Source organism: Mycobacterium sp. 5-140-3-2, assembly GCF_035666375.1.
GTDB lineage: Bacteria > Actinomycetota > Actinomycetes > Mycobacteriales > Mycobacteriaceae > Mycobacterium > Mycobacterium intracellulare.
In genome coordinates this window covers 961,161-1,018,831 of the sequence record NZ_CP142025.1, presented here as the reverse complement: position 1 = coordinate 1,018,831, position 57,671 = coordinate 961,161, and the positions used below count along the sequence as shown (strand labels likewise).

50 protein-coding genes and 1 pseudogene (2 of these 51 cut by a window edge) are annotated in these 57,671 nt (G+C 67.8%); 19 read left to right on the top strand and 32 right to left on the bottom strand.

Annotation, left to right across the window (positions count from 1 at the left end):
* The 5 genes from P6281_RS05125 to P6281_RS05105 all read right to left on the bottom strand — a co-directional run.
* Positions 1–17, bottom strand: the beginning of a protein-coding gene (locus P6281_RS05125; protein ID WP_008254197.1) for a fatty acyl-AMP ligase. 1,618 nt of this gene lie to the left of the window's left edge; 17 of the gene's 1,635 nt are visible here — the first part of the coding sequence; its start codon is at positions 15–17; its stop codon lies off the left edge, out of view.
* 337 nt (positions 18–354) lie between these two features.
* Entirely contained in the window at positions 355–1,311 is a 957-nt protein-coding gene (locus tag P6281_RS05120; RefSeq protein WP_043954503.1) for a 4-(cytidine 5'-diphospho)-2-C-methyl-D-erythritol kinase, read from the bottom strand.
* A 58-nt stretch (positions 1,312–1,369) separates the two neighbouring features.
* Positions 1,370–2,311 carry a 16S rRNA (adenine(1518)-N(6)/adenine(1519)-N(6))-dimethyltransferase RsmA gene (gene rsmA / locus P6281_RS05115; protein WP_014379327.1) on the bottom strand — a complete coding sequence of 314 codons (942 nt, stop codon included), beginning with the start codon at positions 2,309–2,311 and terminating at the stop codon, positions 1,370–1,372.
* Complete coding sequence (locus P6281_RS05110; protein WP_008254190.1) at positions 2,275–3,402, bottom strand: resuscitation-promoting factor; 1,128 nt, start codon at positions 3,400–3,402, stop codon at positions 2,275–2,277. The genes rsmA and P6281_RS05110 overlap by 37 nt, the downstream gene beginning before the upstream one ends.
* Before the next feature lie 167 nt (positions 3,403–3,569).
* Complete coding sequence (locus P6281_RS05105) at positions 3,570–4,412, bottom strand: TatD family hydrolase (RefSeq protein WP_080587983.1); 843 nt, start codon at positions 4,410–4,412, stop codon at positions 3,570–3,572.
* A gap of 18 nt (positions 4,413–4,430) precedes the next feature.
* Here P6281_RS05105 and metG point away from each other — a divergent pair, with 18 nt between their 5' ends.
* Positions 4,431–5,975 (top strand): methionine--tRNA ligase, encoded by a 1,545-nt coding sequence (gene metG / locus P6281_RS05100; protein ID WP_014383954.1) that lies wholly within the window; start codon positions 4,431–4,433, stop codon positions 5,973–5,975.
* Here the strand turns inward: metG and P6281_RS05095 are convergent.
* Both P6281_RS05095 and P6281_RS05090 read right to left on the bottom strand, forming a co-directional pair.
* On the bottom strand, positions 5,972–6,331 hold the full coding sequence (locus P6281_RS05095; protein ID WP_009954286.1) for a nitroreductase/quinone reductase family protein: 360 nt from the start codon (positions 6,329–6,331) through the stop codon (positions 5,972–5,974). The genes metG and P6281_RS05095 overlap by 4 nt on opposite strands.
* 22 nt (positions 6,332–6,353) lie before the next feature.
* The gene (locus tag P6281_RS05090; RefSeq protein ID WP_014383953.1) at positions 6,354–6,827 is read right to left on the bottom strand and encodes a DUF1772 domain-containing protein; all 474 of its coding nucleotides are present in this window, start codon (positions 6,825–6,827) and stop codon (positions 6,354–6,356) included.
* A 90-nt stretch (positions 6,828–6,917) separates the two neighbouring features.
* Between P6281_RS05090 and P6281_RS05085 the strand changes: the two genes are divergently transcribed.
* Together P6281_RS05085 and P6281_RS05080 are read left to right on the top strand one after the other, a co-directional pair.
* Positions 6,918–7,508, top strand: coding sequence for a TetR/AcrR family transcriptional regulator (locus P6281_RS05085; RefSeq protein WP_009954289.1), 591 nt, complete (start codon positions 6,918–6,920; stop codon positions 7,506–7,508).
* A gap of 152 nt (positions 7,509–7,660) precedes the next feature.
* Positions 7,661–8,023 (top strand): PAS domain S-box protein, encoded by a 363-nt coding sequence (locus tag P6281_RS05080; protein WP_008254177.1) that lies wholly within the window; start codon positions 7,661–7,663, stop codon positions 8,021–8,023.
* Between the two features lie 62 nt (positions 8,024–8,085).
* Here P6281_RS05080 and P6281_RS05075 read toward each other — a convergent pair whose 3' ends face one another.
* From P6281_RS05075 to P6281_RS05065, 3 genes are all read right to left on the bottom strand, one after another.
* Positions 8,086–10,095 carry a hypothetical protein gene (locus P6281_RS05075; protein WP_014941367.1) on the bottom strand — a complete coding sequence of 670 codons (2,010 nt, stop codon included), beginning with the start codon at positions 10,093–10,095 and terminating at the stop codon, positions 8,086–8,088.
* 83 nt (positions 10,096–10,178) lie between these two features.
* A complete protein-coding gene (locus P6281_RS05070) occupies positions 10,179–10,889 on the bottom strand; it encodes a TetR/AcrR family transcriptional regulator (protein WP_014383950.1) in 711 nt (236 codons plus the stop codon).
* Positions 10,890–10,943: 54 nt separating this feature from the next.
* The gene (locus P6281_RS05065) at positions 10,944–11,621 is read right to left on the bottom strand and encodes a TetR/AcrR family transcriptional regulator (protein WP_009954293.1); all 678 of its coding nucleotides are present in this window, start codon (positions 11,619–11,621) and stop codon (positions 10,944–10,946) included.
* Between the two features lie 621 nt (positions 11,622–12,242).
* Here P6281_RS05065 and P6281_RS05060 point away from each other — a divergent pair.
* Genes P6281_RS05060 through P6281_RS05035 form a run of 6 tightly spaced genes read left to right on the top strand, consistent with a single transcriptional unit; the run spans position 12,243 to position 20,163 of the window.
* Entirely contained in the window at positions 12,243–13,478 is a 1,236-nt protein-coding gene (locus P6281_RS05060; protein WP_014379319.1) for a PPE family protein, read from the top strand.
* A gap of 59 nt (positions 13,479–13,537) precedes the next feature.
* Positions 13,538–14,110, top strand: coding sequence for a dTDP-4-dehydrorhamnose 3,5-epimerase family protein (locus tag P6281_RS05055; RefSeq protein WP_008254170.1), 573 nt, complete (start codon positions 13,538–13,540; stop codon positions 14,108–14,110).
* Complete coding sequence (locus tag P6281_RS05050) at positions 14,095–15,681, top strand: sugar transferase (RefSeq protein WP_201408439.1); 1,587 nt, start codon at positions 14,095–14,097, stop codon at positions 15,679–15,681. The genes P6281_RS05055 and P6281_RS05050 overlap by 16 nt, the downstream gene beginning before the upstream one ends.
* Before the next feature lie 11 nt (positions 15,682–15,692).
* Positions 15,693–17,168 carry a flippase gene (locus P6281_RS05045; RefSeq protein ID WP_201408438.1) on the top strand — a complete coding sequence of 492 codons (1,476 nt, stop codon included), beginning with the start codon at positions 15,693–15,695 and terminating at the stop codon, positions 17,166–17,168.
* Positions 17,165–19,108 (top strand): glycosyltransferase, encoded by a 1,944-nt coding sequence (locus P6281_RS05040; RefSeq protein WP_201408437.1) that lies wholly within the window; start codon positions 17,165–17,167, stop codon positions 19,106–19,108. Before P6281_RS05045 ends, P6281_RS05040 begins: the two co-directional genes overlap by 4 nt.
* A gap of 11 nt (positions 19,109–19,119) precedes the next feature.
* Complete coding sequence (locus P6281_RS05035; RefSeq protein ID WP_095763068.1) at positions 19,120–20,163, top strand: glycosyltransferase family 4 protein; 1,044 nt, start codon at positions 19,120–19,122, stop codon at positions 20,161–20,163.
* A gap of 8 nt (positions 20,164–20,171) precedes the next feature.
* Here P6281_RS05035 and P6281_RS05030 read toward each other — a convergent pair whose 3' ends face one another.
* Both P6281_RS05030 and P6281_RS05025 read right to left on the bottom strand, forming a co-directional pair.
* Positions 20,172–20,657 (bottom strand): glycosyltransferase, encoded by a 486-nt coding sequence (locus P6281_RS05030; protein WP_095762898.1) that lies wholly within the window; start codon positions 20,655–20,657, stop codon positions 20,172–20,174.
* Entirely contained in the window at positions 20,654–21,109 is a 456-nt protein-coding gene (locus P6281_RS05025) for a polysaccharide biosynthesis protein (RefSeq protein WP_008254160.1), read from the bottom strand. Before P6281_RS05025 ends, P6281_RS05030 begins: the two co-directional genes overlap by 4 nt.
* Before the next feature lie 210 nt (positions 21,110–21,319).
* On the opposite strand from P6281_RS05025, the gene P6281_RS05020 reads away from it, so the two are divergent.
* Both P6281_RS05020 and P6281_RS05015 read left to right on the top strand, forming a co-directional pair.
* On the top strand, positions 21,320–22,438 hold the full coding sequence (locus P6281_RS05020; RefSeq protein ID WP_014383947.1) for a Gfo/Idh/MocA family protein: 1,119 nt from the start codon (positions 21,320–21,322) through the stop codon (positions 22,436–22,438).
* Positions 22,435–23,310 carry a hypothetical protein gene (locus tag P6281_RS05015; protein WP_041784816.1) on the top strand — a complete coding sequence of 292 codons (876 nt, stop codon included), beginning with the start codon at positions 22,435–22,437 and terminating at the stop codon, positions 23,308–23,310. Before P6281_RS05020 ends, P6281_RS05015 begins: the two co-directional genes overlap by 4 nt.
* A gap of 14 nt (positions 23,311–23,324) precedes the next feature.
* Here the strand turns inward: P6281_RS05015 and P6281_RS05010 are convergent.
* The 6 genes and pseudogenes from P6281_RS05010 to P6281_RS04985 form a co-directional block, all read right to left on the bottom strand.
* Positions 23,325–25,037 (bottom strand): annotated as a pseudogene (locus tag P6281_RS05010) (FAD-dependent oxidoreductase); the annotation flags it as partial.
* Positions 25,019–25,945, bottom strand: coding sequence for an aldo/keto reductase (locus P6281_RS05005; RefSeq protein ID WP_201407446.1), 927 nt, complete (start codon positions 25,943–25,945; stop codon positions 25,019–25,021). The pseudogene P6281_RS05010 and the gene P6281_RS05005, both read right to left, overlap by 19 nt.
* Positions 25,946–25,961: 16 nt before the next feature.
* Complete coding sequence (locus P6281_RS05000; RefSeq protein WP_095762895.1) at positions 25,962–26,975, bottom strand: glycosyltransferase family 4 protein; 1,014 nt, start codon at positions 26,973–26,975, stop codon at positions 25,962–25,964.
* A 15-nt stretch (positions 26,976–26,990) separates the two neighbouring features.
* Positions 26,991–28,493, bottom strand: coding sequence for an O-antigen ligase family protein (locus P6281_RS04995; RefSeq protein WP_201408435.1), 1,503 nt, complete (start codon positions 28,491–28,493; stop codon positions 26,991–26,993).
* Positions 28,490–29,956 carry a polysaccharide biosynthesis tyrosine autokinase gene (locus P6281_RS04990; protein ID WP_009955589.1) on the bottom strand — a complete coding sequence of 489 codons (1,467 nt, stop codon included), beginning with the start codon at positions 29,954–29,956 and terminating at the stop codon, positions 28,490–28,492. The genes P6281_RS04995 and P6281_RS04990 overlap by 4 nt, the downstream gene beginning before the upstream one ends.
* A 177-nt stretch (positions 29,957–30,133) precedes the next feature.
* A complete protein-coding gene (locus P6281_RS04985) occupies positions 30,134–31,810 on the bottom strand; it encodes a hypothetical protein (protein ID WP_043954496.1) in 1,677 nt (558 codons plus the stop codon).
* Positions 31,811–32,060: 250 nt separating this feature from the next.
* Here P6281_RS04985 and P6281_RS04980 point away from each other — a divergent pair, with 250 nt between their 5' ends.
* Positions 32,061–32,855, top strand: a complete 795-nt coding sequence (locus P6281_RS04980; protein ID WP_008254136.1) for an FkbM family methyltransferase — start codon at positions 32,061–32,063, stop codon at positions 32,853–32,855.
* A 22-nt stretch (positions 32,856–32,877) separates the two neighbouring features.
* On the opposite strand, the gene P6281_RS04975 is transcribed toward P6281_RS04980, so the two are convergent.
* A complete protein-coding gene (locus P6281_RS04975) occupies positions 32,878–34,743 on the bottom strand; it encodes a putative bifunctional diguanylate cyclase/phosphodiesterase (protein ID WP_324738634.1) in 1,866 nt (621 codons plus the stop codon).
* Between the two features lie 139 nt (positions 34,744–34,882).
* Positions 34,883–36,556 (bottom strand): hypothetical protein, encoded by a 1,674-nt coding sequence (locus P6281_RS04970; RefSeq protein WP_201358879.1) that lies wholly within the window; start codon positions 36,554–36,556, stop codon positions 34,883–34,885.
* Positions 36,557–36,926: 370 nt separating this feature from the next.
* Here P6281_RS04970 and P6281_RS04965 point away from each other — a divergent pair, with 370 nt between their 5' ends.
* Genes P6281_RS04965 through P6281_RS04955 form a run of 3 tightly spaced genes read left to right on the top strand, consistent with a single transcriptional unit; the run spans position 36,927 to position 40,295 of the window.
* Entirely contained in the window at positions 36,927–38,114 is a 1,188-nt protein-coding gene (locus P6281_RS04965; protein ID WP_201358853.1) for an NAD(P)/FAD-dependent oxidoreductase, read from the top strand.
* Positions 38,111–39,022 (top strand): RNA polymerase sigma-70 factor, encoded by a 912-nt coding sequence (locus P6281_RS04960; protein WP_014941356.1) that lies wholly within the window; start codon positions 38,111–38,113, stop codon positions 39,020–39,022. The genes P6281_RS04965 and P6281_RS04960 overlap by 4 nt, the downstream gene beginning before the upstream one ends.
* 16 nt (positions 39,023–39,038) lie before the next feature.
* The gene (locus tag P6281_RS04955; protein WP_014941355.1) at positions 39,039–40,295 is read left to right on the top strand and encodes an aminodeoxychorismate synthase component I; all 1,257 of its coding nucleotides are present in this window, start codon (positions 39,039–39,041) and stop codon (positions 40,293–40,295) included.
* A gap of 52 nt (positions 40,296–40,347) precedes the next feature.
* On the opposite strand, the gene rsmI is transcribed toward P6281_RS04955, so the two are convergent.
* Positions 40,348–41,184 (bottom strand): 16S rRNA (cytidine(1402)-2'-O)-methyltransferase, encoded by an 837-nt coding sequence (gene rsmI / locus P6281_RS04950; protein WP_008254128.1) that lies wholly within the window; start codon positions 41,182–41,184, stop codon positions 40,348–40,350.
* 82 nt (positions 41,185–41,266) lie between these two features.
* Here rsmI and P6281_RS04945 point away from each other — a divergent pair, with 82 nt between their 5' ends.
* Positions 41,267–42,799 (top strand): dolichyl-phosphate-mannose--protein mannosyltransferase, encoded by a 1,533-nt coding sequence (locus P6281_RS04945; RefSeq protein ID WP_324738923.1) that lies wholly within the window; start codon positions 41,267–41,269, stop codon positions 42,797–42,799.
* A 75-nt stretch (positions 42,800–42,874) separates the two neighbouring features.
* Here P6281_RS04945 and arcA read toward each other — a convergent pair whose 3' ends face one another.
* Positions 42,875–44,086, bottom strand: coding sequence for an arginine deiminase (arcA, locus tag P6281_RS04940; RefSeq protein ID WP_014941353.1), 1,212 nt, complete (start codon positions 44,084–44,086; stop codon positions 42,875–42,877).
* Between the two features lie 96 nt (positions 44,087–44,182).
* Between arcA and P6281_RS04935 the strand changes: the two genes are divergently transcribed.
* Complete coding sequence (locus tag P6281_RS04935) at positions 44,183–44,779, top strand: alpha-ketoglutarate-dependent dioxygenase AlkB (RefSeq protein WP_014383932.1); 597 nt, start codon at positions 44,183–44,185, stop codon at positions 44,777–44,779.
* A 99-nt stretch (positions 44,780–44,878) separates the two neighbouring features.
* Positions 44,879–45,961, top strand: coding sequence for an IS110 family transposase (locus P6281_RS04930; RefSeq protein ID WP_438362663.1), 1,083 nt, complete (start codon positions 44,879–44,881; stop codon positions 45,959–45,961).
* Positions 45,962–46,487: 526 nt separating this feature from the next.
* Here P6281_RS04930 and P6281_RS04925 read toward each other — a convergent pair.
* From P6281_RS04925 to P6281_RS04880, 10 genes are all read right to left on the bottom strand, one after another.
* Complete coding sequence (locus tag P6281_RS04925) at positions 46,488–47,138, bottom strand: DUF5642 family protein (RefSeq protein WP_014381909.1); 651 nt, start codon at positions 47,136–47,138, stop codon at positions 46,488–46,490.
* Positions 47,139–47,165: 27 nt separating this feature from the next.
* Positions 47,166–47,855, bottom strand: coding sequence for a DUF5642 family protein (locus P6281_RS04920; RefSeq protein ID WP_201358856.1), 690 nt, complete (start codon positions 47,853–47,855; stop codon positions 47,166–47,168).
* Between the two features lie 56 nt (positions 47,856–47,911).
* Complete coding sequence (locus P6281_RS04915; protein WP_085977618.1) at positions 47,912–48,862, bottom strand: GNAT family N-acetyltransferase; 951 nt, start codon at positions 48,860–48,862, stop codon at positions 47,912–47,914.
* 228 nt (positions 48,863–49,090) lie between these two features.
* Positions 49,091–49,645 (bottom strand): D-glycero-alpha-D-manno-heptose-1,7-bisphosphate 7-phosphatase, encoded by a 555-nt coding sequence (locus P6281_RS04910; protein ID WP_009957788.1) that lies wholly within the window; start codon positions 49,643–49,645, stop codon positions 49,091–49,093.
* A gap of 8 nt (positions 49,646–49,653) precedes the next feature.
* On the bottom strand, positions 49,654–50,271 hold the full coding sequence (locus tag P6281_RS04905; protein WP_179960058.1) for a D-sedoheptulose-7-phosphate isomerase: 618 nt from the start codon (positions 50,269–50,271) through the stop codon (positions 49,654–49,656).
* Positions 50,259–51,275, bottom strand: coding sequence for a GHMP family kinase ATP-binding protein (locus P6281_RS04900; protein ID WP_009957791.1), 1,017 nt, complete (start codon positions 51,273–51,275; stop codon positions 50,259–50,261). The genes P6281_RS04905 and P6281_RS04900 overlap by 13 nt, the downstream gene beginning before the upstream one ends.
* 146 nt (positions 51,276–51,421) lie before the next feature.
* Positions 51,422–52,555 carry a M42 family metallopeptidase gene (locus P6281_RS04895; protein WP_041785387.1) on the bottom strand — a complete coding sequence of 378 codons (1,134 nt, stop codon included), beginning with the start codon at positions 52,553–52,555 and terminating at the stop codon, positions 51,422–51,424.
* A gap of 89 nt (positions 52,556–52,644) precedes the next feature.
* Positions 52,645–54,438 carry a CocE/NonD family hydrolase gene (locus P6281_RS04890; protein ID WP_014383928.1) on the bottom strand — a complete coding sequence of 598 codons (1,794 nt, stop codon included), beginning with the start codon at positions 54,436–54,438 and terminating at the stop codon, positions 52,645–52,647.
* A 475-nt stretch (positions 54,439–54,913) separates the two neighbouring features.
* Entirely contained in the window at positions 54,914–55,378 is a 465-nt protein-coding gene (locus P6281_RS04885) for a hypothetical protein (RefSeq protein ID WP_009957794.1), read from the bottom strand.
* A gap of 159 nt (positions 55,379–55,537) precedes the next feature.
* Positions 55,538–56,836 carry a cytochrome P450 gene (locus P6281_RS04880; RefSeq protein WP_081490068.1) on the bottom strand — a complete coding sequence of 433 codons (1,299 nt, stop codon included), beginning with the start codon at positions 56,834–56,836 and terminating at the stop codon, positions 55,538–55,540.
* 189 nt (positions 56,837–57,025) lie between these two features.
* Between P6281_RS04880 and P6281_RS04875 the strand changes: the two genes are divergently transcribed.
* Positions 57,026–57,671 carry the 5' portion of a FadR/GntR family transcriptional regulator gene (locus tag P6281_RS04875; protein WP_008254112.1) on the top strand. Its footprint extends 89 nt past the window's final position, so 646 of the gene's 735 nt are visible here — the first part of the coding sequence; the start codon lies at positions 57,026–57,028; the stop codon falls past the right edge of the window.

The following is a 57,671-nucleotide window of genomic DNA, read 5'->3' as shown; positions in this document are numbered from 1 at the left end:
TCGGTAAACCTGCTCACAAAAACCTCCTCGGTTCCAGCCCTCGTCCCAACGCCCGAAATCTCATATTCCGCCCGCTGGGTAATACTTCGCTGCAAGCACGCAAACACGGTTGGGCGGCGGTTAGGTCTCGGATCGGTGATGCGCCCCCGCCCGCCGCACCAGGGCGGCGGCCGGTCGCCCGGCATGCGTGAAACAGGCCCGACAAACCTTGTCGGGCCGTATGCATTAATCGCCCGCCGGCGCGCCCGGCGGACGATGGAATTAAGTGATCTTGCTCAACGCTTCCCGTCACCGCGCATTATCTTAAGCTCCTCTTAGGGAAGCGCAAAACTAATGCGCAAAATGGGAAAATATTCACACCTCGGTGGGCGCGGGGACCACCCGCGCCCCGACCACCGGCCCGCTGGCGACCCGCACCGTGCGGCACACCCCCGCTCCGGACACCTCGGTGCCGACGTCGACCGCCGCGGTGGCCGAGGGGCACAAGAAGGCACACGTCGGGCCCGAGCCGGAGACGATGCCCGCCAGCGCGCCGGCGTCCACGCCGGCCCGCAACGTGCGCCGTAGACCGGGATTCAGACTGACCGCGGCCGCCTGCATCTCGTTGCCCAGCAGCGGGGCCAGCTGCTCGGCATCGCCGGCGGCCAGGGCGGCCAGCACCGGCCCGGGCGCGGGCAGCCGCGGCGGGTCCCCCGCCTCCCGGAGCCGGTCCAGTTCGGTGAAGACCGCCGGCGTGAGCAGCTCGCTGTCGGCGAACGCCAAAACCCAGTGGAAGGTGTTGCGCGACAACACCGTCGCCAGCTCCTCACCCCGCCCGGTGCCCAACGCGGTGCCGCCGTGCAGCGCGAACGGCACGTCGCTGCCCAGCCGCGCGGCGAGCATGCGCAGGTCGCGGCGAGGCACGTTGAGTTCCCACAGGGAGTTCATGGCGACCAGCACCGCCGCCGCGTCGGCGCTGCCGCCGGCCATGCCGCCGGCCACCGGTATCGACTTGTCGATCATGATCGACACGTCCGGTGCCCGGCCGACGTGTTCGGCCATCAGTTCCGCCGCCTGCCAGGCGAGGTTGCGTTCATCGGTGGGCAGTTTGTCGGCGCCCTCGCCGACGATCTGGAGCGAGAGCACATCGGCATTGCGCACGGTCACCTCGTCGAGCAGCGAGACGGCCTGGAATATCGTCGTCAGCTCGTGATAGCCGTCCTCGCGGCGGTCACCGACCGCCAGGTAGAGGTTGACTTTTCCGGGCACCCGAACGGTGACCGACCCGGTGGGCACCCAAGCCGCAGCGGTATTGCCGTCAGACGCGGACACCGCAGCAGACTATCGCTGCGACCGGCCGAGCACGTAGCGGCGCCCGGACTTTCGGCGTTCAGCCGGCCGAGGTGGTGTGGGGGCTCGTCGCGGCGGCGCTGTGGGAGCGATCGGCGGAGCGCTGCAACAACCGCACGAAGTCGTCGATGGAGAGCGTCTCGCCGCGGCGCGCGGGATCGATGCTGGCAGCCAGCAACCGATCCGCCGACTCGTTGCCCGAGCCGGCCCAGTCCAGGAACGCGTTGCGACACGTCTTGCGGCGCTGAGCGAAGGCGATGTCCACCAGCTCGAACACCTGACGCCGGAACGCGTCGGCGGTGGGCCACGGCGAGGTCGCGTACCGGTCGATGCGAACCAGTCCGGAGTAGACGCGGGGAATCGGCCAGAACACGGTCGGCGAGACCGTGCCGCAACGGCGAACCGTGCCGAAGAAGCGAACCTTCACGCTGGGCACGCCGTACTCCTTGCCGCCGGGTTCGGCGGCAAGGCGTTCGGCGACCTCGGCCTGCACCATGACCGTCACGACCCGAATGGACGGGAACTCGGCGAGCAGGTGCAACAGCGCCGGGACCGCGACGTTGTAGGGCAGGTTCGCGACCACGGCGGTCGGCTGGACGTCCAGTTCGTCACGGCGAAGGGTCAAGATATCGCGGTTGAGCACGCTCAGGCGCTGGATTTCGCTGTGCGAGTGTTCGGCGACGGTGTCCGGCAATCGTTCGGCCAGCACCGGATCGATTTCGACGGCGGTGACGGGGGCGCCCCGGTCCAGCAGCGCGAGCGTCAACGAACCGAGGCCGGGGCCCACTTCCAGGACGTGGTCGGACCGACCGATCCCGGAGGTCGACACCACTCGGCGCACCGTGTTGGCGTCGTGGACGAAATTCTGGCCGAGCGATTTCCGTGGCCGAAACTCAAGTTCTTTGGCCAGCCGCCTGATCTCCGTGCGCCCGAGTAGCCGGATGGTCAGCGCGCACCAGCTCTTCCGCTGCACACTGGCCACGCACCCCAACCCTGGCGCTCTCGGGTCACCTCGGCGACGGTGATCTGCTCCTCGCGGGTGGCGAGGTCGGCGCGGGCGGCGAACCGCAACCCGCCGTTGCGCTCCCACGTGCCCTGGTCGAACTGCACACCGCCGTAATACCCGTTGCCGGTGTTGATCGCCCAGTTTCCGCCGGCCTCACAACCGGCGATCGCATCCCAGATGGAGCCGTCGCTGATCGGCGGCACCTCGGTGCCGGGCTTGGTGCCGACTCGTACCACCGATTCGCGGGCGGGCGTGATCACCGTGTTGGCGATCGGCAGGCGGCCGGTCTCGACCCCGTTGACGGTGGCCACCGAGAAGGTGACGTCCTGCGTGCCGGGGCTACCCGGGTCCTCGACCACCTGGCGGCTCATGTTCATTTCCGGATCTTCGATCCGGCGGGCGTTGGGCGGCAACGGGATCCGCTCGGTGACCTGCTGGATCCGGTTGCGGGTCACCTGGACTTCCATTCCGTCGACGATCGGCGTCGTCGCGGCGGGCACCACCTGGTCGCTCTCGAGCAGCGGCGCGCCGGCGGCGCTGAGCAGACCGGCGACGTTCGGGGCCGCCAGATGTACCGTGCGCACGGCGCCGCCGTCGTTGATGCGGACCGTCTTCGCGCTGACGACAGGCAGCGCCATCCCGGCCAGCGGGACGCGGCTACCGCGGTTGGCCGCGGCGGGGGCGGTGTCGGTCATCGCCAACTGGGCCAGCGCCTCGTCGACGGTGGACGCCGTGGTCCACACCTGCTTGGTGTCATGGCCGTCCAGCGAGATCTGCAACGGGCGGCTGCGCCGGAGCACGATCTTGCCGGCGTCGTGAACCGCGACATCGGCGGCGGGGTACAAATCGTCACGGTCGTCGATGACGAAGCCGTTCTCCTCGACGACGTCGATGACCCGCGACTTCATGGTCTTCACCTGCATGGCGACACCGTCGACGGTCAACGTCACCGTCTTGCACACCGAGATCGCATATCCGCCCGCGAATGCCAGGACTACCAGCAGCCCTCCGACCACGAGACGCAACATCGGCGAAGGATTCTGATGAAGTTTTGTCAATACACTCAACGCGCGCTACCCAACCCTCAGCAACCACTCATTTAGCAGCAGGTCATAAATTAAGGGCCCGCAGGCCCATACCGTTCGATCACAAGACGGTAACGAACTGGCCAATGTTGGGCAACTCTGGCGCGGCTGCGACACGGCGTGTCAACGGAATCGCCAGGTCAGTCGCCTCAATCGGCGGCCAATCCGTACACCCGTCGAGCGTTACTCGTCGTGACGTGAGCCAGCTCCTCGGGGCGACGATCCACCAGTTCGGCGATCGCCCGAACAGTATAAGGAAGGCAATACGGCTCATTGGCCGCCCCTCGGTAAGGATGCGGTGTCAAAAAAGGGGCATCGGTTTCCACCAGCAGCTGCTCCGGCGGAATCAACGGGACGGCCTCGCGCAGGGCGCGCGCGTTGCGGAAGCTGGCGGTGCCCGACAGACTCAGCAGCCATCCGGCGTCCACGCAGCGCCGCGCCATGGCGGCGTCCGAGGAAAAGCAGTGGAAGATCACGACGTCCGGGGCGCCCTCGGCGGCGAGCACGTCGAGCACCTCGGCGTCGGCCTCCCGATTGTGGATCATCAGCGGTTTGCCGCACCGCTTCGCCAGATCGATGTGCCAGGCGAAGGCCTCCCGCTGCACGGCGGGCTCGGCACAGCCGTCCAGCCGCCCGGGCCAATACATGTCCATGCCGGTCTCGCCGACCGCCACCACCCGGGGGTGGGCCACCAGGCGCTCGATCTCGGCGCGGGCGGCCTCGGTGAGCGCGTCGGCGCGGGTCGGGTGCAAGGCCGCTGCGGCATAAACCCGCCGGTCCCATTCGGCGGCGCGGGTGACCCAGCCCGCCGACTCCAGGTCGTCGGCGATGGTGACGACCGCACCGACCCCGACCGCCGCCGCGCGGTCGACGATGGCCCGCACTCCCTCGGCGTCGGTGGCGCCGCACGCGTCGAGGTGGGTGTGCGCATCCACGAGCGGGCTCAAGGGCTCGGGAGCCGGGGGCGGCTGGCGTTTGGAACTCACGCGCACACAATAGGGTGAACTGCGATGAGGCCGTATTACGTCACCACCGCAATCACCTATCCGAACGGCGATCCGCACATCGGGCACGCGTACGAATACGTCGCGACCGACGCGATCGCCCGGTTCAAGCGGCTTGACGGGTTCGACGTGCGGTTTCTGACCGGCACCGACGAGCACGGCCTCAAGATGGTGGAGACGGCGGCCGCCGAGGGCATCGGCACGGCCGAGCTGGCCCGCCGCAATTCGGATATGTTCCAGCGCCTGCAGGAGCGGTTGAACATCTCCTTCGACCGCTTCATTCGGACCACTGACCCCGACCACCACGAGGCGTCCAAAGAGATCTGGCGCCGGATGGCCGCCGCCGGCGACATCTACCTGGACACCTACTCGGGCTGGTACTCGGTGCGCGACGAACGGTTTTTCGTCGAATCGGAAACCAGACTCCTCGACGACGGGACCCGGGTGGCGGTGGAAACCGGCGCCCCGGTGACCTGGACCGAGGAACAGACCTACTTCTTCCGGCTCTCGGCGTATGCCGACAAGCTGCTGGCCCACTACGAGGCGAACCCGGACTTCATCGCGCCCGAGGTGCGCCGCAACGAGGTCGTCAGTTTCGTGGCGGGCGGCTTGCGCGACCTGTCCATCTCGCGCACCTCGTTCGACTGGGGCGTGCAGGTGCCCGAGCATCCCGACCACGTGATGTACGTCTGGGTCGACGCGCTGACCAACTACCTGACCGGGGTGGGCTACCCGGACACCGACTCGGAGATGTTCCGCCGCTACTGGCCGGCCGACCTGCACATGATCGGCAAGGACATCATCCGGTTTCACACCGTGTACTGGCCGGCGTTTCTGATGTCGGCCGGAATCGAGTTGCCGCGAAGGGTTTTCGCGCACGGCTTCCTGCTCAACCGCGGCGAGAAGATGAGCAAGTCGGTGGGCAACGTCGTCGACCCGGTCGCCCTGATCGAGGAGTTCGGCGTGGACCAGGTGCGTTATTTCCTGTTGCGGGAGGTCCCGTTCGGCCAGGACGGCAGCTTCAGCGAAGAGGCCATCATCACCCGGATCAACACCGACCTGGCCAACGAACTGGGCAACCTGGCCCAGCGGTCGCTGTCGATGATCGCCAAGAACCTGGGCGGCGTGCTGCCCGAACCCGGTGAGTTCACCGCCGCCGACACCGAACTGCTGGCGACGGCCGACGGCCTGTTGGAGCGGCTGCGGGCCAGCTTCGAATCACAGGCGATGCACCTGGCGCTGGAAGCGATCTGGCTGATGCTCGGCGAGGCCAACAGATACTTTTCGGCGCAGCAGCCGTGGGTCTTGCGCAAGAGCGAGTCGGAGGCCGATCAGCAGCGGTTCCGCACGGTCTTGTACGTCACCTGCGAGGCGGTTCGCATCGCGGCGCTGCTGGTTCAGCCCGTCATGCCCGAATCGGCCGGCACGCTGCTCGATCTGCTGGGGCAGGCGCAAGACCAGCGAACATTTGCCGCCCTCGGCGCGCGGCTGACTCCCGGCACGGTGCTGCCGCCCCCGACGGGCGTGTTCCCCCGCTACCAGAACGACTAGGCGAGGCGAACGCGGACGGTGACGCGCCCGTTGGCGTCCCTGTGTGCGATCGCATGTCCGGTCCGTTCGGCGCCGTCGAGCGTCAGCGACATCGGGGCGCCGTCGCCGACAAAGTTGCGCCACCACGTCTTGGCTTCGGGCATGTTCGCGGCGATCTCGATATCGTCGCCGCGGCGGCGGTAGGCCACCGGAATCGAAAACGTGCGCCCGGAACGTCGACCCGTGTAGGTGACGAGCGTGATGCTGCGCCTGAGGCCGGCGCCGAAGCGCGGCGAGGCCGCCATGGCCGCGACCGGTTTGTTCAACACTGGTGCCGCGCGCATCAACAGCCGTCCGATGTTCTTGCCCATGGTCATTGTCTCGATATCCCTTCGGAGTTCAGATCACTAGCGCCAGGCACAATCCGGCGACCGCCAGGCCCTGCAGGGTGGCCCTGGTTGTGATCACCTTGTCCCAGTTACGTTGCAGCGCTCGAACATTCGTCGACAGCTCGGGCCGATCGACCGCGGCGATGAGTTGGTGGTTGATCGGCGCGCTCACTCGTAGGTAGAGCAACAGCCACACCAGCAGCATGCCGACGGAGGCGCCGGCGGCACCGGCTTGCGTCCAGTGGCCGGACACCGCGGCGAATACCGCGCTGAGCGCCGCGGCCACCAGGCCGAGGACCCCGGGCACCGGCATCCGGCGGTCTCCGTAGCGATGGATGTTGCCCATCACCGCGAGCATGGCGCGGTCGTCGACGCGGGCCAGCGCGGGCCGCTGCACCACCGCGCAGAACACGTCGGTGCCGTAGACCACCGCGGTACCCAGCACCGCGATGACCGCGAACAGCGTGGCGATCATGATGCGCACTCCTCGTCTGCAGGTGTTAGCGATGCTAACCCTATGAGCCGATCGTGTCAATAGCGTCGCTAGCTTCTATATCGGCGCTAGCATGAGTGGATGGCCATCGAAGACCGCCGGGCACGCGAACGCGCCGCCCGGCGCCGGCTGATCACCGCCACCGCGCGCAAGCTGGCCGAGGAAGAGGGCTGGGACGCCGTCACCACCCGGCGGCTGTCCGCCGAGATCGAATACAGCCAGCCGGTGCTCTACAAACACTTCTCGGGCATGGAGGACATCACCGCATCGGTGGCGGTCGAGGGATTCGGCGAACTCGCGGACGCGCTGCGCACCGCGCGCCGCGGCGCCACCGACGGCCGGGACGCCCTGGCGCGGGTCGCCCACGCCTTCGTCGCGTTCGCTCGTGACAACCCCGCGCTCTTCGATGCGATGTTCACCCGCGCGACAACGCTGCCGTTCGCCGCCGCGGAAACCCCCGCCGAGCTGACGGCGGCCTTCGCCGAGCTGCGCACCGCGGTGGACATGGTCGCGGGCGCCCGGGATGCCGACACGCTGACGGAGGTGCTGTGGGCGGCCCTGCACGGGCTGGTCACCCTCGACCGCAGCGGCCGGCTACGTCCGAACCACCACGGCGCCCGCGTCGACATCCTGATCAGCGGGTTCTGCGACGCCGCCGCCCCGGCGACGTGAGCGTTCAAAGAGCCGAACAATTCGGTTGCGGATCAAGCGACTTCAACCACGCCGCCGAATCCCTTTCGGGGAAAGCCCCCAACATATCCTCTGCTATAGCCCATAATCGGGCTGTGGAACGACGCCAGAACCGGCAACAGAGCCAATCGCCGATGACGACCTTGAAGGAGCTGCCCGCACTGGTGGTGCTGGAGCGGATCCCGGTTCCGGTGCTGGCCATCGGCGACGACGGCAGTATTTTGTTCGCCAACACCGCGTTTGCCGACATGATGGGTTACGAGCCGGAGGAAACGCTGTCGCTGCGGTTCGAACAGATCTTCCATCAGGCCCCGGCGTCGGAATCGCTGCTGGCGACCGTCCATGCTCTCGCGAACATGGTCGTCGAGCTGGCACACAAGGACGGCTCGGTCGTGCGCGCCATGATGAGCAAGTCCGCGGTGCGACGGGTGGATGACCAGTTCGCCCTCGCCGCGTTCCAGGACCTGACCGAGCAGCTCTGGGAGGAAGCGCGCTAGCGGGTGCCCTCAGCGGCGCGAAGCGGAGTCAATCGCTATCGGCGCGCAAGCGGAGTCAAACACTATCGGCGCCGCCATGATTCGCGCCTGACGCGCCACAGGATCACCCCTGCCCCGACGATGGCCACGGCGACCCAACCCGCGCCGAACCACCATAGCCAGTCGAGATCCGAATGGCTTCCGGATCCCGCGGCGGCCGCGCCGGCCGGCAATGGCGGATGATCGACGGTCACCGGTTCTTGTCCGGGTACAGACACCACCGCAACGCCTTTGAGTCGCTGCCAGTGCTTGTTGTCATCGCCCTTGAGCCACCGGATCAGCTCGTCAAGCTGTCCGGGCGCCCCGTTGGACGTCGCGATCAGCAGTGTGCGCCCGCGGTTGAAAACCGTTTGGAGAGAGGCGAATCGCAGCATCGGGTCCAGCGTGAGCTTGGTGGGCTTGTCGCCGGACCCGACGGCGTTGACGGTGATCGGCCCGCTGGGCCCGGCTGCCACGGGGAGCGTCACGTCGGACTGATTCCAGCCGTCGGCGGAAATCAGCAGGGCGGGATTCGAGGAATCCACCGCTTGCTTGACGCCGGTGACGGTGGTGTCGATCGGTAACGCGCTCATTCGCTGCAGACCCACCAGGATGTCGAGTGCGCGCATCGTGTCGATCAACGAGTGCTCCGCGATGCCCACCTGCACGCGGGGCATCAGTGTCTGCGGCACCGACTGAAGGCCGTCCGGGGTCGGCGGCGCGGCGCCACTGCTCTGAATGGTGCTGTCGCCGTTGATGTTCAACGTCAATAACTGGTTGCCCGGCCCGGCGGTGTAAAAGTCGCCGCAATGCCCGACGTTGCTCGCGACGTCGAGCACCAATTCGATGTTGGTGTAGCGCTGCAGCAGCCGATCCGGCACGTCGATCCAGCGGTCGATGCTGCCCTGCCCATCGGTGGGCCAGTGATCGATGGTCTCGGGACCGATCGTGACGGCAATCCGGCCGGCGATGTTGTTCGGCGTCGGCGTATAGGAACCCAGCAGATGCACGCGCACCCCGCGGATCGACCTGCCAAATCGGGTCTGGTCCACTCCGATCGACACCCGCGGTTGCAGGGAAGTCGCGTTGATGAAGGGGCGCCCCAGTTCGCGCAGCGTGGCGGTGTCTGCGGGTAGTTGCACCTTGGGCTTCAGCGATTCCACCGCGGCCCTGGAGGAAAACGCCAGCTCCGACAGGTCGCTGAACAGCACGGCCGTGTTCGATTCGTCCGTTTGGCCCAGCGCCCCGGAGACGAGAAGCCACGGCACACCGGTCGCGCCCTGCAGCGAAAGGCCGTTATCCGGGCCCTCTTTGACGACGACCTGGCGTTCCAGCGGCGCCGGCGGCGTCGGCGGCGCCGCCTGTCCTTCCTGTAGCGGGACCACGACGATCTCGGGAGCCTGTTTGCCGTAATGCGACGCCGTGGAGGTGGCCAGTCGGATTGCCGTGTCGGACTCGGCAGTTGACGGCGATTGCGGCAGATAGATGGTCAGCTTTCGCAGCACCGGCGGCAAGAAATGAGCCACGGTGGTGGGCGGCAGCTCGGCCCCGGTGTAGGTGACCGTTCCGTTGGCGAGCCGAAGCGGGCTTTCCGGGTACAAGCAAAATCCGTCCAGCGGCACCAGGTACGTACGCACCGTCACGCTCAGAAAGTTGTCGATGAGCTCCGCTCCGGTGAGCGGAATGACGATCGGGGCTTGATCGGTGGTCGGTAGGTTCACCCGAGCGATGGTGCGATCGCCTTGCGTCACGGTGATCAACCCCGACCGCAGATTGATCGGCAGTTCGACGGTCGCGTTCAGAGCTGTCGGGGTCAGCCCGTGCAGCACCGGCAGAGTCAGCGGCACGTTGTTGGTCAGGCCCCAGAATTCCAGGGTGGAGGAAGACCCAAGGTCCGCCAGCGTCAGTGTCGTCGTCGAGTCCGTCGCGGTGACCGGATCGGCGGGCGTACCCCACGACGCCGCCGGAGCATTTATCACCAGGAAACCGACGACACCGGCGAGTGCGATTGCACGGCCGAGAGCTTTCCGGAACATCACCGGAACAGTATGCATTGTTGAAAGCGCTTCAACCCCAATAACGGAAACGCCGTTGCGGCGAACGCGAAAACGTGTCCCGCAACGGCTCTCACCGAAAGCTAATCGGCTTCGGTTTCCCCGGCGGCGTCGTCGTCCGAAGCCTCGGCGGCGGTATGGCGCATCACTTCGCGGCGCAGAAATTGCTGGAAGTAGGGCAGCGACGCTTCCGCGACAACGCCGGGCAGCAGGAGTTCCCAGAGCTGATGCAACCGCGCGAAGGGGTCACCGGTGACGTCCCCGATCCTGCCGTGGCTGGATATCGCGGTCGCGATCAACCGCGTCCCGGATATGGCGCCCACGATCGACGCGCTGAGCACGTCGGGGTCGATGTCGCTCCGAAGGTCGCCTTCCTTGGCCGCGCGGCGCGCCTCCTGGGCCGTCTCCAACACCAAGTTGGCGTAGAAGCGCGAGGCGGCCCCGTTGAATCCGCTTAATGCCGTGGCCAATTGCGCGGCCGCTCGGGCCATTTTGTCGGAGCCCAACACGTCGACGATCGTGAATGAGCCGTGCACAATGTTTTCCAGCCCCGGCGACGACGACTTGCAGACATTTCGGTACGCGCTGAGGATCGCGTCCGACCCTTCCTCGATGATGTTCGAGGCCAACGATTCTTTCGAATCAAAGTGGTGATAGAGGGCGCCTTTGGTCATGCCCGTCCGCTCGATGATCGTGCTCCACCCGGCGGCCGCATACCCGACCTCGCCGAAGACTTCGATCGCGGCGTCGAGGATTTTTTGCCGAGTGGCTTCAGACCGAACCTGGCGCGGCATTACCGCTGCACCTTTGCAGTCTCGTCGGATCCGCAGATCGCTCGCCCGTCGTTTTTACTGCGCGTCGTCATCGGTGGAACTGGTGTTGATGGCGAGCGTCGCACGCCGCCTGAGGAATTGGCGGAAGTAGTCGATTCGGTCCGGTTGAAGTATCCCGGTGAGCAGCAAGGACCAGCACTTTTCCAAGTCGCCCAGGAACCGTTCCGGGTCGTCCAGGTTGCTGGTCTTTCGCAGTCCCATGTGCAGGGACACCATCATGCGGCCGATGTCCTGCGGGTCGCATTGTTCATTGATGTCGCCCTCGGCCATGGCCTGCTCGGCGACTTTGCCCAGGTTTTTGATCCAGCGGTCGAACAACTTTTCCTGCATCCCGTCGGGCAGGCCGACCGACTCCATCAGGTTCAGTCCCGACCTGACGAGGTCAATCTTGATGTCCCGGACGGCGATCAGATACGAGAAGTCGATGAGCGTCTCGAGGCCCGAGAGCCCCCGCGTCAGCAGGTCACGCACGCCGGCCGCGCCGTCCTCGACCTGGCTTTCGATGATCGCGACCGCCAGCGCGTGCTTCGACTTGAAGTGGAAATACATTGCGCCCTTGGTCAGTTCGGCCTCGGCGAGAATGTCGTCGAGCCCGACGTCGTGGTAGGGCCTACGGGCGAACTGGTGCGACGCGGCCCGCAGAATCTGTTGCCGGGTCGCGTCGGCGCGTCCGTCAGTCGAATGTGTCGTCATCGCAATCGAGAAATCAGTTCTTGGCGGCCGGGACCGTGCGGCAAGCCGTGGCATCGAGGCTGACGCCGCGGGCGGCATCGCCCACCCTTGCGTCGACCGACGCCTTGCTCAAGCAGGGCACACACACCTCGGTTCTTCACAGATTGAGAGCGAACACGCCGCTCAAGATTTCTAGCCCACTTCTGAGGTTAGCAGTCATACGGCTGTCCCGGTTGACGCTCCTGTAAATACTTGAGGTTTATGTCACAGCGTGTTGTCAAACCTATAGTATGTTTTATACGCTATTGTGCGTACGTCAGTCTGATTTGGCCCGCGGACCGTCTCGACCGTCCGTATCGCACGAAGGAGAACGCACATGTCCCCTCTCACCACGCCTTATTCGGGCCGCGTGGTGGGAGGGGGCATGGACGCCGCGCGCACGCCCTCGTCGGTCCTGGGCCCCAAAAGCGTGCGCGACCGGGGACTAACGGCCTTTAGCGAGGGACCAATGACCCGTAGCCCTCGAACGGGCCTATTTCCATACTTGAGGTATGAACTTGGCGGCTTTATTGGTCTCGGAGCATGCGACGTGAGCGCTTTCGCCGGATCCGCGACGCGATCCGCTGACGGGAGGGCCGTCAAGTGATCGATTTCGGAGCGCTTCCCCCGGAGGTCAACTCCGCGCGGATGTACGCCGGCCCCGGCCCCTTCTCGCTGATGGCCGCGGCGGTGGCCTGGGACGCTTTGGCCGCCGAACTGCACGCCGCGGCGAGTTGCTACCGCTCGGTGATCGCCGGGTTGACCACCGGACGCTGGCTGGGCCCGTCGTCGCTGACCATGGCGTCGGCGTACGCGCCATACATGGCGTGGATGGCCGGCGCCGGAGCGCGAGCCGCGGAGACGGCCGGTCAAGCCAGACTCGCCGTGGAGGTTTTCGAGGCCGCCTTCGCGATGACCGTCCCGCCGCCCGCGGTCGCGGCCAACCGGGCGCAGCTCGCGACGCTGGTCGCGACCAACTTCTTCGGGCAGAACACCGCCGCCATCGCGGCCACCGAGGCCGAATACGGCGAGATGTGGGCGCAGGACGCCGCGGCGATGTATGCGTACGCCGCGGGTTCGGCGGCCGCGTGCGAGGTGACACCGTTCACCCCGGCGCCGAACGTGACCAACGAGAGTGGGGTGGCCCAGCAGGCCGCCGCGGTCGGGAAGGCCACCTCGGAGACGGAGCAGGCGAACCTGGCGAATGTGGTGTCCAAGGTGCCCAACTCGTTGCACCAGCTGTCCTCGCCGATGAAAACCGGGACCACCCTCCTCAGCGACGTCGTCACCGATACCAGTTCTGGCGCCGGGGATGCCATTACCGGCGCTGGGGCCGGCGCAGGCGATGCGGCCAATTCGTCGATCATGACCGGCCTCGCGTCGGGCATCCCCGGCGCCATCCCCAGCGCATTCTCGGCGGCGGCGACCCCCCTCTACGGCATGTCCTCCATCCTCGGCATAGCCCAGACCGCGCAGGGCTTGGCAAAAGCCGCCGGCGACGGCGTCATGGCCGCTGCCTCGGGGGCGGCGAGTGCGGCCAGTTCGGGTGCCGGAGCGCTCGGATCGATCGGATCGCTCGGATCCGGCATCTTCGGCAGCCTCGGCAAGGCGGCCATGCTGGGTCCGTTGGCGGTGCCGGCGAGCTGGACCAGCGTGATTCCAGCCGCCCACAGCGCCGTGTCGGCGCTACCCGCGATCAACCTCGCCGGCGCCAACGTGCCGCCCAGCGTCATGGGCTCGCTGCCCCGTCTCGCGGCCGCCTCGGGCAAGAACCTCGGGCCACGTTACGGCGTGATCCCGACCGTGATGACACGCCCGCTGTCCGCCGGATACGCGTAGGCCATGCCATGAGCGGACAGGTTTTTTTAAAAGGCCCGGTGCAGGAGAAGGAGCGGTAAGTGAAGTACACGCCCACCAAGGTCGCCGGGGTGACAATCATCGACTTCGAACTCAACCACGACCATCGCGGGTTCTCCTCACGTTCGTTCTCCGCCCGTGACTTCGCCAACCATGGGCTGGATTTCGAAGTCGCGCAGACGAATATCTACTTCAACTACACCCGCGGCACCGTGCGTGGCCTGTACCGCCGGGTGCCGCCGCACGCCGAGGCGAAACTGGTCCGTTGCACGCGCGGTGCCATCGCCGCCGTCGCGGTCGACGTCCGCCCCGACTCGCTGACCTACGGCGACCACGTGATGGTGCAGTTGAGCGCCGACGACCAACGCACGCTGTTCTTGCCCCCGTATGTCGCTTATGGCTTCCAGACGCAGGTCGACGACACCGAGGTCACCTTTCACGTCAGCGGCCAGTACGCGATGGCCGACGAGCAGGGGATCCGCTGGGACGACCCCGAATTCGGAATCTCATGGCCGATACCGGTCACCGTCATCTCCGAGCAAGACGCGAGCTGGCCCTCGCGCAAATCCAGATTGGCACCAGTCGAACAGGTGGCATCATGCGTCAGTCGGTGATCGTTCCCAACACAGTGGATGTCGTGGCGCCCAGCTGGCGGCAGCTCAAGGCCTGGCCGGCGGGCACGACGGCGTCGCACCGCAGCGAGGCCGCGGGCCCGCCCGTGATCGCCCCCGCCGCGGCTCCGGCTGCTGCGAATACCGCACAGCGCTGGCAGGACCGCTACTCGCAGGGTCTGCGCATCAGTGACTCGGTGATCGTCTTCGCGTCGGTGATGCTCGCCCAGTACGTCCGCTTCGGGGAGATCGCGAACACCTCGGGTTACTCGGACCCGACCATGACGCTGTTCTCCTTCCTGTTCGCGGCGCTGTGGCTGTCGGCCCTCGCGATATTCCAAACGCGCTCAACGCGAATCATCGGCGCGGGGATCGAGGAGTACCGCCGGATCGGCACCGCCTCCTTCTGGACGTTCGGGATCATCGCCATGGTGACGTTGCTCGCCAAGGTCGATCTGGCCCGCGGCTATCTGGCGATCGCGCTTCCCGTCGGCACCGTGGGATTGCTGGCCAGCCGCAGCGTGTGGCGAAAGCACATCTGCCACAAGCGCGTCCAGGGTGAGTGCCAGACCCGCGTCTTGGCGATCGGAGACCGGCAATCGGTCACGCACCTCGCACACGAACTGGACCGTAATCCGGTGGCCGGGTGCGTCGTGGTCGGCGTCTGCATCCCCGGTTACGGGCCGGCGCGCGGCAACACCCTGACGATCGGCGGCCGTCAGGTCCCGATCCTGGGCGACCAAACCCAGGTGGCGACGGCGATCGGCAGCTGCGGCGCGGACACCGTCGCGGTGACCCAAACGGATCACTTTGGGATGCACGGGATCAGGGAGCTGCTGTGGCAGCTGGAGACCCTGGACGTCGACCTGGTGGTGTCGCCCGGCGTCATGGACGTCACCGAGGCGCGGTTGACGCTGCGCCTGACCGGCGGGCTGCCGCTGCTGCACGTCGACAAGCCGCAATACGAAGGGGCGCACCGCTTTCAGAAGCAGGCCTTCGACTTCGTGTTCTCGCTGGCGGCGCTGGTCGCCACAGCGCCGGTGCTGGTCGCCGCTGCCATCGCCATCAAGCTGACCAGCAAGGGCCCCGTCTTCTACCCGTCGGAACGCATCGGCACCGACGGAAAGCCCTTTACGATGCTGAAGTTCCGCACGATGGTCGACGGTGCGGACACTCAACTCGAGCACCTGCTCGCCGTCAACGAGGGCGCCGGCGGCATGCTGTTCAAGATGCGCCAGGACCCCCGGGTCACCCCCATCGGCAGAATTCTCCGCCGGTACAGCATCGATGAGCTCCCGCAATTCATCAACGTCCTCAAGGGGGACATGAGCGTCGTCGGGCCCCGGCCCCCGTTGCGCCGCGAAGTCGACAACTACGACGGCGAGGTCAAGAGGCGCATGCTGGTGAAACCGGGCGTCAGCGGGCTGTGGCAGGTGAGCGGCCGGTCGGACCTGTCCTGGGAAGAGTCGGTGCGCCTGGATCTGTCCTACGTCGACAACTGGTCGATGTCTGGTGATCTGATGATCGTCGCCAAGACGGTGAAAGCGGTCCTGACAAGCCACGGAGCCTACTAGGCTCGCGAGCCATGACCGAGCCAACGGCACCCCCCGCGGTGGTGCCCACGGTGCCGCTCGCGCGGATGGCTCACGCGTTCTCGATCCAGCTGATCTGCCGGGCGCTGGGGATGCTCGCGTCCGTGGTTTCGGTGGCGATGACCGCCCGCTATCTGGGTCCCGGACGCTACGGCCAGCTCACCATCGCGGTGGCGTTCGTCGCGATGTGGACCAGCTTCGCCGATCTGGGCATCGCCACCGTCATCGTGCGGCGGGTGACCTCCGGGCGTGGCGAACTCGAACGCCTGGTGCGCATCAACAGCGGCCTGGCCCTTCTCTACTGCGGTCCCCTCGCGGTGCTGGCGGCCGGGTCGGGGCTGCTCATCTATCACGACACCCAGGTGCGGGTGATGCTCGTCGTGCTGGCGGGCGGGCTGCTGCTGCAGACCATGACGACACGGTTCGAACCGGTATTCCTTGCCACCGTCCGGTTCTCCGCGGTGGCCATCTCCGACGTCGCCGCCCGGGTGAGCACGCTGGCCATGGTCGCCTGGCTGGTCGCGGCGCACTCGGACGTCATCTGGTTCGCGGTCGCACAGCTGATCCCACCGGCCGTGCAGCTACTGATCCAGGGCGCCGCCGCGATGCGGCACATCTCGGTACGGCCGCTGTTCGCCCCGCGGGAAGCAGCCGACCTGTTACGGGAAAGCTTGCCGCTGATCGGATTTATGATCGTCGGGCTCCTGTACTGCCGCGCCGACGGCGTGATCCTGTCCCTGCTGAGCACCCACTCCGAGGTGGGCGTGTACGGGCTGGCCCTGACGATCTCGTTCAACACGATCGTGGTTTCGCTGATCTTCCACAAGTCGACGCTGGCGACGGCCACCGAGCTCTTCTCGCGCGACGTGGCGGCGTTCGCCCGTTTTCTGCGCCGCAGCGTCGAATTGATGTACTTCGTTGCGGTTCCGATCGCCGTTGTGGGCGTGCTGCTGGCCGGACCGCTGATCGGGTTGTTCGGCAAGAGCGCGTTCATCGAACGCGGGACGCCCACACTGGCGTTGCTGTTCGTCGCCGCGGCCCTGCGGTTCGTCGGTGGCACCCTGGGCCAGGGGTTGGTGGCTTCCCATCATCAACAGGTCCTGCTGTGGCTGACGGTGGCGACCCTCGCGCTCAACGTCGCGCTCAACCTCGCCCTGGCCGGGCGGTTCGGCGCCGTCGGCCCCGGTGTGGCGCTGGTGTGCACGGAACTGTTCAACATGACGATCTCGAGCTGGTGGCTGCGCCGACGCTGCGGTTACCGCACGCCCGTGCCGTTCGTGCTGCGCTTGCTGATTCCGACGGGGGCGAGCGTGGTTGTGACACTGCTGCTTTCGGGTCACCACGTAATCCTGGTACTGTCCGCCGCAGCCGTCGCCTACCTGGCCACCAGCGCGACCTTCGGCCCGATCACCTGGTCGACCCTGACCTCTCTGCGGGCCACGCTGCGCGAAGAGCAGCTGACGGCATGACCCGTGAAACGGACCGGGCATATCTGAAGCGCCCAGTCGGCGACACCGCCGGCCTGCCGCCCACGCGCTCGCTGGCCGTGCTGATCGTGAGCCAACGCGGCCACGAGTCGCTCGAGGTCTGCCTCGACAGCGTCGCCGAGCATCTACCCGAGCTGCCGGTTCACGTCTACGACCGCAGCGGCTCGGGGCAAACGGAACTCGCCGCGAAATACCCTGCGGTCCGGTGGTTTTCGGGCCAGGCGAACGTCGGTTTCGCCGCGGCCTGCAACACGCTGGTGGAGCACATGCCCGCCGATACAGACCTCCTGCTGCTGGACCCCCATGCCCGCCTGCTGGGGCCGCTGAACCGGACCCGCGAGTTACTTGGTCAGCCCAGGGTGGCGGCGGTTTCGCCGCTCGCACGCGACGCCGCCGCGCCGGACCGGGCGCCGTGGGACGTCGCCGCCCGCCGCCACACCGTCAGCCGCGAGCTGCGCGCGGCGGGCGGGCGCGCCGGCCCGCACCGTCGCACGACGCCCGCACGGTGGTACTCTCACCAGCCTCCCGAATCGCGAAGCATCGACGGCGATTTGGCTCCGATCTGCCTGGCGATCAGCCGCGCGGCCTGGAACACCATCGGCCCCTTCGACGAGGAGTACTTCGGCTACGGCGAGGTGGCCGACTGGCAGGCCCGGGCCCGCGCCGCCGGCTGGCGCATCCTGCTCGCCGACGAGCTCGGCGTCGAGCGCCGCGACCCGGTGAGCGACGACGGCCCCCGACAGCGCCGCGACCGGGACCTGGCGCGAACCAACACCGCGCTGTTGCTCGAACATCACAACAGCGTCCACCACGCGGACGTGTACCTGGCCGGCACAGCCGCCCTGCAGCGGCTACGGCGGGGCAATCGCGCGCGCCGGCGAACCAGCCTGCCGTCGATAGTCATCGCCACCAACCGCCTGGTCTACGGGGGCGCCGAGCGGCAAAAGGCGCTCTTGGCAACGGAATTGGACCGCCGCGGCTACTCGGTCACTGTCGTCTGCGTGCAGCGGTTCGGCCCGCTGATCGCCGAAATTCCGGACACGGTGCGGGTGATCCGCCAGCCGTGGTGGGCGCCGATGGTCGACATGGCCGAGGGCCCGGCGGTGCTGATCACCGGCGACACCAATACCGAGGTGGGCTTCGGCACGTTGTGGCGCGCCGCCGGCCGGAGCCGTCGATGGCTGGTCGCACCGCACGTCCCTCCCGAGGAGGACCGGCCGATCTACTCGCGGCCACTGGCCGCGGCGATGCGCCGCGCGGACGGATTCATCGTTTTGGCACAACGCCATTGGGACATGCTGACCAAACAGCATCGGCTTTGGGGACGGTACTTCGTCGCGCCCAACGGCGTCGCCGACCTCGGGGAGCCGAGCCCCCGGCATCGCGGCGCCGGCCGACCGCTGCACCTGGTCATGCTCTCACGCATCGTCGAGCACAAGAACCCGCATCTGCTGATCGAGGCGCTGAGCGGCCTCGCTGAGATGCCCTGGCGATTGTCGATTTTCGGCGACGGGCCCGATCGAGAGAGGCTGCAGGCACGCACACCCGCCGGGTTGGGCGATCGCGTCCAGTGGCGCGGTTGGTCGGCCGGGCCGGGCCCCGCGCTGGCCGACGCGGACCTGCTGTGTGTTCCCAGCCGCTCCGAGGCCTTCCCGGTGGTGATCCTCGAGGCGATGGCCAGGGCGGTGCCGGTCGCGGCGTCGGCGATTTGTGCTGTCCCGGAAATGTTGGATTTCGGAGGGGCGGGGTTCCTGGTCGAGCCCGTCTCCGCGTTGGGGTGGCGAGAACACTTGGCCCGGATCATGGCGGAGCCCGACGCGCTGCCGTCGGTCGGACGACGCGGCTATGAGCGCATGCGCAAGCATTACACGGTGGAGGCGATGGCCGACGCCTACCTGGGCGCGATCGGGGCTGTGCTGTGAATTCGCCTCGGGTGCTGTGGCTTTCGCCGTGGACGCGACCGGCGGTGCGGGTGCAAGCCGAGGCGCTGCTGCGCCACGGTGCCGACGTGCTGTTGGTCACCTCCGATCAGCATCCGGAATCGGACGCCGCGCGCGACTACGAGTTGGTGCTCGACCCGCGCTTTCGCACGGCCGCGACCTGGCTGCCGGCCCTGAAAGCCTGGCGCCGCGTCCGCCGCTTCCGGCCCGACATCGTGATCGCCGAACTGGTGCGGGATCCGCGCTGGATCGCGTTGGCCGGGCGAGCCCCGCGCATTCAGGTGGTACACGACGATCGACCGCACGACCCCGACGAACTGACCCCGGCCTACGAGCGTGCCGTGTTCGACCGCTGGGCCGCGCGCTCGGCCGCCACCATCACCTACAGCGACTATGTCGCGGCCGCGGTGTCCGCGCGCCGCGATGTCGCCGGTACGCCGGTGCATGTCGTGCCGTTGGCCAGCGACCTCGATCTCGACCGCGTTCCGCCGTTCGTGGGGCCCGAACGGCGCCGCGATTTCGTCATGTTCGGCCGGCTCAACCCGTACAAGAACGTCGATGTCGTGCTGGCGGCCTGGCAGCGGCATGTGATCGGCGGCGGCTGGCGAGGCGACAACCTGGTGCTCGTCGGCGACGGGCCGCTGGACGCCGACGCCCTGCCCAAACACACGCTCTGGCGCAACGGCAGCTTCCGCTACGCCGATGTCATCCCCACGCTGGCCGCCGCCAAAGGGTCGCTCGCCCACTATCGGCGCGCCTCACAGAGTGGCGTGCAGTCGCTCTCGATGCAGCTGGGTGTCATGCCGATCGTGTCGACCGCCGGCGCGTTGCCCGAATACCAGCCGCCGGGTTTGGCCCCGATCGGGGTCGACGACGTCGCCGGGCTCGCCGCCGCTTTCGACCTCCTGGCCGATCCGGTGACCGCGGCCCGCCTGGGGGCCGACGCGGCGCGCCACTACGCGCACCGATGCGCGGTTGACCTTGTCGCCGTGCGCATTTTGGACGTCATCGCCCAGGTGCTGGATCGCCGGCGGTGACGTGAGGATCAGGCCAGGCCCCGCCAGAACGTCTCCAGCCACGCGGTGAGTTCGCGGGCCCGGCCCAGCGCATCGGGCGGCGCCGATCGGGACCGCGTCGCCGCGATGGCCGCCGGGAGCTCCTCTGTTTCCCGGGCCACGGTCGCCAGCCCGGCACCCGCCATCTTCTCGGCGAACGGCAGCTGGTGCTCATCGACGTGCTCCCCGCGCGACGAGCGACGCGGCACCAGCACGGGATGTTTCCCTTGCTCGACGCACAGCAGCGTCGATCCGGCGCCCGCGTGGGTCACGGCGACAGAGGCCCGCCGGATGTGCGTGCAGACGTCCCCGAAGGACAGGAAGCGCTCGAACGCGGCGTGGCGCGGCTCGAATTTGCAGGTTCCGAGTTGTACGAAAAAGTCCTCCCCCACCGCGTCGGTGCGCGCCAGCTCGTCCACCGCGCGCGCCAGCCGGTCGAAGGGATGGACCTCCATCCCCATGATCACGAAGATCACACGATCCTCCCGTGATACTCGGTGCGGGGAATCCGGTCGGCCAACTCGGGCCACTGCACCAGAAAGCGGGAGGCGAACGGCTTCACCATGCGGGCGGTGAGCGAGAGTTCGGTGATGCGGGTGATGGATTCGACGAACACGGTGGGAATCCGCAGCAGCCAGGCCAGCCACAGGAAGGGTGCGGCCACGCCCGATCCGGTCGTCAAGATCATGGCGGGGCGGTGGCGGATCAAAAGGCGTAGGGCCAGCACCAGATTGCGCAGCAGGTTGGGCACGTTACGGACCGTCGGGTGCGCGGCCCAGTACACCTCGCGCTCGTCGCGCAACAGGTAACGGGCGTCGGCGGTCCCGAAACTCACCCAAAACCGATCCTTGTCCTGCCAGAACTCGCGCAGGCAGAACATCTCGTAGATGTGCCCACCGGAGGACGCGATGAGGAGCAGCCGACCCATGTCTCCCCTCGGTTGAGGCGCGCCGATCTTCTGGCGGCGCGGCGATCCCGATGTCAAAGACTAACTCCCGTCGTGGCCGTCCCCGGGTTGCGACGGCAAACAGATCGAGCGGATTTCGCGATGATGCGTTGACCGGATGCTAACGTCCACCTTGTTGGCGGGCCGTACACGTTGCCGATGCGGCACTCGGAGTGAGTAGAGGCGCGGACCATGATTCGAACGGCCATAGTCGGCCTGGGCAAGATGGGTCTTTCGCACCTCGCGATCCTTCGCACGCACCCGGACCTCGAGGTGGTCGGCGTGTGTGACTCCGCCGGCTATCTGCGCGACATCCTGGCCAAATACACCGGTCTGGACTGCTACGACGATTTCGATCGGATGCTGGCGCAGACGAAGGCGGACGCGGTTGTCGTCGCCGTTCCGTCGCGGCTGCACGCGCCGATGGTCGAAAAGGCCCTTGCCCGAGGCACACACGTCTTCTGCGAGAAACCGTTCGTCCTCGATGTCCGCGACGGCGAGCGCCTGGTGACGCTCGCCGAGAGTAATCGGCTCGTCACGCAGGTCGGCTATCACTGCCGCTTCATCGGCGCCTTCCAAGAGGCGGCACGAATCGTCGCGGCGGGGGCTCTCGGGCAGGTACACCACGTGCGTGCCGAGGCATACGGCCCCGTCGTCCTTCGACAGAAGGGAAGCACGTGGCGTGGCGTCAAAGCCGAAGGCGGTGGCGCCCTCTACGACTACGCCTGCCACGCCATCGATTTGATGAACTTCATCGCCGGCGTGCCCCTAGCGGTCGACGGAGTCGTCCGCCACAGCGTTTTCTCGCGCGACGTCGACGACGAGGTGTACTGCACGATGCGCTACGGCAACGGCGCCAGCGGCCAGCTGTGCGTGAACTGGAGCGACGAGAGCTTTCGCAAGATGTCGACGAAGGTTTCGGTGTGGGGAACCAACGGCCGCGTCGTCGCCGATCGGCAGGAATGCCAGATCTATCTCCGCGAGACGCACCCCGGGGTCCCCGACCTGGGGGCGGGATGGACGATCCGGTACACGACCGATCTCACCGACGAGGTCTGGTATTACCTTCGGGGTGAAGAGTATTCGGCGCAGATCGACTATTTCGCGCAGAGCATCAAGAACAACCGGGTGAACGGCGAGAACACTTTTCGCTCGGCGCTCGACGTCGATCGTGTGGTCGACATGATCACCGGCGCTGGAGCCGGCGCGTCACCCCTGCCCCAGGCGGCCGCGAATGGCTCCCCGCGCGGCTCGCGGCGCCGCGAGATCGTCGCGCGCATCAGGAAACTCACGTCCCCGAGGGCATCGTGACCATGGACCGTGTGCTGTTCGGCGACAACCAGTTCTTCGGCGTCAACCACATGTCCGAGGAGAAAGCGCGCGCCCAGGCGATACGGTTTCAGCACCTACCGCCCGTGCTGGGGACGCTGGACGCCGCGTACCAGGAAGGCATCCGCACGTTCGTGTGCACGACGCACGACCGGGTCGGCGAAATCTGCGATCATTTCCGCGCCAACCGGACCCGCTACCCCGACTACGTCTTCTACCCGTGCATGCCGTACGCGCACAAGTACGCCAACGCCGTGACCGAGTTCGGGATGCTCGAGGCGCTGCGCAGGTTCCTGCCCGACGATGGGGCCGTCAAGTCGATGTTCAAGGGCGGTGTCGCCCTCGCGGGCAAGGACATCGAGCCGATCATGCAGCTATTGGTCGACGCCGAGATGAAGATGTTCGCCGGACTGTCCACGCCCGTCATCTTCATTCAAAACGTCGTCACCGACTTGCTTCTCGGCCTGGGCATGGACGAGGGGTTCCGGTTTTTCTCCGACCACGTCAGGCTCAAGTACGGTGCCGAGCCGGGGTTCATCACCATGAATCTCCCGCGCCTGCTCGACGCCCTCGACGGCCAGGGAATCGAGAATCCGATCGTGTGCGCCAATTTCAACAAGATCGGCTTCCGGATGTGTGGCGGAATCGAGCTCTACGAGAGGACAATCCGCGAGCGCCGCTGCCGGCTGATCGCGATGTCGGTGCTCGCCTCGGGCGCGATCCCGCCCCGCGAGGCCATCGATTACGTCTGCGGCCAGCCGCAGATCCATTCGATCGTCTTCGGCGCATCCAGCCGCGCGAACATTCGGCAGACGAAGTCGCTGATCGACGAGCTGTGGCAGGTTCCGACGTGATCCCCGGACCCCGGTTAGCTCGAATCCGTTGACGAGCAGGTGATTCGGGCTTTCGCCAGACGCTCCGCGAGCCGCACGCCCAGCGCGATCCCGAGAAGCGTCGGGTTGGCCTGGCTCGATGTCGGCAACACCGAGGTGCTCGCGACGTAGAGTCCGCGAACCCCATGGACTTGCAGGTGTGGATCTACGACGCCGCCTTCCGGCGATGTCGACATCCGGGTGGTTCCCGCCTGGTGGTAACCGGTCCGCTTCTTCATGTACGCACGGACCGTGGCCTCGACATCGTCGGTCAGCCACTCCACGTATCCCACGCCGTGGCGGCGAAGGTGGTCATCGATGGCGGCGATGGCCTTGCGCACGCTTGCGTAATCGGCGTCGGAGAAGTGCATGCTGGTGCGAATCCTCCTCATGCCGAGGGCGTCTCGTTCGTCGGTCAGCTCGACCCGGCTCTCCCAGTGCGGAAGGTGCTCGCCGTGGTACTGCAGCAGGTAGCGATTGTCGGCGCTCTTCACGAAGAACCCGGGCGCCTTGCGGCCCCAGCGGAGGAACCGTGCGTAGCAGAAGGCGACGGCGAACCGGAGGGAACCGAACAGGTCTCGCACGACGTTGCCCAGATGCGCAAGGATTCGTGGCGAACCGTCGGTCTTGGTGTGGGCCTCACGGATCGCCTCCGCGAGCAGGAATCGTCCGATCGGCGAGATCAGTGTCAGGTACACCCCGGACAGGATCCCGCTTCCGTGACTCGGATCGCTGATCGGCGGATTCACCAAGAAGATTGCGGCGTTCGGCATTTCGTTCTGGCGCAACAGCTGCGGGTCGAAGGTGAAGCGCCGGCGAACATACACCCCCTCCCCGTCCCGCTCGTATCCGTGGATGACCTCATCCGTGGTGAATTGCACGCGCGCGACCCGGGCCTCGACGTGCGCCATGTACCAGCGCCCCAGGTGCCCGCTCGCGTTCCCCAGCCCCCCGGGGTGATGGCGATCCGACGCCAGCAGCAGGCGGGTGGCCTCCAAACCCCCGGTCGCGATGACGTAGTCCGTCGCAACCACTCGCCCCGCACCGCCGTTCAAGGACTTGACCACCAGGTGGTCGACGGTGTCGCCGGCCGCCGTCGTCACGATCTCGGTGCAGGTGAGGCCGGTCCACAGCGTGAGATGGGGAGCGTCTCGCAACGCCGCCCGGTAGCGGCGCCCGAAACGGGTTGGTAGCGCCCAGCGCTCGAGGTCGGTCGTGCGCACGTCGCCGTCGGGGAGCCCCGCGACCAAGTCGCGCTCCGCGATCTCGGGGATCTCGCGCGCATTGAACGCCGCCCGACCGCATACCGCCCAGTCGCAGGCCCGCTGAAGGTAGGGCTCGACGTCGTCGTATCCGATGGGCCACGGCGCCTGCGCGGTAATGGGCCGGTCCTCGAAATCGATGGGGTCGAACTCGAGGCAGCGTCCCCCCCAGAGCGCCGAGGTTCCACCGACCTGCCGGCGGACCGTCAGCTCGCTACGCGAATGGAAGTAGTCGTCGTGCCGGGAATCGAACCTCGACAGCGCTTGGGCCGCACGGTCGTTGCGTTCGAGGCCGCTTTCGACGAGGACCACCTGCACGCCCGACCCGGCGAGTTCCAGCGCGGTCGCGATGCCGATCGGGCCGGCCCCGACGACCACCACATCCGTTTCGATCGTCATGCCGTGGGCGAAGTCCTCCATGTCGCGAATCACGCGGCCGCACCCTGTCGGAACTCCTGGACGAGAGCGAGGAACCGCGCCACGGTCTCGGCGTCCGGTGGCGACGAGACCGCGTCGGCGGCTTCGGTGACCCGCTGCGGCCTTGTGGTGCTGTAAAGGATTGCGCGACAGCCCGTTGCGGTGACCGACGAGGCGAGGATCAGCCGGGCCAGCACGCCGGGGGCCAGCGGATCGGCCTGCAGGGCTTCGCGCCAGCGGCTTGCCATTCCGGGGTCGGCAAGCAAGGCACCCGAGAGCTTGCGGTGCGGCCGCTCGAGTACGCCGAATGCGATATCGGCCGGTCTCGGCGAAGGATCGAGCAAGTCGCTGCGGAGTTGGCTGACTGCCCGCGGCCCGAATGCGCGGACGAAGTCCAGCTCGAGCCCCTCGTCCTGCGAGACGCCCCAGGCGCGAATCTTTCCCTGTTGGCGCGCCCGCTCAAAGAATTCGCGCAGTTCGTCGCTCGCAACGGTGTCCTGAGGCCTCGGCGCGTGGACGAAGAGGATGTCGACATGGTCGACGCCGAGCGCCGCCAGGCTCTCGTCGAGGCTGCGTGTCGCAACGGCCGCGTCGTACACCCGGCCGCCCGCCGACGGCGCCTGCTGCCGCTTGACGATACGGCGCAGCGCGGGAGCCTTTTTCAGCAGCGCCCGGGCCGGGGCCTGGAATCGGCCGAGCCGCCGCGCCGCGCCGCCGACATCGATGCCGAACTTGGTGGCGATGGTCACGCTGTCGCGGTCGACCGTGCGCAAAAAGGCCCCGAGCTCAGCCTCGGCCATTCCCAGCCCGTACATCCGCGCGGTGTCGAAGTGGGTGATGCCGCTGTCCATGGCGCCGGCGAGCACGGCCATCCGTTCCTTCTTCGACGGCGACTGCATCAGTGCGCCGCATCCGAAACCGATTGCGCTGACCGCCAATTGCGGTCCCTGAAGTTCAACCCGTCGCAATGTCGCAGCCCAGGTAGATGCGGCGGAGTTCGGCGTCGATGACGTCGGGGCTCCGTGTCGCCACGACGTGCGCTTGACCCCTCAGCCCGTCACGCTCGGCCAGCTCGGGGTCGCGCAGGTACCGGCCGATCGCGTTGGCCAACGCGGGCACATCGCCGACCGGGACCAGCATGCCCGGGTCGGGGGCGATCTCCGCCGTCCCACCGACGGGCGTCGCCACGAACGGGCGCGCGCCGGCCAGGGCTTCGGTCAGGATCATCGGCATGCCCTCCGCAGACGACGGGAGCACCACCACCCGGACCGAGCGGAGCAGCCCACGGACCGCGTCGGGGTGCATCGGACCTTCGACGGTCAGCCGCTCCGTCTCCGGCGGGGCATAGTCGTCGATGGGACCGATTATCCGACAACGGCCTTCGATGCCCTCGGCGAGAAGAAGCCGCCAGGCCGCCACAAGTCTGTCGACACCTTTGCGAAGCCCAACGGTGCCCGCGAACAGCGCCACGGGTGGCGTGGAGGCCGCACCGGGCGCACCACGGTCGACCACGATCGGGTTCGGCACCATGGCGGTCCGCACCGTCGGCGCCACCTCGGCGACCGCGGCGCGCGCTTCCTCCGACAACAGGATCACATGGTCCGCCCGCTTCAACGTCGCGCCCACGAAGCGGGGGCGCGACCTGGCGAACTCGGGAAAGTCGGGGCCATGGAGGGTGACGATCACCCGGAAACCCTTGGCCCTGGCCAAGCGGATCAACGGTCCTTCGCGCAGCCAGGCCCCGCCGTTGGAGATATGGAAGTGCACGATGGTGCCTCGAGGGGACCGGGCCAGTGACATCCCCGCGCGTGCGGTGAGAAACAGGTTCCTCAGATGGCGGTCCCCGTTCCAGGTCGACAGGACCCGGATGTCGTCGGCGCCGATCTTGTTGTCGCGCAAGACCCGGATCACGGACTGCGTCCCGCCGATGCTGTACATGTCGGGCCCCACGTGTGTCACTGAGATCATGTCGGCCTGGCTCGTCTACGGGAAAGTGACCGCGCCAACCGTGGCATCGAGGGGCGGGTCGGGCGTGGCGGCCGGCGCCGGATTGTGGTCGGTCCGGCTGCCCTCCGCGCCCCGGCGCCGCAAGCCGGCGTAGCCCATCGCCGCCCCCAGCGCCATGCCCAAGCCCAAGGCGTCCATCGGCATCTCCGGCAACGGCCACACGGCGGATATCGCCAACAGGCCCGCGGCGACGGCCGCACTGATTTTCGCGGGCGCCGGGGCGCACCGCAGCGCGAGGATCACCGGCGTGAGCGCGAACAGCACGAACGCGGCCATGCCCACCGCCCCGGCCTTGGCCAGCCACCACAGGTAGAAGTTGTGGGAGTAGGCGGGATAGAGGTACCGATGGAATTCGTCGTCGCCGGTCGGCGGCTGGTACACGTAGCCCAGGCCGTGCCCGAAGAACGGGGCCTGGGCGATGGTCTCCTTGAGGAGATTGATTTCCCGCAGTCGCTCCAGCGCCGAATCGTCCACCGCGAGCGCGCTCGACGTAACCCCGCCCAGCACCCGCTGATTGAACGCAACGTACTGATCGGCCAGCCACGCCCCGGTCTTCGAACGCTGCAGCAAAAACAGCGACCCGGGCACCGCCACCGCGACGACGGCCAGGCCGACCGTCGCGGCCACGACCGCCCGCCGCACGGCCGCCCAACTCAGGCTGCCCAACAGTGCGACCGCGGCCGCCACCCCCATGGAGATCAGCGTGTTGCGGGAGAAGGACAGCAGCGAAATGCTCAGCGCGGGAACGCCCAACGCGAGATAGGCCATGGGTCGGACCCGGCCCACGATCGGGGCGGCGACCAGTGCGCTCAGCACCGCGGTGGCCGGCGTCTGGGTGGACAGGATGATGCGCACGGCCTGACCGGCACCCGTCGTCCCCTCCAGGCTTTCCGCCCGACCGGCCAACCGGATGGCGTACAGCGAGCTGATGATCGCCATCGCCGCCGAAAACCACAGGATCACGATCATCACCCGGATCGACCATCGGACGTGTCCGCTGTAGACGACGAACATCGCAAGGACGAAGCCGATCGCCATTTCGATCATGGTGGTCGCTTCGCGGGTCACCGTGAGGTCGGGGTTTCCCGTGGTGAATCCGGTGGCCGTGGAACACAGCACCGCCACCACCAGGATCCCCGGCAGCACGAAGTCGGACGACCGCGGTTTCGCGGTGGGGATCAGGTAGCAGATCGCGAGGATGGCCGCCAGGTGGTACGCGTAAATCGTCAGCGGGCCAAAGACTTTCCCCACGTGTAAGCCTTCCGGCAGTGCCGCGAACGCACCGAACAGCGTGACCCCCACCATCCCTTCGGGTTTCACCCAGTACACGACCACGCAGAACAACGCGGCGGTCAGCAGCACACCCTCGGTGGTTCGGCGCACCGACAGCACGCCGAACGCGAAGCATCCGAACACGAAGATCGCCAGCAGGGCGCCATCCACGGCCAGGCGGTGACGGGCCCGCAGGTACGGGATCACGCCGGCCTGCTGACCTTTGACCGGTAGGCGCGGTCGGCGGCCCTGATGTGCAGCGACTGGCGGGCGTCGGTCAACACCGTGCCGACCACCTGTGCGCCGGCGGCGCGCAGGGCGGTCAACGCGTCCTTGAGTTCGTCCGCGGTCGTGCGCTTCGCGCGAACCACCAGCACGGTGGCGGGGACGGCACCGGCCAGCAGGCCGGTGTCGGCGGTCGCCAGCACCGGCGGGCCGTCGATGACGATGCGGTCAAACCGTGAGGACAATTCCTGCACCACTCGGTCGATCACTTCCGGCAGGTACGCGCTGGGGGGCAGACTCTCGCGCCGTGCGGACCGCGACGCGAGGATGTGCAGCTTCGAAATCGGCGTCGGCTTCACCACCTGGGCGGCCGCGGCGGGGTTGGCGAGCGCGTTGGCCAGCCCCTCCCCCGATTCGACCCTGAGCAGACCGGCGATCACGTGCCGGCGGCTGTCGCCCTCGACCAGCAACGCGTCTTCGCCCATCTCGGCGAGCGCGAGCGCCAGGTTCATCGCCGTCGTCGTCGTTCCCTCGCCACCGAACGGGCCCGCCACCAACACCTGACGGGCATTGGGTCCCATCGCCCTGAGCAGCCGGGTGCGCATGCCGCGCACCGCGTCGTCGAATGCGGTGTCGGTGCCGAACCGCGGAGTCCCGCCGCGCTTTCCCGGCAGCTCCGCCAAGGTCGGCAGGCCCGAGAGTTCCTCCAGCTTGGCGCGGGTGCGCACGGTGCGGTCGCCGGCCTCGCGGGTCAGCGCCACCGCGATGGCCAACAGCAGACCGGCGATGAACCCGATCGCCATGTTTCGCAGCGGCACCGGCGACACCGGAATCTTCGGAACGCGGGGCGGCTCGACCATCGTCGCCCGCGCCAAAGGCCACGGCTTGCCGGTCGGTCCCGCCGATGCCGGCACGTCGGACGGTTGACCCGACGGCGGCGGCGTCGTCTCGACCGCCTCGGGTCGCGGTCCCGCGGTGACCGGCGCGGCCACACCGTTCGACGCCGGGTTCGGGGCAAGCGTCGGCAGCATCGCGCTGAACTGACCGGCCATGGCGCCCGCCAGCGCGGCGGCGCGCGCCGGGTCGGTGTCTTTGACGCTGATCGTGAACAGCACCGATTTCGGGGTGTATTTGACTTGGGTTTGGCTCAGCAGATCATCGGCGCGCATGGGAAGTTGGAGCTGGCGGATGGCGCGCTCGGCCACGATGTGTCCACCGGCGATTTGCGCGTACGACGACAGCCGTTCCTGGGCGGCCTGCGTGCCGCTGTACACCTCGTTGAGGTCGGTCGCACCGGAAAACGAGATGAGGACCGTGGCCGACGACTGGTAGTGCTTGGTCTGCAATGCGGTCACGAACGCGGCGCCGACGGTACACGCCAGCAGCGCGGTCAAGGCGAGTTTCCAGTGCGCGCCGAGAATCCGGACGAAGGTACGGAAATCCATCGGCTATTAACCTTTCTAAAAGCCTTCGGCGGGAAGAAAACTCTGCGGTTTTGCCCCACCAGCCGCGCATACCACTGCAGATTATGCAGCATCATCAGGCGGGCATTGGCGGAATCGCGGTCCCGCTGCCCCGGTTGATTTACCGCGTAATTGGCGACGCGGCGCCCGCAGTCATCGTCACGCGGCGTGAGTCAACGCGTCGCGGGACAGATTCACCGTCGCGATCGGATAGCATCCGGTGCCGTCGCGCCCGTCGCGCGCGAGCCGCATGGGCGGATAGTTCACCACGTGGTTCGCGCCCGGCTTGTGCTGTTGCCAATCGACCGAGGCGCACAACGTGTAGTGCCCTGGCGCCAAGCCCGCCAAGTCGATGTGAATGGACTCCGTCGTCGACGCCGGCAACGGCTCCTTGCCGGAGCCGTCCCCGGATGGGCTTTGGACCAGGGTTTTCAGCGCCACGGTCGCGGGAAGCGTGCGGACCACGGCCCCCGAGAAATCGACGAGCCGGTAGCCCGGGACCCAGTTTTCGGTCGCGGCGGCCGCGCCGTAATTGGTCCACGCGACGGCCAGGGTCGCCTTGCCGTCTTTCACCGATTGCGATTCCTGCCGCGCCTCCACCGAATACCGGTAGCCTGCGACGACGTTTGCCCGCGCCCACAGCAAGTACAGCGCCGGGTCCATCGGTGTCGACGAATCCACAGCCGGGAAGTTGAAACTCGATGTCATCGACACGTGGTACTTGACGACGTCCTGCAGGCCTTTTTCGTAGTAGGTCCGCGGATCGGTTTTCTCGGGCAGCTGGCACCATTCGGTGATCATCGGCGCCGACGCCAGCCGGTTCCTCAGCGCTCCGACCAGCGGGTCCTTGGACTGCACATAGTGGGAACCATCTCTTTCGGCCCACGCGGGCAGCGGATCCTGCACGCCCAGGCAGTCCGCGCGGATGCCCACCGGCGCGGACAGTTTCTTCGTCACGTCGTCGGCGATCAACTGGCGCACGATCTCCGGGTTCAGTGCGGTTGTCACCAATTGCGTGTGGGGAAAAGCGTTTACGGTCGCCGCGACCAGCTGCCGAATGGACTCGGCGGTGATGTTCTGGTCACGAAACTGGCTGTAATACCCCAGCTTCGCGACGCTCTCATCGGGTGCGGGCCCCGGCGCACCGAGTGTGTCACGCAGATACGAGATGTGGTTCTCGCTGAAATCGCCGTAGCCGGAGAATTCGAAGACGCTCAGCCGTTCGTCGCCGTCGTAACGGCGGCCCAACGCGGCCAACAGCTGGCCGAATGCGTTCAGGTAGTTCGGATCATTCCAGTTCGGAACGACCTGCGTGACGCCGGGCATCCACCAATATCGTTGCGGACCGGAGTAGTTGGTTGCCGCGGCGCCCATCCAGTCGGGCATCGCGATGTTGGTGTTGTTCGGATAGACGGTGTCGCAACACGAGTTGTAGGCGACCACACGAAGCGTCAGGCGCATGTTTCGACCGGCCAATTTCGTCAGGGCGTCATCGATCACGCTGAAATCGAATTTGCGATCGTCGGGAGCGTCCGGCGGCAGTGTGCTCGGATCGGTGGGCTGCAACTGGCGCCAGGGGACACGCAAACTGGCGTCGTAGGACGCCGGCCACGCCGGGTAGCGCCGCTGCGCCGGATTGCCCTGCGGGAACAGCGGTTGCAGGAGATCTTCGTACTGGCCGCGCAGGGGGTTCGGCACGTCCTGCACGGACAACGGTATGGCCGGACTGCTGATCAGGGCGAGCGGATCAAGGTCGCTGCGGCCGTCACATCCGTCGAGCACCAACGTCACGCACACGGTGACGACAAGGAGAATGTTCCTAATTGTCCGGACCATGATTGCTCGCGCTAAACCGTGTCCGACAAATGCATCTACTGCTACCTCTCTGGCGGTCGCGACTAGTCACATGCGCGGGATATCAAGGGTGACAACAGGGTACAGCCCGGGCCCGTGACAGATGGCTGAAATCGGGGCGCCCGGTGAAAAGCCCGCCGGCTTGGCGGGGCCTCCCGGCGCGCTTTGGCCATTGTCAAATCGCCGCGTCGACTAAGCTGGGGCTCCGCAAATCGGACAGGAGTCACAGCAGATGTCGGTCGCACGCTCGGCCAAAACTTGGCTCGCGCCGGCGGCAAAAAAACTCGCACCGCGCCTGTTCTGGCGGCGGAAGTTTCGAATCCTGCACCGCTTGGGGCAGAGCCGCGCGGACATCCAGCTGGTGGCGTCATTGTGCGATCCGAACCGGATCTCCCTGGACATCGGAGCGGACCTCGGCGAATTCACGATTGCGATGGCGGCGTCCTCGCGCTCGGTGACCGCGTTCGAGCCCCGGCCGGCGCAGGCCCGCGATCTGGCAGCGATGTTCGCCGCCGTCGGCGCCCCCGTCCGGGTGGAGGCGGTGGCGCTGTCCGACCGGCCCGGCACGATCGCCATGCGGGTGGTCGAATCCGAGCCGGGCCGAAGCACAATCGACACCGACAACGAACTCACCGACGTCAATGGGGATGACATTCGCCGCATCGACGTGCCGGTCAAGCGGCTCGACGACCTGCATCTTGACGACATCGGCCTGATCAAGATCGACGTCGAGGGCCACGAACTCGCAGTGTTACGGGGCGCCACGCAGACGCTCACCCGCAATCGGCCGGCGATTGTGGTGGAAGCCGAGGAACGCCATCACGCCGACGCCGTCGCCGAGATCACGGCGTTGCTGGCCGGTCTCGGTTACGCGGGTCACTTCGATCTCGGTGGCGCTCGTCGGCCCATCGCCGAGTTCGATCCGGCACAGCATCAGGACCCGGCCAACGTCGGCAGGCGGGAGGACGGCTGGGCCGCCCACGGCACCTACGTCAACAACTTCGTCTTCTTGCCCACCGAAGGCTGAGCGGCCTCCGCGATCGTCGCCGCTACGTCGAGCCCAGCGACGATGACTCGCGGTCGGCGAGAAACGGCATCGGCATCCAGCGCGCGGACAGCAGCGCTTCCATCGCGTCGCCGGGCAGGGGACGCGACAGCAGGAAGCCTTGCGCGCGGTGGCAGCCGTGTTGCATCAAAGTCAGTGCGGCAGCGGGGGTTTCGACGCCTTCGGCGACCACTTCCAGCCCGAACGCCTCGGCGAGCCCGATGATGGCGCGGACGATGGCCAGGTCGCCGGCGTCGGTGCCGACATCGCGCACGAACCCGGCGTCGATCTTGAGCATGTCGACCGGCAGGGATTTCAGGTGGGACAGAACGGCATAGCCGGTGCCGAAGTCGTCGATGGCGACCTGCACGCCGACTTCCTTGAGCTCCGACAAGGTTTTTCGCGTGGTGTCGATGTCGTGCACCACGGCGCGTTCGGTGATCTCGAGGCACACCGATGCGGCATCGATTCCGAACTCGCCGATCGTGTCGGCGACGCTTTCGACGAAGCCGCGACTGATCAGCTGGATGGGCGACACGTTGATGCGCAGCATGGCGCCGTGCCCGACCCCATTGGCGCGCCACTGGCTGAACTCGGCGCAGGCGCTGCGCATCACCCACCCGCCCAGCTCCGCGGCGAGGTTGGTGGATTCGGCCACCCCGATGAACGAGTCGGGCAGCAGCAGACCCCAGACCGGGTGCCGCCAGCGCACCAGGGCCTCCGCGCCCACGATGGCCCCGGTCCACAAGTCGACCTCGGGCAGGTAATGCAGGAGCAGGCCTTCGCTGTCGATGTCGCCCTGCAGGTGCAACTCGATGTCGTTGCGGAAGGCCCGCTTGAGCGACATGTCGTCGGTGGACACCGCCGTCTGATTGCCGCCGGCACGCTTGGCCGTCAGCACCGCCTCGTCCGCCCGGCGGAGCAGATCGGCGCAGTTGTCCGCCCCGGGCGTGCCCACCGCCAGCCCGATGCTGACGGTCCGGCTGACCACGTGGCCACCGATGGTCAGGCGATCGCACAGCATCGTCGACAGGCGACGCGCGAACGCCTCGGCGACCTCCGGCGACATCGGCTCGTCCGGGATGACGACGAACTCGTCGCCGCCGAGCCGGGCGATCATGCTCGGCGTTCCCGCGCACTCCTCGATGCGCTGCGCGAAGACGCGGATGAACCAGTCGCCCGCGCTGTGGCCGAGGTAGTCGTTGATCGGCTTGAGCCGGTCGAGATCGAGGTAGAACACCGCGACGGGTCCGGGGCTGCCGGGCGCGAGGCGTCCGGACAGGTGCGCGACCAGCGCCCGCCGGTTGTACACACCGGTCAGGTCGTCGTGCTCGGCGAGGTAGCGGAGCCGCTCTTCGGCGGCGATGCGCGCGTGAAGCTGGGCAAACAGCGCGGCGACCGCCTCGAGCGTGTTGATCTCCTCCTGCTTCCACCTGCGGGCACCGAACTTCACGAAGCCGAGCACGCCGGTGCACGCGTCGCTGGACATCAGCGGCGCGGCCGCCACCGACGGCGACGCCGTCGCCTTGCCCGGCCTCAGCGCGCGGCGGACCCACCCGGCGGACCGATCCGGACGGGTCACCACCGGCTTGCGGTCGCGCTCACACTGAGCGAGCACCGACTCGACGCCGTCCAACTGCAACGCCGCCACCAGATCCGGATCCGGGCTGTCGGTTCGTCGCGGCCATTCGGCGACCAACGTCGACGCCGCGGCATCGTTGTCGTGGTGGCGCAGGAAGCTGGCGTCCACATCGAACTGCTCGACGAGCCGCGCGAGTACCTTTTCGCTGACCGAGGTCGCGGTGGGCGCCGTGGCCTCCATCAGCGCGGTGGCGACGGAGGTGACCACCAGGTTCAGGCTGCGCGGCACGGAATCCTCCGATACGGGGCACTATCCCGTCTGGGTCCCGAAGTCAAAATATGTCCGAGAACGGTATCACGCACGGCCCCGCCCATCCGGGGTTACGAAAAGCTCGCAGCCAACGAAGCAGCGCCGCGGCCGGACGATGTCACTGGCCGTTTGCCGAGGCCGAGTCGCTCGGGATGTCAAGCGTGGCAATCGGGTACAGCCCCGAGCCGTCGCGGCCGTCCCGGGCCAGGGCCATGGGTGCGTAATTGACGACGTGCGAGGCGCCCGGCTTGTGTTGCCGCCATTCGACGGACGCCCGCAGCGTGTAGTGGCCGGGCGCCAGGCCCGTCACGTCGACGTGGACCGACTCGCTCGACGATTCGGGAACCGGCTCCTCGCGCGATTGGCTGGTCTCGTCATGGACCAGCTTCGCCAGGTTCACCGTCGCCGGCAGGCTGCGAACCACCGCCCCCGAGAAGTCGACCAGCTTGTAACCGGGCTCCCAGTGCTCGGTGGCCGCCGCCGAACCGTAGTTGGTCCAGGCCACCGAGATCGTCGCCACCTTGCCCTGGATCGACTGCGATCCCGGCTGCGCCTCGACCGAGTACCGGTATCCCGCGGAGGTATTGGCCTTGCCCCACAGCAAAAACAGCTTGGGATCCATCGCCGAGGCAGCATCCCGGTCGGGGAAGTCGGCACTCGAGGTCATCGACACGTGGTACCTGATGACGTCGTGCAGCCCCTTCTCGTAGTACGACCGGGGGTCGGCGCCGCTGGGCAACCGGCACCACTGGCTGATCACCAGGGCCGAGGTGAGCCGCTGCTTGATCGCGTTGACGACGGCATCGTTGGAGCGCACGTAGTGCGAGTCGCTGGCGTCGGCCCATTCCGGCAACGGCGCCTGCACCCCCAGGCAGTCCGCGCGGATGCCGACGGGCGCGGCCAGTTTCTTCGTCACGTCGTCGGCGAACAATTCGCGGACGATCTCCGGATTCTGGGGGGCCACCACCAATTGCGTGTGCGGGAAGGCATTCGTGTTCGCCGCGACCAACTGCGCGATGGAGGCCTTAGTGATGCTCTGGTCGCGGAACTGGCTGTAATAGCCCAGCTTTGCCACGCTGTCGTCCGGCGCGGGCCCCGGCGCGCTCAGGGAATCGCGCAGGTACGTGACGTGGTTCTCGCCGAAGTCGCCGTAACCGGAGAACTCGAACACGCTGAGTCGCTCGTCGCCGTCATAGCGACGGCCGAGGGCGGCCAGCAGTTGACTGATCCCGTTGAGGTAGTCGGGGTCGTTGAAATTCGGCACCACCTGGGTGACCCCCGGGGCCGAACTCTTCGCCGGCGCGGGATAACTGGCGGCGTACGGCCGCACCCAGTCCGGGAGCGCGATGTTCGTGTTGTCGGAAGAGGTGTCGTTGCAACAGGATTTGTAGACGAATACGCCAAGGGCCAGGCGCATGTTCCGGGCCCCGAGCTTGTTCAGCGCGTCGTCGATCGCGCTGAAATCGAACTTGCGGTCGTCGGGCGCGTCGGGGGGCAGGGTGCGCGGATCGACCGGCTGCAGCTGCCGCCACGAGACACGCAGGCTGGCGTCATACGACGCGGGCCAGGAGGAGTACCGCTGCTGCGCCGAATTGCCTTGCGGGAAAAGCGGATTCAGCATTTCCTCGTACTGGCCGCGCAGCGGGTTCGGGATCTCCTGCGCGCTGGGTGGGATGGCCGGGCTGACCATCGCGGACAGCGGCCCGGGGTCGCTTTTACCACCGCACGCGCTCAACACCAGCGCCGCGCACACGACAGCGGCAAGCGCGCGCGTCCTCCATGACCACAACATCGTCACCGCGTCAGATCGCACCCGACGACACGTCCGACGGCGAGGGCCCGCGGCCGCTCGCGCAGATGGTCGTCGTCAAGGTTGCTTCTCCCAATACACACCGATGGCGCGTGCAAGTGGCCCCATATTTCGCGGTTTGTCTGGTGCGTGTATCCGACCGGGGCGGGCCACGAATTGGCGTAGCGCAGCGTATCACGCGCGTTCCGGCGACGCTCCGCCGCAGCTCAGCGGGGGTGCGGTCCGTTGACGGCACGCTTCCGCCCGCCGGCGCGCAGTGAGACGGGTCACAATAGCGGTGTCGATGTCACGCTCGGCCGGTCTGCGGTGTCTCAAGGGCACAGGTCCTCACGAACAGGTAGGAGATATTGCCATGACCGAGGTGGCGCCTCAGAGAACTCATGTCGTCGTTGTCGGCGGCGGATACGCCGGGACGCTCGCGGCCAACCATTTGCGGCAGCGCCCGGACATCGACATCACGCTGGTGAACCCCCGGCCGGTCTTCGTGGAGCGCATCCGGTTGCATCAGCTGGTCGCCGACACCGGCGCCGCGACCGCCGATTACGCGACGCTGCTCGGCGACGGGATAGAGCTGATCATCGACACGGTCGAAGGCATCGACGCGCCGGGCCGGCGCCTGCTGCTGGGCTCGGGCTTCGAGCTGGACTACGACTACCTGATCTACGCCGTCGGCAGCACCGGCGCGACGCCTTCGACGGTGCCGGGCTTCGCCGAGTTCGCCCACTCGGTCGCCGACCTGGAAAGCGCGCAGCGACTGCACTACGCGCTCACCGACCTGCCGCTGCCCGCACCCGTCACCGTGGTCGGCGGCGGGCTCACGGGCATCGAGATGGCCTCCGAGCTCGCCGAGCGACGACGCCCGGTCACCCTGGTCTGCGACCCCGTTCTCGGCCCGTCGCTGAGCAAGCGGGGCCGGCGCTCGGTGGCCAAGAGGCTGCGCCGCCTCGGTGTCACCGTGCTGGAATCCGTCGCCGTGGCCGAGGTGCGCTGGGATGAGGTGGTGCTCAACGACGGCACCGTGTTGCCCAGCGCGGCCACCGTGTGGACGGCCGGATTCACCGTGCCCGATCTGGCCGCGCGCAGCGGGCTGCGCACCGACCCGATGGGCCGGCTGCTCACCGACGAAACGCTGACCAGCATCGACGACGACCGTATCGTCGCCGCCGGTGACGCAGCCGCGCCGTCCGGTCACCCGTTGCGGATGAGTTGCCAGGCCGCCGGGCCCATGGGCGCCCAGGCCGCCAACACCGTGCTCAGCCGCATCGCCGGGGACGCGCCCGCGGCGCTGAACCAGGCGTTCGTCGGACAGTGCATCAGCCTCGGTCGCGCGCACGCCACCTTCCAGGTGGCGCGCACCGACGACACCCCGGTGAACCTGTACCTCGGTGGCCGGGCCGCGGCTTCGCTCAAGGAGACGATCTGCAAGGCCACGCTGTGGGCGATCCGCCGCGAGGCCGCCAAACCCGGTTCGTATTTCTGGCTCAAGGGCGGCAAGCGCCCCGCGCAGTCACCGACCGGCGAGCGGGTCGCGCTGCGATGACACGGGCACCGATCGGCAGCGAGCACGCCGAACGCTTCACCCTGCTGCGGCCGCTGCTGTTCACCATCGCCTACGAGATGCTGGGCTCGGCGACCGAGGCCGACGACGTGCTGCAGGACAGTTATCTGCGGTGGTCGGCCGTCGACCTGGCGACGGTGCGCGACACCAAGTCCTACCTGGCCCAGCTGGTCACCCGGCAGGCGCTCAACGCGCTGCGGGCCGACGCCCGCCGGCGCGAGGAGTACGTGGGCCCGTGGCTGCCCGAGCCGCTGCTCCTCGAAGACCAGGACCCGTCCGCGGATGTCGTTCTCGCAGAGTCGATTTCGATGGCAATGCTGGTCCTGCTGGAGACGCTGAGCCCCGACGAGCGGGCCGTGTTCGTGCTGCGCGAGGTGTTCGGCTTCGACTACGGCGAGATCGCCCAGGCGGTGGGCAAGCCGGCGCCCACGGTGCGACAGGTGGCGCACCGGGCCCGTGAACACGTGCGGGCCCGGCGCAAGCGGTTCGAGGCGGCCGACCCGGAGCGCACCGCGGAGATCACCGCGCAGTTCCTGGCCGCGGCGGCGGGGGGCGACGTGGAAGCGCTGATGACCATGCTGGCCCCGGACGCCACGTGGACGGCCGACAGCGGCGGCGTGGTGAGCGCCGCCCGACGGCCGGTGGTCGGCGCCGACAAGGTGGCCCGGGCGATCGCCGGGCTGATGCGCAGGGCCGCGGAGATGGCCGCGCTGCGGGTGGAGACGGTGACCTGCAACGGCGCGCCGGCAGTGCTGCTCTACCTGGGCGACCAGCTCGAAGGGGTGATCACGGTGGAGATCGCCGACGACAAGATCACCAACTTCTACGTCATGCGCAACCCGCGCAAACTGGCGGCGCTGGCCACCGCTCGCGACATCAGCCGCGGCTGAGCGGCACACTGGGTCGGTGCGCATCGACCGGCTCGGCGATCTCGGCGCCGCACCCCAGGTGCTGCGCGCCCTCGGTGACGCCACGACCCGGTTGGGTCTCCCGCCCCCGGCCGCGCTGACCGGCGAGTGGTTCGGGGCCCTGGCGGTGATCGCGCCGAGCGTGTCGCTGGGGCCGGTGGCTGTCGACGGCGTGTTCGCCGTCGACGCCACGCGGACTCTCGAGCCGCACGCGGTGGGCGGCGGGTGGATTGGTTACCTGTCGTACCCCGACCCCGGCGCCGACGCGCACCCGAACCGGATCCCCGAGGCCGCCGGCGGCTGGACGGACTGCGTGCTGCGCCGCGACCGCGACGGGCACTGGTGGTACGAAAGCCTCTCCGGCGCGCCGATGCCGGGCTGGCTCGCCGCCGCGCTGGCCGCGCCGGCGCCACCGCCGCGCGAGAGCCGGATCGACTGGGGCATCGCCGACCGGTCCGCGCACCGCGACGGGGTGCTCGCCTGCCTGGAAGCCATCCGCGCCGGCGAGGTCTACCAGGCGTGCGTGTGCACCCAATTCACCGGCACGGTCGCCGGTTTCCCGCTGGACTTCTTCGTCGATGGCGTCGCCCGCACCTCCCCGGCCCGGGCGGCCTACGTCGCGGGTGCGTGGGGCGCGGTGGCGTCGCTGTCGCCGGAGCTCTTCCTACGCCGGCGCGGGACGGCCGTCATGTCCAGCCCGATCAAGGGCACCTTGCCGCTGGACGCCTGGCCGTCGGCGCTGCGCGCCTCGCCCAAGGAGGTGGCCGAAAACATCATGATCGTCGACCTGGTCCGCAACGATCTCGGCCGCGTGGCGGTCGTCGGTTCGGTGACGGTGCCGGAGCTGTTGGTGGTGCGGCGCGCGCCGGGCGTGTGGCACCTGGTGTCCACGGTGGCCGCCCAGGTTCCGGTCGAGTTGCCGACGTCGGCGCTGCTGGACGCCACCTTCCCGCCGGCCTCGGTCACCGGGACACCCAAACACCGTGCCCGCCAACTGCTCTCGCAATGGGAACCGCACCGTCGCGGAATCTATTGCGGAACAATCGGATTGGCCTCCCCCGTAGCCGGCTGCGAACTCAACGTCGCGATCCGCACCGTCGAATTCGACGCCGCGGGAGGGGCCGTGCTGGGTGTGGGTGGCGGGATCACCGCCGATTCCGACCCCGACGCCGAGTGGGCCGAATGCCTGCACAAGGCCTCGCCCATCGTAGGGCTGCCGTCGATCGCGGCCGCCGGCCCCGCCGGCTTGTCCTGATGGCGGCGACCCGCTGCGCCCGGCTTCGCCGCGCTTGCGACCGCCACGGCCGCTAAACCCGGCGAGCCCGCAGCACCGCGTCGTAGAGCTGGCGGGACCGCACCTCGGGATACGCGGCCGCCACCTCGCCGCAGGCGTCCTTGACGCGAGCACCGCCCGCGACCAGCTCCTCGACCTCGACGACCAGCGACGGCAGATCGGCGCGCGGCGTCGCGCCGGCCAGCACCACGGTGATCTCGCCGAGCACACCGTCGGCCGCCCACTTCGCCAACTCGTCGAGCGATCCGCGCACCACCTCTTCGTGCACCTTGGTCAGTTCCCGGCAGACCGCGGCCCGCCGCGCGCCGCCGAGCCGCTCGACCGCGTCCTGCAAACAGGCGGACAACCGGCGCGGCGACTCGAAGAACACACAGGTGCGTCGCTCGTCGGCCAGCGAATCCAGCCAGGTGCGTCGGGCCGCCTTCTTGCGCGGCGCGAACCCCTCGAAGCAGAATTTGTCCGCCGGCAGGCCGGACACGGCCAGCGCGGTGGTCACCGCCGAGGGTCCCGGCAGGCATCCCACCGGCAGGCCGGCTTCCACGCACGCCGTCACCAGCCGGAAGCCGGGGTCGTTGATCAGCGGCATCCCGGCGTCGCTGACCACCAGCACGGTCGCGCCCGCCCTGATCGCCTCGAGCACCGGGTCCACCCGGGTGGCCTCGACCCGGTCGAACATGCTGATCACCCGGCCGGTGATCTTCACCTCGAGGGCGGCGGCCAACGTCCGGACCCTGCGGGTGTCCTCGGCGGCCACCACGTCGGCCGTGGCCAGCGCGTCCAGGAGGCGGGGCGAGGCGTCCGAGGGCTGACCCAAGGGGGTCGCGCCCAGCAACAGGCGGCCGGTGGTCATGGTCGACAGCCTACGATCGACACCGATGACTGCCCCGCCCCGCGAATCCCCCTTGAACGCCCAGGGTGTCGAAAAGGAGCGCGTGGTCCCGGTCGTCAGCCCGGGCCCGCGGGTTCCGGTGGCCGATTTCGGTCCGACCGATCACGTCCGCGGCTGGGTGGTGACCGGCGTGATCACCGTGGCGGCCGCGGTGACCCGCTTCCTGAACCTGGGCTCGCCCACCGATGCCGGCACGCCGGTCTTCGACGAGAAGCACTACGCCCCGCAGGCTTGGCAGGCGCTGCACAACCACGGGGTGGAGGACAATCCGGGGTTCGGTCTGGTTGTCCACCCGCCGGTGGGCAAGCAGCTCATCGCGGTCGGCGAGGCGATCTTCGGCTACAGCGGCGTCGGCTGGCGGTTCACCGGCGCATTGCTCGGCGTGGTCATGGTCGCGCTGGTGATGCGGATCGTCCGGCGGATCAGCCGGTCGACGCTGGTCGGCGCGATCGCCGGGGTGCTGGTCATCTGCGACGGCGTCAGCTTCGTCGCCTCGCGGACCGCGCTGCTCGACGGCATTCTGACGTTTTTCGTGGTCGCCGCGTTCGGCGCGTTGATCGTCGACCGCGACGAGGTGCGGCAACGAATGCACGTCGCGCTGCTGCAGGGCCGCAATGCCGACACGGTGTGGGGCCCACGCCTGGGTGTGCGGTGGTGGCGCTTCGGCGCCGGGGTGCTGCTCGGATTGGCATGCGGCACAAAGTGGTCGGGCCTGTACTTCGTGGTGTTTTTCGGCGTGATGTCGCTCGCGTTCGACGTGGCCGCGCGCCGCCAGTACCAGGTCGACCGGCCCTGGATGGGGACGCTGCCACGCGACCTCATCCCCACCGGCTATGCGCTGGGCCTGATTCCGGTGCTGGTGTACCTGGCCAGCTACGCCCCGTGGTTCGCCTCCGAGACGGCCATCGATCGGCACGAGGTGGGCCAGACGATCGGCCCGCATTCGTTGATCCCGCTACCCGATGCGATCCGGTCGCTGTGGCACTACTCGGCCAAGGCTTTTCAATTCCACGCGAGCCTGACGAATGCGGCGGGCAACTATCACCCGTGGGAATCGAAACCGTGGAGCTGGCCGATGTCGTTGCGGCCGGTGCTCTATGCGATCGACGAGCAGAACGTGCCGGGCTGTGGCGCGCAGTCCTGCGTCAAGGCCGAGATGCTGGTGGGTACGCCGGCCATGTGGTGGGTGGCGGTGCCGGTGTTGATTTTCGCGCTGTGGCGCATGCTGGTGCGCCGCGATTGGCGTTACGCCGCTGTGCTGGTGGGCTATTGCGCGGGCTGGCTGCCGTGGTTCGCCAACATCGATCGGCAGATGTACTTCTTCTACGCGGCGACGATGGCGCCGTTTTTGGTGATGGCCATCGCGCTGATTTGCGGCGACATCCTCTACACCCCGGGGGCGCCCGCCCGGGGGCCCGGGGTGAACTCGGAGCGACGCACGCTGGGGTTGATCGCCGTCTGCGCCTATGTGGCGTTGGTGGTGACCAACTTCGCCTGGCTGTTCCCGGTGCTCACCGGTCTGCCGATTTCGCAGCAGACGTGGAACATGGAGATCTGGCTGCCCAGCTGGCGCTGATTCTTTCCCGCGAGACCGCAACCAGCGGCGGCGTCACTCGGGAAATGCGTTGGGACTTACAGTTTCGCGGCGTTGTCAGACCGCGTCGCGGCTGACGGGGCACGACATGCAGCGGGGGCCGCCGCGGCCGGTGCCCAATTCGGATCCCGCGATGGTCAGCACTTCGATGCCGGCCTCCTGCAGGCGAATGTTGGTCTGCACGTTGCGTTCATAGGCGACGACGACGCCGGGTGCCAGCGCCAGCGTGTTGTTGCCGTCGTCCCACTGCTCGCGTTCGGCGATGACGGGGTCGAGCCCGGTGTCGATCACCCGCAGCTTGTCGATCTCCATCGCCTTGGCCGCGCCCTCCAGGAAGGGGACCTCGTCGCTGATGGCGACCCCGCCGGGGGTGCGCTGGATGGTGAACGCCGACAACGTGTCGACGATGTTGGCGTACATCACCACCGTGTCCGTGTCGACCATCGTGCACACCGTGTCCAGATGCATCTGCGCGCGCCGCTGCGCAATCGGCACCGCGAGCACCGTGTGCGCGAGATCGTCGTCAAACAGGCTGCGGGCCAACGCTTCCGCGCCGGCGGGGGTGGTGCGCTCCCCCACCCCGACCGCGACCACGCCGGGCGCGAGCAGCAGCACGTCACCACCCTCGACGGGCGCAGTACGCGACTCGTAGGCGCGTCGCACCCCGGTGAACCGCGGGTGATGGGCATAGATGAGATCGGTCAACGACGCCTCACGGACCCGGGCCCGCAGCGCCAGCGTCGGGATCACCACCCGCGGGCCGATCCAGATCGACGAGTCCCGGGTGAACACCAGGTTGGGCAGCGGTTCGATGACGAAATCGCCGCCGTGGTGCATGCGCAGCACCAGCGACACGTCGGTGCGGGTGTCCGCGGGCAACTCGTTGAACGTCATGCCCGCCATCAGGACCTGCGCCAGCCGGGCGGGCTCCAGTCCCCGCAGGTACGCCGAAAGCTCTTGCGCCAGTGGCACTCCGAGCCTCCGTGCGTCCACGGCGGCCGCCACGCCCTGCATCCGCGCGGCCCCGCTGTGCGTCAGCGCCTCGGTGAGCAGGTCCGACAGCAACAGCACTTCGACCCCGCGGGAACGCAGCACCTCGGCGAACTGGTCGTGCTCGTCCTGCGCGCGCGCGACCCACGGGAGGCCGTCGAACAGGAGCTGGTCGACGTTGCGCGGGTTGAGGCGGAGCAACTCGGCGCCCGGGCGGTGCACGATGACCGTGCGCAGCGCGCCGACCTCGGACTTGGTGCCCAGCTCAACCTCACCCACGACTCAACCGTAGCGGCGGCGGGGGCCGGACGGGCGCGTCACACGCCCGCCGCGCGGCCCGCCGCCATCGAACGAATGTGCGATAAACTGGGTCGCGTGGAGGTTGCGGTTCAAGGCTCCCTGTTCCAGCACACCGAGCGCCGACAGCTCGGTGACGGCGCGTTCATCGAAATCCGCGCCGGCTGGCTGACCGACGCGGACGACCTGCTGGACGCCTTGTTGTCGACGGTGCCGTGGCGCGAGGAACGCCGCCAGATGTACGACCGGGTGGTCGACGTCCCTCGCCTGGTCAGCTTCCACGACCTCACGGCCGACGATCCGCCGCACCCGATGCTGACCCGGCTGCGGCGGCGGCTCAACGACATCTACGCCGGCGAGCTCGGTGAGCCGTTCACCACGGTGGGGCTGTGCTGCTACCGCGACGGCTCCGACAGCGTGGCCTGGCACGGCGACACGATCGGCCGGAGCAGTTCGGAGGACACCATGGTGGCGATCGTCAGCCTGGGCGCCACCCGCGCGTTCGCGATGCGGCGCCGCGGCGGCGGCCCGTCGCTGCGGCTGCCGCAGGCGCACGGGGATCTGCTGGTGATGGGCGGGTCATGCCAGCGGACGTGGGAGCACGCCGTGCCCAAGACGGCCGCACCGGTCGGTCCTCGGGTGAGCATCCAGTTCCGGCCGCGCGGCGTGCGCTAGACGGTATGAGGAGGCTGGGGCCTCGCCACATGTGAACGTGGGTTGCTGTCAGGAAGTTGGTCCTGGCCAGTAGAGCCACAGATGTGGATGGAGGCCCCAGTGAAGATTCAGCGTACGAGTGTTGGGTTGGATGTGCACGCCCGATCGGTGGTCGGGTGTGGGTTGGATGGGGATACCGGGGAGGTATTCGAGCGGCGGTTGACCCCCGACCGTGGTGAGATCGCAGCATGGCTAAGGGATCTTCCGGGCCCGGTGGCGGTGACCTATGAGGCGGGTCCGACCGGGTTCGGGTTAGCCCGGGCGTTGGATGCCGCGGGCATCGCCTGTGTGGTGGCTGCGCCATCGAAGTTGATTCGCCCGACGGGTGACCGAGTCAAAACCGATGCCCGCGACGCCGCGCATCTGGCGCGGTTGTTGCATCTGGGCCAGATCACCGAAGTGACGGTTCCCAGCATCGAGCAGGAAGCGGCGCGGGATTTGGTGCGGGCCCGCGAGGATGTCCGTGGGGATTTGATGTCTGCTCGGCATCGACTGTCGAAACTGTTGTTGCGCCAGGGGATCGTCTATTGCGGTGGACGAGCCTGGATCCGTGAGCATCAGCGGTGGTTGCGTCGGCAGCGGTTCGACAGTGCCGCGCTGCAGCTGGCCTACGACACCGCTTTCGACGCGATGCTGGCCACCCTCGAGCGCCGGGAGCGCCTCGATACCGCGATCGCCGAGATGGCCGCTGATTCGCGGTTCACCCCGGTGGTGACCCGGCTGGGGTGTCTGCGCGGGGTGTCCACGCTGACCGCGTTCGGGCTGGCCGTCGAGATCGGGGACTGGTCTCGGCTGACCGGGCGCAGTATCGGCGCCTATCTGGGGCTGGTGCCAAGCGAGTACTCCTCAGGAGCGACGCGAACCCAGGGCGCGGTGACCAAGACCGGCAATGGTCATGCCCGCCGCCTGCTCATCGAAGCCGCCTGGCATCACCGAGCCCCCTACCGGCCCGGCGCGGTGATGCGCCGCCGCTGGGATGCCGCATCCCCAGCCGCCCGCGCCCGCGGCCAGGCCGGCAACCGGCGCCTGCATGAACGCTGGATGCGATTCGATGAGCGCAAGAAACGCTCCGTGGTGGCCAACGCCGCGATCGCGCGTGAGCTGGCCGGATGGTGCTGGTCGCTGGCCGTCCTCGAGGACTAAGCGGCCCACAAACGTCCAGATGAGCAAGCAGATGTCGGCAAGCGTCTTGGAGTGACCCGCGTCGCCGCTATGAGCAATCACGTTGCACCACAACCGATCACGCTCGACATCTAGACAAGCGGACCGCTCCGACTCGAAAGTCCCGTCCTGCGGTAACCAACCCGCGTATATCAGACTGACACGCGTCGACACGACACGCTCGACACCTCAACGCTCATCTGGTCAACGAAGCGGCGGCCTCGACGACGGTTGCGGCCGCCGCTTCACCCTGCCCCTTGACAAAATGACTCACATATCAGCGGCGGTCGCAAGCGAGGCCGTGGCGATCGCAAGCGCGGCGAAGCCGGGCGAAGCGGGTCGCCACTATCGACATAAGCCGGGCGCAGCGGGCCGCCGCCATCAAGCCCAGCGGCGGTCGCAAGCGCGGCCGTGGCGGTCGCGAGCGAGGCGAAGCCGGGCGAAGCGGGTCGCCACTATCAAGCCCAGTGGCGGTCGCAAGCGCGGCGGGCCGCCGCCGTCAAGCCGTCTAGGCACGCACCGACGCCACCGCTTTGACGAGCAGGTCGCGCGCGCGTTGGGTGTCGACCGGCGCGACGGGCTGATCGGGAATCACCAGCGGGTTGGCGATGACGATCACCTGGTAGTCGCCGAATGAAGCCGAGTAGTCGAACAACTCGCCGGTGCGTGGACCGCCCGGGGTCAGCGCCTGCATGACGCGATGCACGCCGAGCGTGCGGGTGCTGTCGATCCGCGGCGCCTCGACCACCTGGACGCCGCCGCGCAGCTGCGGGCCGGCGAAGGTCACCTTTTGGCAGTCTTTTCCGGGATCGTTGAGGGGCAACGCTTTTGAGGTCTCCAGCGCGATCACCACGAACCGGTTGCCGCGGCCCTCGGCGGTGACCGCGGACATGTTGCCCTGCAGGTCCGCCGGCATGTCCGGCCCGGCCGCCACTTTCGCGCAGTTCGCCGGGTCGAACGTCAATCCGTCGGGCAGCTTTCGGCCGGCCAGCAGCTTGGGATCGATTCCCCGTTCGCTGATGTCGCTGACCTTGAAATCGGGTCCGAAGCTGGACTTGACGTCGACGACCTTGTTGATGTCGACCTTCGCCACGGGAGTGGCCGATGAGCACCCGGCCAGGACGCAGGCGGCCGCGAGCGCGAGCAACATCTTGGACATCGTGGCCAATCTACCCAAGCGGATAGTTCAGCTGCGCAACGTGGACACCGTTTTGGCGAGCAGATCCGCGGCGAATCGCGGTGGCAGGACCGGAAGCGCTGAACCTGGATCGGTGGTCAGCGTGGTGAACGCGTAGAAGTCGCCCAGATACGCGGTGAATGTGTAGACGCGGGAATCTATTTCGGTGCCCGACTCGACCGATGACTTGACGTCGGCGACCATGCCGATGGTTTGGACACCGTCGACGTGCGGTGCATCGGTGAGGTGGACGTGTGCCACGGTGTTCCCGGCGGTCTCCGACCAGTGGGCGCACGCGGTGAGCAGGTCCTCCGGGAAATCCACCGGTCCCGGCAAAGCCACCACCACCGCGTTGACGATGCCGCCGCTCCCCGAGCCCGACACGCCCTGCGCCGATTGGTCGCGCCCGTTCCCGGGGTCGGCGAGCGTCCCGCATTTGGCGGGCTTGGGGTGTGGGTCGTCGCCCAGGCCCCAGATCACCCTCGGCGAGGCGGCGCTGGGGATTGCGGTGCTCACCTCGTAACCGGGCGGCATGTCGCGAATGATCCGTTTGATGTTGGCGGGGTTGACGGCGGCGGTGTTGCTCGGCGGCGATTTCGCCGGAACCGCCGGCGGTTTGGGCGCGGGTTGATGAGCGCACCCGGCGACGGCCAACGTGAGCGCGGTAGTCACCGCCGGGCCAATCCCGAACGGCCGCATGAGGAGTTGATAGCACAGGACGCCGCCATAGCGGCGCCCCCACGCCAGCGCCGGTCTCAGCCGACCGCCTCGATCACCTGCCGGGCCACGCGCCTGATCTGCTCGGCCTCGTCGGGGCCGAACGGCAGGTGACGCGGGTGCGGCACGTCGATCACGGTGGTGATCACGCCGATGTCTTCACGCTGCCACACCGCACCGTAGCGGTCCATGATCGCGCGCATCGGCCCATTGTCGGAAAGCATTCGCGCGGAGAACCTTTCGACGCCGTCGACATCGGCGGCGATGGACAGTGCGCTGATCAAATAGGTGCCGATGCCCCGGCCCTGATAGGCGTCGGCGACGGTGAACGCGATCTCGGCGACCGTCGGGTCGTTTTCGTCGCGCACGAAGCGCGCGTCGGCCACCGGGTCGCTGCCGTCGGTGACTACCCACACGAAGTGGTCGACGTAGTCGACCTCCGACAGGTAGTGCATCAACGCAGGCGTGGGAAGACGCGGGGTCATGAAGCGCCGATACAGCGTGTCGCCGGAGAAGTAGATGTGTCCGTGCACGGTGCGCTCGCTGTCGCCGGGCAGCACCGGGCGCAGCAACAGGAGCGTGCCGTCGCGCACGCGAATCGGGATCGGCGTGATGAACGCGGCGAGCCGCTGGCGCGCGGTGCGCAACAGCCGCGGCGTGATGCCCGGGATGTGCACCATGCTGGCGAAGGATCTGGTGTCACCGACCCAACCGGTCAGCGGTTCGGCGGCGCTGACCGTCGCGGTCCGGGGAATGTCGCGCAGCAGGGCGATCTCGCCGACGATCATGCCGGGGGACGCATGCTCGACGATCACCACGCCGTCGTCACCGACGTGTTTGATCTCGGCGGTACCCGAGGAGATCAGCAGGAACGAGACGGCTTGCTCCCCCTGGCGCATCAGCACCTCGCCGGCCGCGGCGCGCAGCGGCTGCAGGCGGCCCGCCAACGGCGCAAGGTCTTCGGGGGGACATCCCTTGAAGATGTCCATCGTCGCCAGCTCGTCCACCCGGGCGCCGGTCAGTCCGGCCACCGCTACGGACCGCCGCCCGCAGCATCGCGACACCGCTGTGCACGTCGCGATGGTGCCATGACCTGCCCCGCCTGCTTGCCGTCGTCTGGTGCGCCAGGCCCGAGCCTCCTGGACGCGGTCGGATGTTGCCCAGGTTATGAGCAGGTAGCGGCCGCGGCAAGGATGCTGGGGTCTAATGAGCCGAAACTAGTGCGCGGCCCGGGCGGCCAGGATGAGCTCGACCGCGGCGGCAAGGTCGTCCACCACGATGTCGGCGTCGGGGGACGCCTCGCCGCCGGAGCGGAGCAGGATGGTCGCCGCTCCCGCCGCCCGACCCGCCCTCATGTCGATGTCGCTGTCGCCGATCATCACCGATGCGGTCAGATCGATGCCGTGTTCGGCCGCGGCGCGCACCAACATGCCGGTGCCGGGTTTGCGGCAGTCGCAACTGTTCGCGGCGTGCGGGCAATGGTAGGCGGCGTCGATCCGGGCGCCGTCGTCCGCGAGCAGTTGTTGCAGGCGGTTCTGGACGGCAGTGAAATGTGTTGGATCGGAAGCGGGTTCGGAGAGCCACCGCTGGTTGGTCACCAGTACGGTCCGCAGTCCCGCGGCGTTCAGGGCGGCCAGCGCCGCGGCGGCGCCCGGTAGCAGCACCAGTTCCGCGGGTGACCGGATGTACTCACCCTCGGCGGCCTTGACGTTGATGGTGCCGTCTCGGTCCAGAAAGACGGTGCGCACGTCGCGCAGATCGGCTGCGGCCATCGTCGATGTCAGGACGGCCCGGGAAACAGTGCCGCCTCGACCATTTCGCAAATGGAATGGCCCAGGTGCAGGCATGCCTCCTGAACCCGGGCCGTGTCGTCGCTGGGAACTCGGATGCAGAATTTCGCCACATCGGCCACCTTGCCACCGATTGCGCCCGTGAGCGTGACGGTCGTCATTCCCGCCTGGCCGGCGACCTCGAGCGCGCGAACGACGTTGGGAGAGTTGCCCGACGTGGTCAGCCCGATCACCACGTCCCCGGGGCGCCCGGTGGCGAGAACCTGGCGGGCGAACACCTCGTCGTAGGAGTAGTCGTTGGAGATCGCCGTGATCGCGGCCGTCGCGTCGGGCAGGCTGATCGCCGCCAGACCGGGACGGTCAAAGGCAAAGCGGCCCATGAGTTCTGCCGCCAGGTGCCCCGCGTCTTGCGCCGATCCCCCGTTGCCGAAGAAGATCACCTTGCCCCCGGCGCGCAGCGAGTCGATGATCGCGCGCGCGACCTCGACGGTCTGCGCGGCGACATCGCCCTGCTGCATCTGTTGCTTGACCGCGATCGTTTCGGCCAAGCGCTGCTGAACCAGCTCCACGCTCGGCGAGACCGCGTCCGAGCCGGTCATGCCAGCCATGTCGTCAATCCCTTGCTCTCGAACGCGAATTCGGTGACGTTGGCCTCCGCGCCCTCGAGCGCTTCGATGAGCCGGTGCTTCTTGGCGAAGTCACAGAACAACAGGATGTATCCCCCACCGCCGGCCCCGGTGAGCTTTCCGCCCAGCGCCCCGTTTTTCAGGGCCAGCTCGTAGAGGTCGTCGATGCGCTCGTTGGTGATGTAGGGCGACATGCGTTTCTTCTGGGTCCACGCCTCGCCCAGCAGCGCACCGAAGTCGTTCAGCTTGCCTGTCAGCAACGCCGCCTTCATCGCGACCGCCAAGTCCTTCTGGGCCCGCAGGCCCTCCAGCGTGTCATCCGAACCCGTTGTGGCGCGGCGGGTTTGGTCCTCGATCACCCGCGCGGAGTCGCGGGTGATGCCCGTGTAGCACAGCAGCAGGCTGAGCTCGAGCTCGAAGGCGGTCTCGTCGCGGATTCGCAGCGGATTGACGATCACGCGGTCGGTGAACTCGATGAAGTTGAAGCCGCCGAACGTCGCGGCGTACATGTCCTGCATGCCGCCCGCGATGCCCAGGTCGTCGCGTTCGATGGCACACGCCAGTTGGGCCGTCTCGTATTCGCCCATGGGCACCCGGTAGTGCTCGGCGAGCAGGCCGGTGAGCGCGACCATCATCGTCGACGACGAGCCCAGCCCCGATCCCGGCGGGGCGCTGGAGCGCAGCACCAGGTCGTAGCCGTCCGTGCCGTCACGGCCGAACCGGCGCACCGCGGCCTTGATCAGATCGAGGCTGCCGTCGTAGAGAATCTCGCTGTCCAGCGTCATCTCGTGCGTGGTCTTGAAGTCCACCGACTCGATGCTGACCCGGCGGTCGGTGCGCGGGGCGAGCGATCCCTGGGCGTAGCGGTCGATGGTCGCCGACAGGACACAGCCGCCTTCGGTCGTCGGGAACGGGGGCACGTCGGTGCCGCCGCCGGCGAAGGAGATCCGCAGCGGCGCTCGCGCGCGAATTCGTGGCCGTGTCATGGGGATTCTCTGTCGAGCGGATCGCCCAGCTGCGAGACCACGCGTGCCACGTGCCAACCCCATCGTTCTGCGTCCGGAAGCGCCGCCAGACTAACAGGCTGACCAGCGCGATTGTCGGGTTTTCGCCCGACTGCTCCCGGCCCGGCTCAGGCGATCTGCTGGCTTGGCTGCAGCACGAAATCGACGATGATGGCGGCCATGTCGTCGATCGCGCGGCGCGCGATGACCTCATAGCCGTGGGTGCTCAGCGTGGGCAGGCACAGCAGGCCGGCGCGCGCGGCCTGCCCGGTGGCCTTGGCGTGCGACGCGTCGGATTCGAATGCGCCCAGCGCGGCCGGCTGTGGGGACAACCCCTGGTCGGTGGCGATTTTCAGCAGCCGGTCGGCGACTTCCTTGTCGTAAATGCACAACGCGTCGCTGTAGCCGATGATCGGCCCGCCGCTGACCGTGGTGTTGTATTCGACTTCGGTGGGGCCGACTTCCAGGGCGAGCGTGAGGTGGCCGGGCAGGGTCGCGCTGGCGTAGGTGCCCCCCACCCCGCCGATCTCCTCGTTGGTGGTGAAGACCAGGTAGACGTCGTCGGCCGGGCGTTGGTTGCGCTCGCGCAACAGGCGGGCGGCGTTCAGCAGCGCGGTCACCGCGGCGCGGTCGTCGAGGAAGTAGGCGCCGACGTAGTCTCCGATCTCGACCACGGATCGCTTGCTGCGGTCGACGCACACCCGGGTGCCGGCGTGCACTCCCGCCGCGGCCAGCTCCTCGGTGCTGCGGCCGGTGAAGACGTACACGTGATGCCAGTCCAGTGCCCGGTCGCCCTTGTCGGGCTTGGTCTCCCAGATCCGCGAGCTTTCCTGGGTGGTGTGCTCGGAGCCGAGAGCCAGTACGGCGGTGAGGGTTTCGTTGTCGCCGAGCACCGCGACCGGTCCGAGTCCGAAGTTGCCCGGGTACATCGTTCCCAGCTGCGTCAGATGCAGCGTGCCGTCGGATTCCACGCGTTTGACGATCATCGACAGCTCGTCCATGTGCGCCATCACCCGGGTCGCGGTGCCGGGGATAGCCTGAGTCCGCTGGCGGTGGTCGGGCGCCCCGGTGTTTTTGGCCGACGCATTGGCGGCGACGTAGCCGATCAGGTTTCCGGCGTCGTCGGTCCACATGTCGTCGACGAGGGGTTGCAGCTCCCGGGCGATGACGGCGCGGACCTCGTCCTCCTGCCCGCACGGCCCATAGGTCCACAGGAGTTCCTGCAGCAAGTCGTCGCCTGCGTCGCGGTCGGGGTGCGCCATGGGATCCTCTTCCGTCATCGGGTTCAGAGGACCAGTACCCGCGATGTCCTGCGACTACGCCAACGCCGTCAGGGGTTTCGACGCCTGGTTCAGCTCACGGCGTCCGGGTCTGCCAACGAAACAAGGAGGTGCGACGGTGTCGGCCCGCCCTGATGCAATTGGTAGCGCCCGCCGGCCAAGGCCCGGCGAGCCGGCTTGCTGGGCACCAGATGCGGAAAGTCATAGGTGGTGATCGTCAGGCGCAGCCGGTGGCCCGCGGCGATCAGCGCGGCCGTCGGAAAGATTTCGATGTCGTAGCGGGTGAGCTCCCCGGGCACGACGGGCTGCGCGGCCGCTCGGGTGCTGAGGTGCTGCGGGCGCAGAACGGTGCCGTCGGGCAGGTACCAGGTGCGGTCGGGATCCAGCTTCCGGTGCGAACCGAGTAGCGCGCCCTGGGACAGCGGACGGCTGGCACCGTCGGGGGCGACGGCGTCGAGGTGGGCGACCCACACCGTCTCGGTGGTGGTGGCCGTCGCGTGGATAATCAGCGCGATCGGTCCGGCCACCAGCTTCGCCTGCCCGAATGGCTCGGTGGTGTAGGACAGCGCGCCGCGCTGCAGGCGGCGGTTGTCCTGGTCGTAGCGGATGGTGCGGCCGCGTTGGGAGAACAAAAAGCTGCTCAGCCCCAGCGACCACTGCTCCAGGCTGCGGCCCGACAGGGGTCCGCGCGGGACATAGGTCAGCGGCGCAACAGTGGTGTGGGGCGAGGCATCCGAACTCAGCCGGCCCGCGTCGGACAGGTAGAAACGAGTGGGCGTCGCCTCGGCGAGCGGATAGTCGTCGGCGCGATACCAGTTCGAGCTTCCGATCGCCTGGAACGTCAGCGGCTTCCCCGCAATCGCCGCGCGCGCATCGTCTTTGAGCCAGTGCTCGAACCAGCGCAACTGCAGCGCCTGAAGGTGCAGCCCGCCGTGGTCCGACACGTGATACCACGGGCCCATCATCAATCGGATCCGGTCCGAGACGGGTTGGCCGGGTTCCATCGGTGCGTCGTCGGGCCGGCCGGCGGCCGCGTTCTGCAGCGCGGCGTAGTTCAGGGGCGCCCCGCGCTGAAACGCGTCGTGCCATCCGCCGACGAGGAAGGTCGCGACGCCGTTGGCGGCGATCTTGGACAGGACCAGCCCCGGACTCATCGCGTCCCAAAACGGGCCGTCATAGGCGGTCTCGCCGCCGGCGACAACCTCGGCGATCAGTGGCCGGAAGTAGCGCCGCTGATCGCGTCCGCGCTGGCGAACCGCGGCGAGACCGCCCGAACGCGGCCGCTCGTGACCGCCGCGGGCGAGCCACTCCAGCGTCGGATTGACCACGTTGAGCAGCGTGTAGACCGACCCGTATCCGCGGACCGCGTGCAGGTGCGGCACGCCGCCCATGGTGGCGGCGTCGCGATAGAAATCGCGGGCCGCCATCACCGGGAAAATCGCCTTCAGGGGCGAGTCCGGGCCGACGGCGGCCGCGGTGAAGAGTTGGTTGATCGCCAGGTAGGACAGCCCCACCATGCCGACGCGGCCGTTGGCGTTGGGCAGCGTGGTCGCCCACTGCACCAACTCCACGCCGTCCTGCGTCTGCCGGTCGCCGCACATCTCGAACGAACCGCCCGACGAACCGGTGCCGCGGACGTCGACCATCACCTCGATGTAGCCGCGCTTGATGAGGTAGGGCGCCGCGCCGCCGCCGATTTGTGCGGCCGGCGGCGGGGCTTTCTTGCCGTAGGGCGTGATCGACAGCAAGACGGGAAACGGGCCTTCGGCGGCCTGCCCCGTCTCGGGCACCGTCGGGTAGTGGATGTCGGCGCGCAGTTCGACGCCGTCGCTCATCGGCACGGCGACGTTGTGTCGCACGCCCACGCCGTAGGTCGCCGGGGGCGGCGTCCACTCCGGCGCGAACGGCGATGGACTGGTCTTGCGGACGCGTCGCGCAGGTTTGCGCCTGGATCGCAGAGTCGTCCTTGATCTCACCATCGGTAGAGCTCCCCCTGAGGCCCCGCGGCGCCATCGCCGCGAATCATCAGCGAATTTAGAGCACCGTCCTCAGCGGAACTGAGGGGGTGTCACGATGGCGCGGCCGCTTCCGCCGGTCGTCGGACGCAGCGGTCCAGCGACCCCGCCGATTGCCTTCGACGCCTAACGGTTTCGGCGGCCTCGCGATGCGGATCGGCCACTGATTTCGCAAGGCGCTCGCAGGCGGCGACCGGCGACTCGCGCTGACAGATCGCCGATTCCACCCGTGACCCCAGCTTGTCATTGCCATAAACAGTCCCGCGGCCTCTGACTTCGTCCGAGGCGGGGCCCGCTGAAAACCACGGGCCCCCAGCCGATTTCGTCATACCGCCTCGTCCTGGGCGTCGGACACGAAATGGGTGACGCTCGGATGCAGATGTCGCAACAGCTCCTCACCGGAGAACTGCATGCGCTCGGCCTCATCCAGGAAAGCAGACTGTGCGGCCGAGGATTCGTAGACCAATCCCGCGCCTTTCGCTACGCTCGGCTCGCGCACCGCCTTGCGCTTCTTCAAACGCATCAGCTCGGGATGCATCTTCTTCCGCTGTGCGGGAGGGACCAGCGCACCGCGGTTGAAGGGCCTCATACCAAGCTTGTCCGCGACCTCCCGGACCTGACAAGTCTTCAGCCGGTAGCGCCAAGCGATTTGCGAAATCGTGAACCACCCCCGTGGCATCCGCCAGATCCAGCCCGCCACGGTAACCACCGTCAACACAACCGCCAGGGTCGCTTCAGGGCGGAACAGCTTCCCGGAGAACTTGATCGTCACGATCCCGACTACCAGCATGACGACGAGAGCTGACACGAAAAAAATCTGAGCCGGACTCACCCCGCCCCCTTGCTTCCACCGCGAGTACGTCCAACGGTCTCAGACCCGGCTGGCGGTGAAACCGCGACACGCCGAAGCGTGCCGAGTGGCGGTTTCGTGGACATGCGTTTGACTGAGTTATTCGAGCACTACGGTGGTTCCGCGACCCGGCACCTGGGTGATCGACCGGCGGTGTATCGGCTCGGATTTAGCGTCGACGGGGCGCACCCGCATGGTGGTGAACATCGCGCCGAGCACAATCCGCATCTCGCATTCGGCGAAAGTCGCTCCAAGGCAACGGCGCACGCCTCCTCCGAATGGAATCCACGTGTACGTTCCCGCGCGGTTGTCGAGAAACCGCTCGGGACGAAACTGTTTCGGGTCGGGGTAGATGTCGGGACGGCGGTGCATGAGATAGATCGAGGGCGCGACCTTGACGCCGGCGGGCAGTGAAAACCCGTCGACCTCCATGGGTTCGGTGAGTCGTCTGCTCACCAGGGCGAGCACGGGCCGCATCCGGAGTGTCTCCTTCACCACGGCATCGACGTACCTCTGGCCGTCGTCGGCGTGCGCCTCTTCGATAAGGCGCGAATGCGCGTCCGGGTGACGGATGATCCGCTCGACCGCCCACGCCAGTCCCGATGCCGTTGTTTCGTGGCCTGCCAATAGCAACGTGATGAGTTCGTCGCGAATCTCTTGATCGCTCATCGGATTACCGTCTTCGTGCCTGGCCTTCAACAGCATCGAGAGGACGTCGGTGCGGGTATCGAGGTCGGCTTGCCGACGGCGCGTGGCGATCTCTTCATGAAGCAGGCGATCTACGTCGGCCAGCAACTTGTGAGTGAGCGCAGTCCTCATCTTCTGGGGCCCTACGAGCAAGAGGAAAAATTGCGCCGCGCCGTTGGTTGTGAGAACGAGCGTCCGCTGTAGCGCCTGGCGCAACCGGTCCATGCTCTGCCCGCGCTCGAGTCCGAACACAAGGTGCAGGATGACTTCGAGCGTCAACGCTTGCATCCGGGGATGCAGCCGCACCGGCACACCGCGGGGCCAGCGGGCAATCTCGGCCTCGGCAATGGCGCTCATCGTGCTCATGTAGCTCTGCAACTGATTGCCGCGAAACGCGGGCATGAGGAGTCGACGCTGTTCTCTGTGTGCGTCGCGGTCGAGCAGTAGCACCGAGTTCTGGCCCACCACGGGCTGCAGGATGCGGTTTGCTTCCCCGGCGAGCACCAATTCGGGAGGCGAGGTGAAGATCTGCCGCACCGCATCGGGATGCGAGACCATCACGATCGGTCCCTCGCCGACCAGCTTCATGGTGAACGTGTCGCCGTATCGGGCGGCGGCGCGGTCCATGAACTCCCATGGACGAGCGATCCATTCAGCAGTTTGTACTGCCACCGGTGCTCGAGGACCGGGTGGCAGCGTGTCGGCAGCCATCGATCACCCCCGACGGGGACGGCGCGTGCTAGGTAGCTTGGGCAACTTTATGTGCTGAGGCTGCCGGCCACCAGAGACTCGCCGACGGCATGCCTCTGCGGCGCGAGCGGCGCCTCGAAACGCGTAATACGCCTATCGCACTGGTCTGACCACTTGACGTCTGGCCAATGGCTCCGGCATGGTGGGGGCATGGCCCTGCGCCCCGTGACCCGACAGTCGATACCCGACCACGTCTTCGAGCAGATCATGTCCGACGTGCTCAGTGGCGAACTCGCGCCCGGGGAGCTGCTGCCCAGTGAGCGAAGACTCGCGGAGGTGCTGGGGGTGTCCCGGCCGGTGGTTCGCGAGGCGCTCAAGCGCCTCACCGCTGCCGGCCTGGTCGAGGTTCGGCAGGGTGACGCCACCACCGTGCGGGACTACAAGCGTCACGCGGGCCTGGACCTGTTGCCCCAGTTGCTGCTTCGCGGTGGGGATCGTGGCGACGAGCTGGACGTGGCGGTCGTGCGCAGCATTCTGGAGACCCGGCTGCACAACGGTCCCAAAGTCGCCGAACTGGCCGCCGAACGGGGCGGCCCGCAGGCGGCCGGCGTGCTCGAGGCCGCCGTGGACGCGCTCGCCGCCGAAGAGGATCCGACGGAACGTCAACGCGCGGCGCTGACGTTCTGGGACCACGTCGTCGACGCCGCGGACTCCATCGTGTTCCGGCTGATGTTCAACACCCTGCGGGCCACCTACGAACCCGCACTCCCGGCGCTCGACACCGCGATGGCCGCCGAGGTCAATCGCCCGGAGCTGTACCGCCAAGTGGCACAGGCGATCACCGCCGGCGATCCGG

Bases quoted from the DNA above. Each gene is read 5' to 3' on its own strand.
- metG (WP_014383954.1), top strand. From the start codon at position 4,431: ATGAGGCCGTATTACGTCACCACCGCAATCACCTATCCGAACGGCGAT.
- P6281_RS05095 (WP_009954286.1), bottom strand. From the start codon at position 6,331: ATGACCATGGGCAAGAACATCGGACGGCTGTTGATGCGCGCGGCACCA.
- P6281_RS05085 (WP_009954289.1), top strand. From the start codon at position 6,918: ATGGCCATCGAAGACCGCCGGGCACGCGAACGCGCCGCCCGGCGCCGG.
- P6281_RS05080 (WP_008254177.1), top strand. From the start codon at position 7,661: ATGACGACCTTGAAGGAGCTGCCCGCACTGGTGGTGCTGGAGCGGATC.
- P6281_RS05075 (WP_014941367.1), bottom strand. From the start codon at position 10,095: ATGCATACTGTTCCGGTGATGTTCCGGAAAGCTCTCGGCCGTGCAATC.
- P6281_RS05070 (WP_014383950.1), bottom strand. From the start codon at position 10,889: ATGCCGCGCCAGGTTCGGTCTGAAGCCACTCGGCAAAAAATCCTCGAC.
- P6281_RS05065 (WP_009954293.1), bottom strand. From the start codon at position 11,621: ATGACGACACATTCGACTGACGGACGCGCCGACGCGACCCGGCAACAG.
- P6281_RS05050 (WP_201408439.1), top strand. From the start codon at position 14,095: ATGCGTCAGTCGGTGATCGTTCCCAACACAGTGGATGTCGTGGCGCCC.
- P6281_RS05045 (WP_201408438.1), top strand. From the start codon at position 15,693: ATGACCGAGCCAACGGCACCCCCCGCGGTGGTGCCCACGGTGCCGCTC.
- P6281_RS05040 (WP_201408437.1), top strand. From the start codon at position 17,165: ATGACCCGTGAAACGGACCGGGCATATCTGAAGCGCCCAGTCGGCGAC.
- P6281_RS05025 (WP_008254160.1), bottom strand. From the start codon at position 21,109: ATGGGTCGGCTGCTCCTCATCGCGTCCTCCGGTGGGCACATCTACGAG.
- P6281_RS05020 (WP_014383947.1), top strand. From the start codon at position 21,320: ATGATTCGAACGGCCATAGTCGGCCTGGGCAAGATGGGTCTTTCGCAC.
- P6281_RS05000 (WP_095762895.1), bottom strand. From the start codon at position 26,975: ATGATCTCAGTGACACACGTGGGGCCCGACATGTACAGCATCGGCGGG.
- P6281_RS04990 (WP_009955589.1), bottom strand. From the start codon at position 29,956: ATGGATTTCCGTACCTTCGTCCGGATTCTCGGCGCGCACTGGAAACTC.
- P6281_RS04985 (WP_043954496.1), bottom strand. From the start codon at position 31,810: ATGGTCCGGACAATTAGGAACATTCTCCTTGTCGTCACCGTGTGCGTG.
- P6281_RS04980 (WP_008254136.1), top strand. From the start codon at position 32,061: ATGTCGGTCGCACGCTCGGCCAAAACTTGGCTCGCGCCGGCGGCAAAA.
- P6281_RS04970 (WP_201358879.1), bottom strand. From the start codon at position 36,556: ATGTTGTGGTCATGGAGGACGCGCGCGCTTGCCGCTGTCGTGTGCGCG.
- P6281_RS04965 (WP_201358853.1), top strand. From the start codon at position 36,927: ATGACCGAGGTGGCGCCTCAGAGAACTCATGTCGTCGTTGTCGGCGGC.
- P6281_RS04960 (WP_014941356.1), top strand. From the start codon at position 38,111: ATGACACGGGCACCGATCGGCAGCGAGCACGCCGAACGCTTCACCCTG.
- rsmI (WP_008254128.1), bottom strand. From the start codon at position 41,184: ATGACCACCGGCCGCCTGTTGCTGGGCGCGACCCCCTTGGGTCAGCCC.
- P6281_RS04925 (WP_014381909.1), bottom strand. From the start codon at position 47,138: ATGTCCAAGATGTTGCTCGCGCTCGCGGCCGCCTGCGTCCTGGCCGGG.
- P6281_RS04920 (WP_201358856.1), bottom strand. From the start codon at position 47,855: ATGCGGCCGTTCGGGATTGGCCCGGCGGTGACTACCGCGCTCACGTTG.
- P6281_RS04915 (WP_085977618.1), bottom strand. From the start codon at position 48,862: ATGGACATCTTCAAGGGATGTCCCCCCGAAGACCTTGCGCCGTTGGCG.
- P6281_RS04910 (WP_009957788.1), bottom strand. From the start codon at position 49,645: ATGGCCGCAGCCGATCTGCGCGACGTGCGCACCGTCTTTCTGGACCGA.
- P6281_RS04905 (WP_179960058.1), bottom strand. From the start codon at position 50,271: ATGGCTGGCATGACCGGCTCGGACGCGGTCTCGCCGAGCGTGGAGCTG.
- P6281_RS04900 (WP_009957791.1), bottom strand. From the start codon at position 51,275: ATGACACGGCCACGAATTCGCGCGCGAGCGCCGCTGCGGATCTCCTTC.
- P6281_RS04895 (WP_041785387.1), bottom strand. From the start codon at position 52,555: ATGGCGCACCCCGACCGCGACGCAGGCGACGACTTGCTGCAGGAACTC.
- P6281_RS04885 (WP_009957794.1), bottom strand. From the start codon at position 55,378: ATGCTGGTAGTCGGGATCGTGACGATCAAGTTCTCCGGGAAGCTGTTC.
- P6281_RS04880 (WP_081490068.1), bottom strand. From the start codon at position 56,836: ATGGCTGCCGACACGCTGCCACCCGGTCCTCGAGCACCGGTGGCAGTA.